This is a genomic window from Ciceribacter sp. L1K23 (genome assembly GCF_018122705.1).
In the GTDB taxonomy this organism is placed as follows: domain Bacteria; phylum Pseudomonadota; class Alphaproteobacteria; order Rhizobiales; family Rhizobiaceae; genus Allorhizobium.
The window spans coordinates 3,154,270-3,210,168 of record NZ_JAGRRC010000001.1 but is presented as its reverse complement, the minus strand read 5'-3'; the positions used below and the strand labels follow the sequence as shown (position 1 = coordinate 3,210,168).

The window sequence follows — 55,899 nt, the reverse complement described above, 5'->3', positions numbered from 1 at the left end:
AGGCTGTGGATCATCGCGACCCGATCAACGCGTTGAGAAATTATCTGCTTATCGTGAAGGGTCCCTTTCTCGATGGCTGCCGGATGAACTCGATGGCGTCCAACCTGTGGGTGGAAGCCGAACGTTCGACTCAGATCAAAAAAATGACGGCTGCGCTCGCAGCTGCGCTTGCTCGCAACGATGCGCGAACTCACGCGACTCTGCTCAGGGATGCCGGAAATCATGTCCTTGCGCTTGATCGCCACAATGAAGAGGCGTTCCAAGCGTTACTCTCGCTCTACGCGCTCACCGGTCAGCATAACCAGGCCCGCGTCCTGACGGCTCAGTACCAGGACCGGTTGAGACGCGATCTGGACCTGCCTGTTCGAGCCGCTGCTGTTTCTACGGTTAAGCCAACGGTTCGGGCTCAGGACGAGCATGTCCCGCCGGCCACACGACCCGCCGGCAGTCTCGCCAACCTGCCTCGCGTACTGCTTGTTCCGCCCGGCCCGGTCGCGGACATTGACGGTCGCCTCGCCGGCGCTCTGGTGGATGACGTCACCATCGGGTTGTGTCGCGCACGCTCCGTTTCCGTTGTCGCCTCCCACACCGCCCGTCGGGTAGCGCTTCAGGGGGAGCCCACCGCGGAACTCTACAGAAAGCACAACGTCGCATACGCGCTAGAGACCAGGCTTGGCTCCGGACGTGATGCCGCAATGCTGTTTGCGTCCCTCACCGACGTCGACAATGATCATCTCGTATGGGCGGAACGTTTCGATCTGTCCGCGGGACAACTGAGCCGCTCGTATCGCGACATCGTACAGCGGATCGTCTCGGCGACCGCGGATCAGGTGGAGCAGCAGGAGTTCCGCAAGATCCGTTTCGTTGCTGCGCCAGACGCCTATCAGCACTACTTGCTGGGCCAATATCACCTAAAGAAGATCGACCTGCCGAACCTACGGCGCGCAAAGCGATCGTTTCGTTCTGCCCTCAACGAGGCGCCTACGCTTTCCAGCGCATTTAGCGGCCTCTCCCGGACGGAACATCTTGAATGGCTGGTAACCGCGCGCGGGGATGGCGACCTACTTCGCTCGGCGGAGCATCATGCGCTTGACGCAATCCGTACCGATGCTGGCAATGCGGGTGGTTACCATCAACTGGGTGTCGTGAAACTTTATCATAGTGCCTTTGATGAAAGTCTCGAAGTCTTCGAGGAGGCCGAACATATCGCACCATCGCACGCCGATCTCATAGCCGACTATGCCGACACGCTGGTGCACGCCTCCGAGCCGGACCGCGCGCTCGAAAAGATCGAGTGCGCGATCGATCTCAATCCCTTGTGCCCCGACGTGTACTGGTGGACGGCTGCTGGAGCCAACTACTGTCTCGAGCGGTATGAAACCGCGCTATCATGCATCGACAGGATGGAAGATAGCTCCGCGATCACCCGGCTTGCGGCAGCGTGTTGGGCAATGCTCGGAGATCAGAAGAAGGCGCGCGCACTCATGCGTCGAACGATGGAATTCTATCCTGACTTCGAGGTGGAGAAATGGCTCTCGATCATGCCCGTGAAGGAAAACTGGCAACGAGAGCAATACCGGGAAGGCCTTAAGAGGGCCGGATTTCAATAATGCAAACATTGGAGATGGTGTTATGGCAAAATTTGTAGTTCTGGGTGTCAGCGGCGAAGAGGGCTACTGGTTCGTCGATTTCGAAGCAGGAACCGTCACCGCCATGCCGTCGTCCGTGGAGGCGCCCTTTGGATACAGCACCGAAGCTCGCTCCCACAGTGCCGTGTTGACCGCGGGAGTGGATCTCGCAGTCACCGTCACCGATCAGGATGATGCATTCGCCGGTCGATATGACAGCGTGCCGTTCTCCGGCCGATACGACACCTGATCAAGAAAACAGGTTCAGACACCGAACAACCAGAAGAACGATAAAGCGGTGTTGGATCGCTATTCGGACCGAAGTTGCTCGCCGGATGAAACCCTGGAGCGCGTGGCGCCAACGCTCGAAGAGCACGGCATCACGCGGCTTTCCAGGCTGACCTCGCTCGACCGGATCGGCATCCCCGTCTGGACGGCGATACGACCGAACGCGAAGTCTCTGTCTGTCGCACAGGGCAAGGGACTGACAGATGCGTTCGCTCGTGCCTCCGCGACGATGGAAGCGCTGGAGCGGGCGGTTGCCGAAGGGCCACAGATCGCCGCCCAAACCGCCTCGATCGACGCTCTTGAGGAAAAGGGATGCACAACTGATCCTCTGGAGGAGTTCGTTGCTCTCGGACAGTCGCCGCCAACTCGCGAGACATCTGCCCCGTGGATAAAAGCGCAGAGCCTTCTGGAAGAACGGCCAATCCTTGTACCGTTCGAGAGTGCATGTCTCGACCGGACCCGGACGGCGCGGTATTGGCAGTCCTCGGATGGATTGGCATCGGGCAATACCGAAGAAGAGGCGGTATTTCACGGGCTGTTGGAACGCATTGAACGGGATGCCGACACGCTTTGGAAACTGCTTGCCCCCAAAGCTCGCCGCTCGACCTGTTTTGATCCGGCCGATCTGAAGGATCCGATCGTCGATGAGTTGCATCGGCAAATCCGAAAAGCCGGACTGCATCTGGTCTTGTTCGACCTGACGTCCGATATCGGCGTGCCAGTGGTGTCCGCGATGATTGGGCCAAGGCCGCGGGAGCTGTCTTCGCAAGGCCTGAATGAAACGCGGTACATCGACGTAACGGAAGGGAGCGGCGCCCATCCCAGCGCCTCTCGCGCCGCCATTCGCGCCATCACGGAAGCCGTGCAATCGCGGCTGACGCTTATCAGCGGTGCTCGTGATGATGTTCCTGCACCTGTCTACCAGCGCCCTCTTCCCGCTTCGGTGGCGCTCGATCTCGGCTCGCTGGCATGCTGCATGCCTCCAGAGGATCTCAGGGGCGTGATTGACGGATCGATTGCCCGCCATGTCGGTCGGCTGCTGGCCAATCTCAGGACCAGCGGCGTGTCCAGAATATACTCGGCGCGCCTGAATCCGCACGAAGATCGTTTTGCTGTCGTGAAAGTTTTGGTCCCTGATCTCGAGAATCCTCCCGGCGCGAGGCGCCGGCGCTACGGTCCGCGAGCGATGTCGCGCCTCGTGAGGTTCCGGTGAAGGTCGTTTTTGCGGGACCCTCTCTACATGGCAGCCACCGTGCCGTACCGGCCGACATTGCCCTTCTTGAGCCAGCGCGTCAGGGGGATGTCCATCGGGCGGTAAACGAGGGAACGAATGTGATCGGTTTGGTCGATGGCTACTTCGACGATTCCGCCGCAGTATGGCACAAGGAAATTCTTTTTGCCCTTTCAGAAGGTGTCACCGTCTTCGGCGCTTCCAGCATGGGCGCCCTTCGCGCTGTCGAATGCTGTTCTTTCGGCATGATCGGCGTTGGCAAAATATTCGAGGCCTATCGTCGCGGCGAAATCATCGATGATGGAGCCGTAGCACTCTCCCACGGCCCTCGTGAAACCGGCTATCTGCCCCTTACTGTTGCTTATGTCGACGTGATAGCAACAGTTCGGAGCCTTGAAACGCAGGAGCAAATCACATCTGCGGAAGTCGCTGCTCTTCTTGGCGCGGCAGAGACAATATTCTTCAAGGACAGAACCTGGCGCGCCATCGTTTCGGCGATCCAAACCGACCCCGCCCGTTCCGACTTTGTCCTGCAATCGCTACGCACCGGTTTTGTCAGCCAGAAGCAGATAGATGCAGAGTTGCTGCTCGATCGCGTGTCTCGTGCGCGCGATGAACGCAGCGCGAACCGGCCCGGCTGGACCCTCCAGACCACAACTTACCTTGCTCTCTGAAACCCCGTGCACCGGTAAATGGAAATCCGGCAAAAGCGTGTCACGGCTGTGTCACGTCGGATCTGCTGAAATACCCTTCATTGTCGTAGTCATTGGTAAAGAAGGTTGGGTCGTGAAAAAACTAGGCAAGGGGAAGCAAGACAATATCACCTCGGAATTGGCAGCTCTGGCGCGGATGCTGACATTCGCGCGCACAAGCGCAAGCGATCTGAAGCTCGACCTGCCCGTCTATTGTCTCGACATGGCACTGACGGCTGTTCTGGCCGAGGCCGAAAAGACACCGGAAGTCGCAGCTGCCATGGAGCGGCTGGAGCTTCCCGCATCACAAATGCACTGAAGCGCCTCAACGTCAGGTCGGGTTTTTTGGTCGATCTTCAAATGATGAAGATGCCGGAATACCCCGTTACGGGGCCTTTCTCCCGCTGCCCGGAAACAGCAGTTCGATGAAACACTCTGCCGTCGGCTGGGGTTCGTGGTTGGCAAGACCTGGGCGTTCATTGGCTTCGATGAAGACGTAATCCGGCTCGGCCGGATCACGAACCATGAAGTCGATCCCGACTACCGGGATTTTAATGGCGCGTGCGACTTTGCAAGCGGCTTCGACAAGATCAGGATGAACCGTCGCCGTAACATCGTGGATTGTGCCACCGGTGTGGAGATTGGCGGCCTTGCGTACCGTGATTTCGCGGCCTGGCTCTAGAACCACATCAAGATCCAATCCCTGTTCAGCAAGGCACCGCCTGGTCTCGGCATCGACTGGGATACGACTTTCGCCGCCCGTTGCTGCCGCACGTCGACGTGACTGACGTTCGATAAGCTTGCGGACCGGGAGCCGCCCATCGCCCACAACGCGGGGTGGCCGACGCACAGCGGCTGCTACCAGTCGATAATCGATCACCACCAACCGAAGATCCTCCCCCTCGAAGCACGCTTCCAGGAGCACACGATCGCAGACTTCGCGTGCACGGCGAATGGCGTTCTGCAGGCCCTCGACCGAGGAAATGCCGACCGATATCCCCCGTCCTTGCTCTCCTCGCGCCGGCTTGACCACCACCTTGCCGTGACGCGTCAGGAAAGCCTGCTTCTCTTCGTCGCTGGCATCGGCAGAAATCTGTTCGGGAACGCGAAGTCCGGCGGCGAGCGCAAACCTGCGGGTGACTGCCTTGTCGTCGCAGATCGACATTGCCACTGCTGAGGTAAGGTCGGACAGGCTTTCACGGCAATGAATTGTGCGTCCACCATGCGATAGCCGGAAGAAGCCTCCGTCGGAATCCGTGACCTCAACATGAATGCCCCTGCGTAGCGCCTCGTCGACGATGAGCCTCGCGTAAGGATTGAGCCCCTCATAACCGTCTACTGGCTGCGCGAAGAATCGCTCGTTGATCGCATTCTTTCGCTTAATCGCAAAAAGAGGGACTCGTCGAAAGCCGAGCTTCTCGTAAAGACTTATAGCCTTATCGTTGTCGTGCAGGACCGAAAGATCGACGTACGCCGAGCCTCGCGCCTGGAAATGCGCCGCAAGCGTTCGAACGAGACCCTCCCCTATGCCGGGTTGTCTGGCCTGGGGATGCACGGCCAAACACCACAAAGAAGCGCCACGCTGTTGGTCGTCAAAGAGGCGTTGATGATCGATACCCGTCACTGTACCGACGATTTCTCCGGTGTGATCATCCTGCGCAACAAAATAGGTCACAGGCCGATTGTCACGCTCACCGGAAAAGAAATCTTCTCTTACCGGCACCATGCCACATGCCGCATAGACGGCGTTGATACCTTTCGCGTCGTTCTCGGAAGAAAGACGACGGATCGTAACGCCGGAAAGGCGCTTGTTGCTCGCACGATAGGTCGAGAGGTCCAAACGGAATGTGTGCGACGGATCGAGGAATATCTCCTGCGGCGCCTGTGCAAGCAGCACATGCGGATCGGCAACATAAAACGCGATATCGCGGCTGTTCGGTGCCTCTTGCCGCAGGGTGTCGAGGAGCTCGTCCTGCTCTGTGAATGTCTGGGCAAAAAGCAACCGTCCCCAGCCACAATCGAGAACAACGTTCCGGTTCGGCTCGGCTATCTGATCCGCACGTACGCCCCCGGCGGCCACCATCACTCCAGGGGAACGAAGGCGGGCCAAACGATGCGAGATATCACCACCACGTCGCTGCCGACGCGATGGCTGCGGCTTCTTCTCCAATTTCGCCATCTCAGACCTCCTGCGCCTGCAGCCACATTTCGAGCAGCCCGACCTGCCAGAGCTCCGATCCCCTCAACGGGGTAATGTGCTCGGCGGGCGCCGCCAGCAGTTTGTCGACATAGGATTTCCGGAAAAGTCCGCGCTCCCGAGCAGCCTGAGACGACAGGACATCGCGCAGCATGTCGAGATACGGCCCCGCGATATACTTAAGTTGCGGAACCGGGAAGTACCCCTTCTTCCGGTCGATCACCTCGCTTGGGACGATCTTTCGCGCTACGTCCTTCAAAATGCCCTTTCCGCCGTCCCGCAGTTTTTCCTCCGGCGGAATCCGGGCAGCGAGTTCGACCAGTTCATGATCGAGAAACGGCACCCGCGCCTCCAGACCCCATGCCATCGTCATGTTGTCGACGCGTTTGACGGGGTCGTCCACAAGCATGACATTGCTGTCGAGCCTAAGTGCTTGGTCCACGGGTGTGTCTGCGCCGTCGCGAAGTAGATGCTCCTTCAGCAAGTCGCCGCTTACATCGCGGTCTGCCAGCCACCCCTCGCCAAGCTGCTCGGCAAGCGTGTCATGCGCACGATCTCGGAAGGCTTTTCCGTAGTCGGAGACGACATCATTGCTGTTCGTCAGCGGCGGATACCAGTGATATCCGCCAAAAACCTCGTCGGCACCCTGGCCCGACTGGACTACCTTGATGTGCTTCGAAACCTCGCGGGACAGGAGGTAGAAACCGACATTGTCGTAGGACACCATGGGCTCCGACATCGCGGCGATGGTGCCGGGAAGCGCATCCATGAGTTCGGAAGACGGCACGAAGATCTGATGGTGATCGGTGCCGAAGCGCTCTGCGATCAGGTCCGAGTACATGAACTCGTCCCCTTTTTCGCCGTTGGCTTCCTCGAAGCCGACGGAAAAGCTCATGAGATTTGTTTGGCCGGCTTCGGCGAGCAATCCGACGATCAGGCTGGAATCGACGCCGCCGGAAAGCAGGACGCCGACCGGCACATCCGCGATCATCCGACGTCGAACCGCCAGGCGCAGTGCTTCAAGCAAGCGTTCCTGCCACTCCTCGCGCGATACATTTCCATCGCCGGCCTTGCGGCTGTATGGTGGATCCCAGTAGCGCCTGTCTTCGAAGGCTCCGTCTTTCTGATAGGTCCTGATCGTCGCCGGTGGTAGCTTGCGGACACCATTCAGCACCGTGCGCGGCGGCGGAACGACGGCATGAAAGCTCATGTAGTTATGAAGTGCCGCCACGTCGATGGAGGTATCAACGCCCCCAGCCTTGACGAGTGCGGGCAATGAGGAGGCAAAGCGCAACCCGCCATCGACCTCGGCCAGATAAAGCGGCTTGATACCGAAGCGATCGCGCGCCATGGCGATCCTGCCACTGTCCCGCTCGTGAATGACGAAGGCGAACATTCCATGGAAGCGCGAGACGCACTCGGCTCCCCAGGCATGCCAGGCCTTGAGTATGACCTCGGTGTCTCCATCCGAAAAAAACCGATAGCCCTTCGCCTGGAGCTCGGCCCTGAGTTCGCGGAAATTGTAGATGCAGCCGTTGAAGACAAGCGAAAGGCCAAGGTCGGGATCGACCATGGGCTGCTCGGATTTCTCCGACAGATCGAGAATGCGCAATCGCCGGTGTCCAAGCCCGATGTTTCCGCGGACGATAACACCGGCCGCGTCCGGACCGCGAGGCGCCAGAACCTGGGCCATCGTCGTGATTGAAGCCACCGAGGGCGATCCGCCATCGAACCTTACTTCTCCGCAAATTCCACACATGGACCGGGTCTAAACCTCCGTTTTTGGTAGAAGAACATGACATCAGGGCCGCAGATCGGTTCTGCGGCCCTGATGTCGCCATAAAATGCGAATGCCTGAACCTGCCTATTGTTCCACCGGGGTTGTCATTCGAGAGCCGCAGCGCGTCGCAGCATGTAGGTTTCTGCAAAGATCATGTGCTCGTGCGCGATGGCACGGGCATCGTCGCCACGACCATCCTTGAGGGCCGCCATGAGCCGATATTGAAAGGACAGCCCTTCCTCCCGTGAAAAGGGAGTCGCATCGGCGTAGATTTTCCGTGCCAGCGGTAACTCGCGAAGCAGATTGTGCATCAGGCCGCATATGAACCCGAGCAGCGGGTTGGGACAAAGCTGGGCCAGAGCCGAATGAAAATCGAGCTCCGCGACCCGCTGGTGATATTGTTCGGAGAGATCAGCGGGTGGATGATCATAGATCCTGATCGTGTCTTCGAGATCGGCAAGATCGGCCGCTAACATACGGCCCGCAAGAAGAGCCGCGACCTCGGGTTCAAGTGCTTTTCGTACGGCATAGATGTCCGAAAGGCTTGGCTCGGCGAAGAAGAAGTGCGTGGACAGCAACTCCATGGCCTGCTGCGTGGACTGCTTTGCGACGAACGCCCCTCCTCCCGGTCCACTGCGCGTGCGGACGAGACCTTGTGTCTCCAAAGCCTTCATGGCCTCTCGCACAGTGCCTTTGGCGGCCTGGAAGGTATCCATTAGTTCGCGTTCCTGAGGAAGGCGATCTCCGGGTCGCAAACGCTCTCGCCGTATGTAGTCCTTGATCTGATCGGCGATCATGTCGGGACGGCGTTTTGTACGACCCGCGGGCAGGAACAGCCGCTTTCCGTCTTCAACATTACCCATCTTGCTCGACCCTGCTTCCTCCATTGCCCCTACTCTCTCCTGATTCGCGGCGCGCTTGCGATCAGGTTCTGCGTATAGGCGTGCTCGGGCGCGGCAAAAAGCCGATCCGCATCAGCGATCTCGACGATTTCTCCCAGGTGCATGACCGCCACCCGGTCGGCGACCGCTTCGACAACCGCGAGATCGTGACTGATGAAGAGGTAGGAAAGATTGAAGCGAGCCTTCAGGTCATGCAGAAGCAGCAGGACCTGCGCCTGCACCGAGACGTCGAGCGCGCTGACCGGCTCATCGAGAACCATGATCCGCGCTTCCGCGGCCAAAGCCCTCGCGATTGCAATACGCTGAGCCTGACCGCCGGAAAGTTCGTGGGAATAGCGCGAGAGCATGCTTTCGGGCATCTGAACTGCGTCCAGCAATTCACGCATTCGCCCCGGCCGTCGAGCGGCATCAAGACCGGCCAGCAGTTTCAGGGGCGTATCCAGTATGTCGGCGATCGTCTTGCGTGGGTTGAGGGAGGCGACGGGATCCTGGAACACGTACTGGATCCTCTTGCCGAGGGCGCGCGGATCGGCACCGCGAAAGGCCGCATCGACGTCATCGATCGAGATGTCACCGGAGGTTGGTTTTTCCAGGCCGACAAGCATACGTGCAAGCGTGCTCTTGCCCGAGCCGCTTTCGCCCACCACCGCGAGCGTCTCTCCCACCGCAACGCCGAAAGACACGGATTTCACGGCTTTGACTTCATGCCTTGCTCTGCCGATGAGGTTTAACCCTCCCCCGAAAGTCTTCGAAAGCTCCCGAACGCTGATGGCGGTCGATGTCATGACGTCGCTCCATCAAGCGGGGCGAAGAGCTTTGCGACGCGATCGAGGTACCCGTCCCTGCTTCCAAGTTCGGGGACGCAGGCGATCAGCCGTTTGGTGTAGGGATGTTGTGGTCTCGACAGAACCTCACCGGTGCGACCGGCTTCAACGATCGCTCCATCCTTCATGACGGCCACGCGGTCGCAAATCTCCGACACCACGCCGAAGTCGTGCGTTATGAAGATAAGCGCCATGCCCTTTTCCCGCTGGAGATCGCGCAGCAGTTCCAGAATGCGTGCCTGTACCGTCACATCGAGCGCGGTTGTGGGCTCATCGGCAATGATGATGTCCGGATCGTTGGCAAGCGCCATCGCGATCCCGACGCGTTGTCGCTGACCTCCGGATAGCTGGTGCGGATAATGGCGGGCCCGTTCAGCGGCATCGCGGATACCCACCTTTTCGAGCAACCCAACCGCTCGTTCTCGCAGCTGTGAAGTTGCAAGCCGTTGGTGAGCGGCAATCGCCTCCTCCACCTGCCGCCCGATCGGATACATCGGATGAAGCGTCGTCAGCGGATCCTGGAAGATGTAGGCAACACGGCTCCCCCGGTTCGCGATCAGCTTCGTCTCGGGCATGGAGAGTACGTCTTCGTTTCCGAGGTAGATCGCGCCATCGCGTATGATCCCGGGCGGAGAGGCGACCAGACGCATGATGGAGAGCGCCGTGACGCTCTTGCCCGATCCGCTTTCGCCAACAAGACCCAAACACTCTCCAGGCATCACGTGAAAGGAGACCCCGCGAACGGCTGGAACGACGTCGCGGCCACGGCGGAACCCGGCTTCAAGCCGTTCAACGCAAAGGGACGCTTCGGGATGCGAGTTTTGCAGCTCTTGCCGACCCGTGGAAACCTCGGTCAAGGGTCCAGGCCGAGCCAGCGCCCCGGCACGCAGGCGCGGGTCGAGAACGTCACGGATGCCGTCGCCGAGCGTGTTGAGGCTGATGACGATCAGGAAGATCATCACGCCCGGCACGATGGACACGTGCGGCGCGGTAAAGAGCTGCGCCCGGCCCTCCCCCAACATCGCGCCGAGGTCAGCCTGAGGCGGTTGCGCACCCAAACCGAGAAAGCTGAGGCCAGCCGTCTCCAGGATCATCCAACCAGCCGTTGTCGACATCGTGATGACGATGACGGGAAGCACGTTGGGGAAGATCTCCGTCATGAGAATGGAGAGGTGCCCCTTCCCCGAAAGCCGGGCCGCATCGACGAACTCGCGATGGGCAAAGCTGAGCGTCACACCTCTGACGTTTCGGGCAAAGAACGGGATGTTGACGATCGCGATCGCATAAAGCGCGTTCATGAGGCCGGGACCGAGCGCGGCAACGATGGCGAGCGCGAGCAGGATGTAGGGAAACGCCATCAGCATATCGATCGACCGCATCATCAGATTGTCGGTGCGTCCGCCGGCATAGCCCGCCACGAGGCCAATGGCTGAGCCGATCACGGCCGCGACCAGCGTGGCCGCGAACCCGACCGCAAGCGAAACCCGCGTACCCCACGCAAGCCGGCTCAGGATATCGCGACCGAGCTGGTCCGTGCCCAGCAGATGTCCTTCGGTCATCACTGACATCAGGCGTTGGGCGGGCGCCGTGGCATCCGGATCGGGCAGAGGCAGGAAAGGCGCGAGACCAGCTGCAAGCACGATCAGGCCAAGCAGCAGCAAGCCGGCCGTCGCCAGCCGGTTGTTGAGAAGCAGCCGCCATGACGTCAGGCCAGGCGTTACTGGCGACCTGATCGGCTCTTCGGCAACGACGCTCATGTCCTGATCCTCGGATCGAGCATCGACTGGACCACGTCTGCCGCGAGATTGAACAACACATAACTCGCCGCCACGACGAGAACACCGCCCTGTACGAGCAGGATGTCGCGCGTGGAAATGGCCTTCACGAGCATGGCTCCGATTCCGGGCCACTGAAACACGGTTTCGATGTAGACGGCACCGCCGAGGACGAAACCGGCCTGGATGCCGATAATGGGAATGACACTGACGAGTGCCGCACGAAAGGCATGGGCATAGATGACGCGCCCCTCGGTGAGTCCCTTTGCGCGCGCCGTTCGCACGTAGTCCTGCCGCAACACTTCCAGCATGGCCGCCCTGGTGAGCCGGGCCACCACACCTGCCGCGACAATCGCCAAGGTGATCGCGGGCAACACCAGATGGAAAAGCAGGTCCTTGAGGTCACCGCCGCCGTAGACTGCGTACATCCCGGAGGGGGGCAGGACACGCCACTGAACGGCAAAGAGATAGATGAGCAGCAGCCCGAGCCAGAATGAGGGCATGGAAATGCCTGCCAGTACAAAGAAGGTGACGATGCGATCGACCCAGCCGAACTGGCGAACGGCGGAGACGATGCCTGCCAGAAGTCCGATCACCGAACATAGGAGCAGCGACACGCCCGCGAGAATGAGGGTCGCCTGAAATCGCTCGAGTACCTCGTCAAGCACCGGACGATTGAGAGAGTAGGAGCGACCGAAATCACCCTGCAGGACATTGCCGATCCAGATCAGGTATTGCTGGATAAGAGGCTTGTCGAGGCCAAGGTCCCGGTTGATGCGAGCGACGTTTTCCGGCGTCGCATAAGCACCGAGAATGGCTGTCGCCGTATCGCCTGGAATCAGCGCCATGACCAGAAAGACGATGACGGAGAGGCCGAACAGCACGGGCACAACCGCGATCAGCCGCTTTAGAATATAAGCCGACATGGGGGCGCTTCTCCCGGACGTCGATGACGGTTGCCGGCGCCGCGGTCGACCCCGGCAACCGGATTGGTTCTCACTGCTTCGTGACGCCGCGCAGGTCGAGCAGGAAGGACGGCTGCAGCTTGAAGCCCTGGACGGCGGACGTCGTCACGGCGTTTTGCTTCCAGTTGGCGACAAACAGCCATGGCGCGTCCTCGTGCACGATCGCCTGGACCTCGCCGTAGAGCCTGCCGCGTTCGGCCTGGTCGGTCGCCCGCCGCGCCTGCTCAAGCAGCTCGTCCACCTTGGGGTTCGAGTAGTAGCCGGAGTTGAAGCCACCTTTGTCCGGCATCGCATCCGTCCTCAGTGTGAGATAGGGCACGGTATCGGGATCGTTCGTCATCCAGGCCATCTCGGCCATGTCGGCATTCCCCTCAAGGCCCGGATTGACGCGACCGAGAAAGGTGTTCCATTCGTAGGTCTTGATGTCGACCTTGAAGCCGACGGCCTGAAGATCCGCCTGGATCGCGGCTCCCATTGTCACGGGATCCAGCATTCCGGAGCCGCCTTCCGTCACATAAAAGGTCAGCTCCGGGGCCTCTACGCCAGCCTCGGCAAGCAGAGCCTTGGCCTTCTCTTTGTCATACGGATAGGGCTCCACGGAGCTTTCGACCCAATTGAAGGCGGGCGGGATTGGGCCGGCTGCGACGGTCGCCGTACCCTGGAGCACATCGTCGACGAGCGTCTGCTTGTTAACGGCGTAATTCGCGGCCTGCCTCACCTTCTTGTCGGCGAACGGGCCACTCTTTGTGTTGAGGATCGCAAACCACACATGCGGGCCGGCTTGCTCGACCACGGCAAAGTTCTCGTCCTGGGCAAAGGTCGCGAGATTGTCCGGCGGCACCTCCACCATCACATCAATGCCGCCAGCCATCATTTCGGCGACGCGCGTGTTGGGATCGGTGATCGGCCGGAAGACCACGGCTTCCAGACCCGCAGCGCCGCCCCAGTAGTCGGGGTTTTGCTCCACTACGACGCGCTGGTTTGACAGCCATTCGACGAACCGGAACGGACCAGTCCCTGACGGATTGCGTCCATAGTCCTTGCCATGCTCCTGTACCGCCGCGGGCGAGACGATCAAACCTGTGGGATAGGCAAGATTGGAGAGAAACGGTGCGAACGCTTCGGAAAGCTTGAACTCGACCGTGTGGTCGTCGAGGGCATTCACCGCCTCGATCGAGGAAAAGTTGAACGAAAGCGGGAACGGGCCTGTTTCGTAGAAGGGATGATCTTCGCGCAACATGCGATCGAAGTTGAATTTCACCGCTTCCGCGTTAAAATCGGAACCATCATGGAACTTCACGCCCTGCCTCAGCTTGAAGGTATACGTCTTGCCGTCTTCCGAGACCGTCCAGCTTTCTGCGAGCGCAGGCTCGACTTCCAGCGTACCGTCCTTGAACCGGACGAGCCCATCATAGACGTTGACGAGAATACGGAAATCGTTGGTCGCCGTTACTGTGTGGGGATCGAGAGATTGCGGCTCGGCGATCTGCCCTACAATCAAGACATTGGGAGGTGTCTGCGCATGCGCGGTGAGGGTCGTCATGGTGACAACGAGCGCGGCGGCGACGGCAGCTACGGTTCGGAACAGCCTCGTCATGGGAAACATCCTTTCGATCTGGCAACTTCTCGATCTATTTATACGTATAAATCAATTCGACTCAACAATTTATAGTAATTAATTTTCAGAGAGACGAAATGACCCGTCTCAGCCCCACTCAATGGAGCATCACCAACACCCGTTTTCCTTGCATTACTCAGTGTGCGTCGGGATCATCCGGGCGGAGCGCCTGTTCCGCCTCCCTCACCTTCTGACGGGTGAAGCCGCGCAGGCCCGAGACTTCCTCGGCATCGCGCTCGATCTGGACCTCGCTTGCGGCATAAAGCACCGCAAGCTTGGCAACCGACATAAGCGCGTGAAGATGGATACGCTCGTAGCCATGCGATGCGTCGACACCAAAGGTGACAAGTCCGGTGCGCACATCGTGTCCGGCTTCAACAGCGGACGCCGCATCCGAACGATAGTAGCGGAAGACATCCTTCTGCACACGCAGGCCGTTTTCGCCACAAAGCTCGAAGAGTTTCTTCGACAGATGATAGTCGAACGGCCCGGTCTGGTCGGCCATGGCAAGCGTCACGCCGAATTCATCGGAGTTCTGCCCGGGTGCCGTCGTGCCGTTGTCGATCGCGACCAGCGAGGCGATCTCTGGTACCAGGGCGGCCGACGCCCCCACGCCCACTTCTTCCCCGATAGTGAAGAGCCAGTAGGTATCAACATGCGTCTCGATCTTCTCGCGCTGCATGGCCTCCAAGGCGGCGAGCATGATGGCAACACCCGCCTTGTCGTCGAGGTGGCGAGAAACGATGAAACCGTTTTCGAGGAACTCCGGCTGAGGATCGACCGCAACGATGTCTCCGATGTCGATGCCCAGCTGAACCACGTCATTGCGATCCCGCGCCAGCGCATCGATGCGAAGCTCGACATGACGCCACCCTGTCGGCTGGCTATCGACCTCGTCGTTGAACGTGTGACCCGATGCCTTCAGGGGCAGGATCGTCCCCCGATAGATACCTTTGGTCGAGAAGATCGAGACCCGAGCACCCTCGGCAAATCGCGCCGACCAGTGGCCGATCGACACGAGTTCGAGCCGGCCATTCTCCTTCAGGCTTTTCACCTGAGCGCCGAGCGTATCGAGATGCGAGACCAGACCGCGCGCCGGTCGCTCGGCCGCGCCGGGGCGGAGTGCACGGATCGCACCACGACGCGTCAGCTTGACGTCGAGGCCGAGGCGCTCAAGTTCACGCGCCGTGAAGCGCACGGCCTCATCGGTGAAGCCGGTCGGACTTGGAATGGACAGGAGCGCTCTGAGCTGGCGCGTCAGATAGTCGTGATCGATTGTGACGGGCGTTTTCATCCGCACCTTGTCGCAATCGAGGGACGATGCGTCAACCCAAGGCTTGCTGGCGTTCAATGCCCAGGGATTGCGCCCGGCCAGCAGCGGCCGGGCACGTTACGTCAGATGTTCTCGCCGACGGCGGCGCTTTCCCGCGCCAGTTCTTCTTCCCGCTCATGGCGATTGTAGCGGAGGGAAGACCAAAGCGAGAGGCCGATGAGGGCCGCGCCACCCAATCCGGTGATGACTTCCGGAATATGGAACAGCGTCTGGACGTACATGATGACCGAGAGGATCAGGATCGCGTAAAACGCACCATGCTCCAGGTAGCGGTATTCGGCCAGCGTGCCCTTCTCCACCAGCATGATCGTCATCGAACGCACATACATGGCCCCAATTCCAAGGCCGATCGCGATGATGAAGAGGTTCTGCGTCAGCGCGAAGGCTCCGATCACACCGTCGAACGAGAAGCTGGCGTCGAGCACTTCTAGATAGAGGAACGCGCCGAAACCGCCTTTGGCGGCGCCCTCCAGCATCTCTTGGCTCCGGTCGAGAATACCGCCCAGAACCTCGACCAGCAGGAACGTCAGCAGCCCCCAGATAGCCGCATGAAAGAAGACATTTGCCGCGGCCGGACCAAGATCCGGCTCGTTGATGCTGCCGATGATACGCGAAAAGATCAGCATGATGACCAGGACGACGGCGATCTCTATCCCCTTGACCGAGGAATAGATCGACGCCTTTTCCTCGATCCACTGCACCCAGTGAACGTCCTTTTCCTGATCGAAGAAGAACTTCAGGCCGACCATCATCAGGAAGGTGCCGCCGAAGGCCGCGATCGGGAGATGGGCGTCATGCATGATCTCCGCGTAGCGCTCCGGCTGCGTCGCCGCCATCACCATGGCCGTCCATGGACCGACATTGGCCGCGATCACGACGATCAGAAGCGGGAAGATAACCCGCATGCCGAAGACGGCGATGATGATGCCCCACGTCAGGAAGCGATGCTGCCAGACCGGCGTCATGTCCTTCAGCTTGTTGGCGTTCACGATCGCATTGTCGAAGGAGAGAGAGATCTCGAGAACGGCAAGCACGACACAAATGAAGAAGACCGTCGCCGTGCCGCCGATGGTACCGGTCGTCTGCCAACCCAAGAGGCCACCAAGCAAGAGACCGAAGACAGTAACGATGAAGGCCCAGCGAAAATAGGAGAGCGTGGTTTTTGCTTCCATCGGTTGCGCGCTCATGCCCCGAGCTCCGAAGTGGAGGATATCGTGATGGAGAGGGTACGATTGATCGAAGAGGTTCGCGCTTTGCACGCACGCGCAAGGAGCATGATCCATGTGTTCATGTTTTGAAATCCGCCGGCTCATCTTGCTGGCGGTACCGACATCACGAGAGCGCCGTAAACTCTCGCCAGAGGGGCCCGGCACCAGAAGGTCTGGGCCATAACGATAATTTGATTAGGACCCAGCCTCTTTTCACCGAACGGTGGCCTTCGGTCAAGTGCCGCAACACAAGTGCGGCATCTATATTCCAACTGAAACATGGACCACGTTTCGATCCAGGCTGGCTGCGCCCAACCTTTTAGCCCGTACCCGGCTCCACCGCGTCCGATGGCTTATCAGGCAGTGTGCCTGCACCCGGCGTCTTCTCCTTGTCGATGAGTGACGGTTTGTCGTGCGGACCAGCCGGTGGCGTGCTTTCGGCGTGGCGCTGGTCTTTTGTGCGGTGCTGCTTTTGTTCGGCCATGATCGTCTCCTGATGTGAGGAGTAGATGCAACTCGGCTTCCTTGCCTAAGTTCCAGGTCAGCCAATCACCGGCGGAGATTCAACGGCATAGTGCCGGCTGCCGCGACCGCAAAGATAGACCTCCCGCTCGGGATGGGCGACGATATCGAACCCGGAGCTGCGCAGCATGGCTTCCGTCGCGGCTGTATTGGGAATGAGCCAGTTCGTCGGGTCCGAGGCATAGCGTTCCTCGACGAAAAACAGCGTCGGATAATCAGGCTTGTCGAAGACATCCCAATTCCCGAAGTCGTAATTTTCCTCCAGCGGACTGGTTCGCCCGTCACCACGCTGCAGGCTTTGAAAGAGCAACAAGTCATCGACAACATGATCGTACAAAAGGTCGAGAGCCAGCAATGGATGGCGCAGGTGATAGAAGACACCCATGAAGATCACGAGATCGAAACGCTCGTTAAGTTTTCCGATGTCGTAAACCGACATCTCGCGAAACTCGATATCCAGGTCGCAATGGCCGGCGGCGAACCTTGCCTGTCGGAGATAATGCGGATCGGCGTCTATGCCCACCACGCGTCCGGCATTCCGCCTTTTCATCTCCATGCTGTAAAAGCCGGCATTACAGCCGACATCAAGCACGCTTCGGCCCTCAAGATCTGCTGGCAGGACATGTTGAAAGCCCTCCCATTTGAAGCGGGGGTAATCGCCGAGAAAGTGGTCCGGCGCGGTCTCCACTCCACCGATCTCCATGTTCTGGAACCACGGACCGAGGCGCTCGATTTCACGTCGAAGACCGTCGTTGGCTTGTGCTGCACTGGATTTCATTCGCTCACGCCCTCACAGCAACATCGCGGCCGCGCAGCGGCGAGCCTACGCGTAGGTTGGATTCCTGATGAGTGTCTGCTTCACCTCCCCTCGCCGCAAACCAGTCGACGGTTCGCTGCAGTCCCTCCACCAGGGGGATGGTTGGCTCCCAGCCAAGTACCTGTTTCGCCCGCGAGATGTCTGGTTTGCGCCTGCGCGGGTCATCCTCGGGCAGGCTCTCGAAGACTATAGGTCCCGCATGCGGCACCAATTCCCGAACGACGCCGGCCAGTCCGTTGACGGAAAGCTCAGCGGGATTGCCTAGATTGACCGGCAGGCCAGGATTTTCGTCCGCCTGCATCAGTGCAATCAGCCCCTGAACGAGATCGCTGACATAGCAGAAGGATCGTGTCTGCTCGCCCGTGCCGTAGACGGTCATCGGACGGCCGGCGAGTGCCTGGACAATGAGATTGGACACGATACGACCGTCGTCGGGCCGCATTCGCGGACCATAGGTATTGAAGATGCGGGCCACTCTCGTGTCGACAGCGCCTGAGCGAAGCAGATCGAAGCAAAGCGCCTCGGCCGCCCGCTTGCCTTCGTCATAGCAGGCGCGTGGTCCGGTGCAGTTGACATTGCCGCGATAGTCCTCTCGCTGCGGATGCTCTTCGGGATCACCGTAGACTTCGCTTGTGGACGCTTGCACGAAGGTCGCCCCAAGGCGAGCCGCTATTGCAAGCAAGTTCCCGGTCCCAATGACGCAGGTCATCATCGTGTGTACGGGGTCGGCCTGATAATGGGGAGGAGAGGCCGCGCACGCCAGGTTGTAGATCTGATCGACGGGCTGTCTCCAATCCCTGACGTCGCATATGTCCGCTTCGACCAGACGGAAGTTGGGATGGTTCATGAGAGGCGCGATATTGCTTTTTCGGCCTGTCAGGAAACTGTCCACACAGGTCACCAGGTGACCGCGCGCGAGAAGTTCGTCACAGAGATGGGAGCCAATAAATCCAGCTCCTCCTGCGATCAGGACGTCGAGATGTTTTTTGGCGCGAATATCTTCAAGCATTTCTGTTCTCCGGCCTAGGCGCTCTGACGCGCTGTCACGGGGCTGTTGATGAGGCTTGGCGTAATGGCTCGGAGTGTTTCAACGAGCTCGATTGCGCGCGCCCTCCCCGTATGGCTGTGGGCCACGATTGCGTGCGCGGTTTCCCCCATCGCCTTCCGATCTTCCTCTTTCGTCGCCGTAAGCACATCCACGACCTCCTCGGTGGTGCGGGCGATAACGATTGCTTCCCCCTCAGGAAACAACTCGTCGAGCCCCGGCCACCAATCGCTGATGACAGGCGTAGCGCACGCTGCCGCTTCGAACAGGCGCACGCTCGGCGACCAGCCTGCGGCGATCATGTCCGCGCGAGTGACGTTGAGGGTGAAGCGCTGACGGCTGTAGAAGGAAGCATGCTCGGCAGGTGGCAGATGATCGATGCGTTCCACATTTGGTGGCCAGTCGATTGCTTCGGGATACTGAGGGCCGGCAACCACGAACCGCTTGTCCGGAAGCCGTCGCGCTGGTTCGATGAGAAACCTCTCCAGTGTCGGCTGCCGGTCCGGGCTGTAGGTTCCGAGATAACCGAGATCCCATAGTGTCGGATCGTCTGTCCGGTGATAGGGGTCTGTGTCGACGGAGCAATAAAGCGCGATAGGGTTGGGCGTGCCGTAACGATCTCTCAGAACGTCGAGAAGGCGCCCGCCGGTAAAGCTGAAATAGGCGTCGAACAACGAAAACTGTCGAGCCTCGATATATTCGACCTTGCCCGTTTCGACACTCGCAAGTGTCACCGGGGTGTCGATGTCGTAAAAGCAAAGCCGCTTAAGGTCGAGCCGCACCAACTCATCGATGACTGCGATGCCGGCGGGCACATAGGAACCGACAATTACGGCATCGGCGCTCCGCAAACGCTCCGCATAAAGGCTGATCATCGAGTCGATGTCGGAGTAGTAGGCGAGCTCACAAAAATCCGGCTCCGCAAGATCGCGTGCCTCGGCATACCAGGGCACATCCCGCTCGAGGAAAAGGACTCGATGGCCCTCCTCGGCGAGCCCGCGGATAAGCGAGCGATAGGTCGTTGCGTGACCGTTCCCCCATGAGGAGGAAAGCGACAGGCCGACGATGACGATGTCGAGCTTGGAAGTCATGCCGCTACCTCCTTTCGCGCCTCTTTCCAGGTACGGAACAGGCGATCCGCGAGCTCTGCCCGATGCGCATAGGTATGCTCCGCGAGCACGCGAGCGAGTGCCTTCCGGCCGATGGCTTCAGCCTTTTCGCGTGTCAGCCCGTCCAGCAATTCGGCGACATCATGGCCGTCGCGCGCAACCAGGATCTCCTCGCCCGGCTTCAGAAAGAGGTCGATGCCGCGCCAGTCGTCAGTGATGAGACAAGCACCGGCTCCGGCCGCCTCGAAGACCCGCGTGGCGGGCGAAAAGCCGGTTTCAGCCATGCTGGAGCGGGAAATGTTGAGCACCGCCATCGGCGTGACGTTGAATGCATTGTGCTGCTCGGTACCGACATGACCGATATAGCGCACGTTCGGCGTCATCGTCTTGTCACTCCAGCCGGAGCCACCCAAGACGAACCGCCTCCCGGGGACCTTCGACGTCGGTTCGAAGAAGAACTGCCGGACCCTGTCTTCACGATCCGGCAGACGGTTCCCCAGAAAGGCGAGATCGGCTGCGAAGACGTCCTGTCGGTCTACCGGATGATGCGTCTCCGGATCGAGCGCGTTGTAGATCGGCACGCAATCCTTGGCCCCTAAGTCACGGTAGGTTGCAACGACAGGATCGCCCCCGCCATAGGTCAACACCATGTCGAAGCACCCGAGGGAACGTCGCAAGGGATGATCGGGAGCTTCCTTTAATTCGGCCAGCGTGGCCGGGGCATCGACATCCCAGAATATCTTCATCGCGTCCGGCCGGGCGTTCTCCAGGAGCTGGCTCATCAGGACGTCGTCTTCGAAACCGACACCGCTTGCCTTGACGACGATATCTGCGTCACGGGCACACGCAGCCACACGGCGGAGTGCCCCGATACTGCCCTCGTAGACCACCACCTTGCACCAATCCGGCGGCTCGATATCGCGATGCTTCTGTCGGTCGTAAACATCGGGCTCGTAAAAGGTGATGTCATATCCCTTCATTGCAAGCGACTTGAGCATTCCCCGATAGTAGGTCGCCGCCCCGTTCCAATAGGAGGACACAAGGCTCGAACCGTAAAAGGCGATTTTCATTCCGCGGCCTCCTTTTTCTTTGCCAGGACGGACGTTTCCCCCGAGAGCTGCAGGAGAATGTGCATCAGCTCATCGACGCGATGGCGGCAGGTGTGCCGCGCGCGAATGGTCTCCAGACCGGAGCGGCGGAGCTCGTTCGACAGGTCTTTATCGTTGAGAACGTCCCGCAGCCGCTGCTTCATTTCCGAACCGTTGCGGGCGACCAGGAAGTCTGTACCCGGACGAAACAGTCCTTCTGAATCCTCCCAGGGCGCCGACACGAGAGGAATGCCGCAGGCCAAAGCCTCGAACACCCGTATCGTCGGGATACCCGGCAAGCTTTCGACATAGGGCCGGCGGGGAATATGCACGGTCACCCGATGCCTAGCGAAGAGCGCCGGCACCTCGGCATTTGCGATCCAACCCTGGTAGGCGATGCCGGCCTCGGCCAGGGCCGCAACGGCATGGGACGGATAACGCACGCCGCGGACCGTGGTATCGAGGCCCAGATCCTTCGCGGGTTCGACCAGGAAATCGATGATCTCGGCGGACCGCTCGTCATCTCCCCAGTTTCCGACCCAGACGAGATCCGCAGTCGCCTCCACCTCCGGCATGGGCCGGAAAAGCCGTTCGTCCGCCGCCTCATGCCACGTGAACACCTGCCGGCCCCAGCCTGCATCGAGGTAGCGTTGACGGAGGGTTTCACCGAAGGCGAGGATTCCATCGTAGCCAGCAAGTTGGAGCGAAGAGATGTCCGTCTCGGATGACACGGCTCGATGATGCGTATCATGGAAGAGCAGCTGGAAAGACGCGCCGGCGGCACGCAGGCTTCCGAGCCTCGAGATCAGCGCCGGATCGGTCCACTCGTGAACGACCACCACGTCCGCACCCGCCAGAACCGCCTCGTGGTCGAAGCTTTCATCGTAGGCTATGGATCGCAGAAGCGGAAACGTTTCGTGGAACTTGAGAAGCGCGGTTTCCCCTTGATCGGACAAGAGATTTTCAAGGCTCCACGACCCTTTCGGTTCGAGAGCGAGGGCCTTGTGCCCACGTGACTGCAGCTCGCTCATGACGCCGCGAAGGAAGTGGGCGTTGCCATGGTTCCAGTCGGACACCAGGGAATGCGTGTAGAAGACGAACTTCATTGCTACTCCGCTGCCTTGAGGTCGAAATTCGATCTGAGAAGATCACGATAGAGAGCGGCCATCGCCACAGCCTGAGACTGGGCGCTGAACGCCATCGAACGCACGCGCGCCCTGGCACCTAGCTCGGCACGCCGGACAGGGTCGCTTGACAAGGCATTCACCGCTTCGGCCAGGGCTCCTGGATCGCGCGGGTCGAAGAACACGGCGTTCGAGCCCCAGAGTTCGCGATAGGTCGGAATATCGGCAAGCACGAGCGCCGCGCCCGTGCGCGCAGCCTCCAGAACGGCAAGCCCGAACGGTTCGTAGAGCGAGGGGGAGACGAATATCGCGGCGTTCCGGACAATCGCGACGGTTTCCCGATGATCACGTTCTCCTGCGGGCATCAGGTGGTGCAACGCAAGTCTCTGCCCCATCGGTCCTTCCGTCGCGCCGATGAGCCTGACGGGCCAGTCGAGCAGAGGGGCGGCCAAATCCAGCACCGCTCCGTTCTTACCATCGTCCCACCAGCGGCCGACAGCAGCGACATAATTGTGTTTGTTTGTCTCCTCGCCGGAGGCTCGACTTGCGTTATGGACAACGGTCAGCGCCTCGATGCCGTAGGTGCGCCGAAGTTGTGTGGCATGGCTACGGCTTGGAGCGACAGCAACGTCGCTGTTCAGCAGCCCCCGCCGATTGACATCGACGTGCCAGCGCCAATCCGGCGGTGGCGCATGACCCCGAACTGCGCCAAACCATGTCGGCACGCAGGAGTGTGACATAACGAGGATCGGCACAGACGCTTGCAGTCCGGCTGCTTGCGACGGGAGGTTCAGGTGGACGAGGTCGGCGTCCGCGTCTTTGATCGCGCGACGAAGAATATCCGGGATCTCCGCCAGAGCTTCAGCATCGGAGGCCATCCAGTCCAATGGAGCGTCACACCAGAGAAGCTGTCCCCACCTCTCCGCTTCGAGGCGCTGGTGTAAGGCCGGCTCCGGCCCGAACCCCGCAAAAACGAACTCGAATCCCTGACCGGCAAGCGAGGCCGAAAGGTCCATGGCGTAGCGCCACACCCCGCCCACGGCGTCCAAACTCATCAGGACACGCAGAGGCATTTCACGCGCTCCGGTCATGCCCGCACCCGGTCCGGCACATTGGCCGGCAGATCCATGTCGAAGCGGTGGCGTGCCAGCCATTCTGCGAGATGCCTCAGCCCGCTTCGCCACAGCATCCGAGGCTGCCAGCCCACCACCGCCTGGAGATTTCGTGTGTCCGCGACGAAATAGAGTTGGTCTCCCGGACGCCATTCCGAAAAGGAGGCGTCGACCGTCGCCCCGCACACCAGCTCGATCTCCCGCAGGATTTCGAGAAGGCTCACGGCATTGCCAGGGCCGCCTCCGAGGTTGAACGCTCGTCCTTTGACTTGCTCGATACCGGCGAGTGTCAGCCTGTAGGCAGCCACGGCATCGGATACATGCAGAATGTCTCTAACCTGTTTGCCGTTGCCGTAGATCGTAATCGAATCTCCGGCCAGCGCACGGATCAGGAAGTGGGCAACCCATCCCTGGTCCTCGGTTCCCATCTGGTGGGGACCGTAAATGCAGCTCATCCTTAGCGCCGCGTTCGGCAGGTCGAAGGATTTGGCATAGTCTAGAATGTATTGATCGGCGACGCCCTTCGAGCAACCATAGGGAGTGCAGAAGTCCAGAGGACGGCTTTCACCGACACCGTGGCTACGTATCGCTTCCGCCGCAGGCACATAACGGTCATCCGCCTCCAGAAGCCTGATGTCCTCGAGCGCCCCGTACACCTTGTTGGTGCTCGAGAAGATGACCGGCGTTTTTCGCCCGGTCTTTCGGACAGCTTCCAGGACATTCAGCGTCCCCCGGGCATTCGTTTCGAAGTCATCTATGGGATCGCCGAGGCTGGTCGTGACGGCCGTCTGAGCCGCCAAATGAAAAACGGCCCGGGCATCTCCCAGAACGTCCTCCATCGTGTGCTGATCGCGCACGTCGGCGAGAACCGGGTGCACCTTGTCCCCGTACCGGGCCCGTAGCCAGGCAAGGTTCCGGTCGACGCCCGCGCGACCCAGATTGTCCACCACCAGCACGTCCTCGCCTTCAGCCAGGAAGCTCTCGGCAAGGTTCGTGCCGATGAAGCCGCATCCGCCGGTGATCGCGATGGGTCTTACGGCAGCGCCAATATGCGGTGTCGCGAGTGTTGTCACCTCGCTCACACGGGACAACCCGCCCTCCGATAGGAGACGCGCGAGAAGTTTCGGCGGCCCGTCATGATGGACCGCGCCGAGATGATAGTGGCGAGGATCGAACCAGAGTCCTTCCTGAACGGCGATGTCAGGCGGGACGTCACGCCACGCATACCAGTACACGCGCTCAGCCGGCACCTGGAGTGCGGTTACAAAGCGACGGACCTGCTCCATCTCGTCGTTACGCCAGGTGGAGTAACCGGTTTCCGTGATCCAGGTTTGCGCTTGAGGGTTATATCGGTCCAGCACCCGGCGCATTTCGCCGAGATGCATGTCCCAACCGCCCCACGATCCCTCTTCGCTGTCCCAGGTTCCCGGGAAACCGTGAAAGCCGACGGCGTCCACGACACCCAGCACACCGCGTTCGCCCATGAGGTTGAGCCAATAGGGGTCGAATGGGCATGGACCTCCCAGAACCGGCTTCCACCCCCTTTGCTTGGCCCAATAGGCCGCAGCGCCGATCATTTCGGAAAACAGCAGGAAATCCTGATCCGCACGCCAGTCCCAGTCGAGCAGATTGTTCGGCTCGTTCCAAAGCTCGACGTGAGAAAAATGCCGTCCGTAGCGCGTCAGCACATGGTCGATGAAATCAGCATAGGATTTGAGGTCGATGGGCGCGCCGGACGCCTTGCCGGTCCGCGACATCGACGGCGGCGTGTAGTGAATGCACGGCAGAAGATCAAATCTCTTGGCGATCTCGGGGATGAGCCAGTCGAACCATTGCTCACCCCCCGGGGCAAGATATTCCGCCCACGACAGGTGCGTTCGCAGACACGAGGCACCGGAGGCGGACATTTCGGCAAGGATGGCCTCGGACCGTTCGTAGTCGCCCGTGCGAAACCACTCTACGAAACCGAACTTCGCATCGCTTTCTGCTGCCTTCATGATACGAGGCCTCGCTCTTCCAGCTCTGCGCGCATTTCCGTTCCACGATCGATCGCGGCGGTGCTACGAACCCAGTCGGCCAGTTCCCGGAGCGTATCCTCGAGACGGTAGTGTGGCTCGAAACGCAGCAGCGTTCGCGCCTTCGAAATATCCGCGTAGCAGTTCCGGATGTCGCCGGAGCGAGAGCGATGAAGGATTTCCGGCGCGATGTGCGGCACACCCATCGCAGACGCCAGCAGAGCCGCGACTTCAGAGATCGGATAGGATCGACCACTGCCGATGTTGAAAACCTGGCCAGCCGCCTCGGGGCTTTCCATGGCGAGGCGAAAGGCGCGGGCCACATCACGTACGTGCACGAAGTCGCGCCTCTGATTGCCATCCTCGAAGATCATCGGCGGGCGACCATTGGCAAGGCGGGAGGCGAAGTTCGCGAGCACGCCGGTATAAGGGTTCGACAGTGCTTGCCCGGCCCCGAATACGTTGAACAATCTCAACGCGACAGCATCGATCCCGTACGCCTCGCCGAAGATAAGGACCTGCTTCTCCTGCGCATATTTTGTCAGGGCATAGATGGAGGCGAGATCAACAGGCTTCTGCTCATCCGTTGGATAGGGCGTCAGTACATCGCCGTCGGGACCGACGGGGTCCCATACACCGGAACGGATGTCGGATGCTTTGCGACGCGCCGCACCCATGCGGCGACCATCGGCGTTGGTATAGAGGCCCTCGCCATAAACGCTCATCGATGACGCGACAACGATCCGTCTGATCGGCTGCTTGATCATTGCTTCAAGCAGGACCGCGGTTCCAAGGTCATTGGCACCGACATACCGGGCGATCTCGTACATGGACTGGCCAACACCGACTTCAGCCGCCAGATGGATGACCGCATCCACTCCGCGCAAGGCCTCGGAAACCGCGGTCGGGTCCGTCATCTCCCCCTGAATGAAATCGACGCCGTCTGGAATGTTCGCGGAACCCTGGTGCACCTGATCTATCAGGGCATCGAGGATGCGGACGGCATAGCCCTTTGCCTGAAGCTCTTCGACGACGTAGCGGCCGATGAAGCCGCAGCCGCCGGTGACCAGAACGTTCCGATTCATGAATTCACCCCGGGGTTGGTTGATGCTGATGCTGCAGACCGAACCGGGCGACCACCGAATTGTTCCCGCTTGTTCTTCAGCTACGCCTCTGCAAGGCGGCATGCTTTCCGGGAACTTTCAGCGGCGGTTCCTGTTGATGGACGACACGTCGCAACACATCCTACGGTGGGAAGGAACAGCTGACATGACCACGACGAAGAGCAAGGTCCTGGCGGAGGAATACATGCGTCTCGGCGGTAAGCGTCTCGCCAAGATCGATGACAACATCACCAAGGTGCGCAAGTGGGAAGACGATCCGCCTGCCGCCGAGCAGTTCTGGCAAGAGCATATTGCCGTTCTCGACGACAAAGGCAGACGAGATGTGGAGTTCTATCTCCCCGATATCAACGCGGACTGACGTTCCTGAGCGGCCGTCACGAGATCAGATCGGGCGGCCGTAAATCCGATCCAGCGCGGCGGCCACCTTGATGAGTTCCTCCGCCTGCGGATTGAAGGTCGGTCTTTGGACCAGATCTTTCGCCCAATGCACCGCAGCCCTGCCACCCCAATCCTCGGGTTCATCGTGAAGTATCCGATGCGAGGTGCCAGTCAGTTGCCGCGTTTCGAAGTCGTAAAACGATCCGCCTTTGTTCGAGAAGCTTGCTCCTCCCTTGGTGCCGTGAAATTTGCAGGAAATTACGGCGTCCTGCCCGGCATGAAGACCCCACGAGCAGGCGAGACGGATAACGGTTCCGTTGTAGAGCACCAGAGTGGCCCAGGCGGCATCTTCGACGCCGTCCGCTTGGCTGCCCCACGGTCTGCCCTTCTGGAACAGCTGGCTGTGGGCGTGGAGAATATCGGGAAAATCGAGAACCCAGAGTGCAAGGTCGACGAGATGGACGCCGAGGTCGATCACGCATCCGCCGCCCGATTGGTCGCGGTCGTAGAACCACGACTTGTCCGGGCCATATGCATTGTGAAAGACGACATCGACCGCAAAGACATCGCCGAGCTCGCCTTGCGCCACCAGTTCGCGAACCTTTTGCATCCCGCCCGTCTGGCGGTAGGACAGATCGATGCCTAACAGACGATCCGCTGTCCTTGCCGCATCAACGACCTTCTTCGTCTCCGCCGTGTTCCGTCCAAGAGGCTTTTGGCAGAAGACCGGAATGCCCCGCTCGAGTGCCGCGAGGGATTGCGCGGCATGTTGGGCGCTGGGTGTCGCGATGACGACACCGTCAAGCTCGTGATCGAAAACGTCCTCGAAGCTGGAGACCTGAACGGCCTCCGGGACCAGTCGTCCAGCCTCCGTGCGCACCGTCGGCGCCGGATCGCAGATGACCGTTGCCTCAGCCACATTACTGGAAATGATCGCCTCCATCCGGTGGCGCCCGATCCAGCCGGTACCAACAAACGCAAGGCGCAACGGCTTTTCGAGGGTTTTCAACGCCTTTGCGGCACTGGTGGCACTCATGGAAAAATCACCATGGCTTTCAGGAAACCTTCCGGCCTGTCACGGGTCGCATCAAGGGCCGTGTCCAACCGTTCCAGCGGATAGCGATGGGTCAGATACGGGCCGGGATCGAGACGTCCCTCTGCGCATGCCTCGATAGCCTCGCGCATCCCGTCGACGTAGATCGCCGGATCCCGTTCGTGCGCGTTGATGACGTCGAGCCCCCTCCAGTTCCACAGCTGCATATTCACCTGTCGCGGGCCATCCTGGTGATAGCCGGCAATAACCAACCGACCCCTCTCGCGGGTAAGCTCGGCGGCAAGGTCCAGAGGCCACTGGTGTCCGATCGCCTCTATGACCACGTCGCAGAATTGTCCACCCGTCAGGGATCGAACCTCCTCGATGATCTGGTCGTGGTCATGAAGTGCTATCGTGTGGGAAGCGCCGGCCTGGACGGCCAGCCTCCGGGAAAAGTCCCGCCGTGAAATCGCGATCACCTTCGCTCCGGCATCGACGCAGAGCTGGATCAGCAGCAGCCCGATAAAGCCAGCGCCGATCACCGCGACGGTATCTCCCGACCGGATCTGGCTGCGGCGGAAAATGTTCATCGCACAGCCGAGCGGCTCGCCGGGAAAGGGTCGACCGGCCATGCTCGCCGGCAGTTTCACGACCGCATCCTCAGGCGCGACATCGTATTCGGCATAGGCGTGATGCGATAAGACGGCGACCGGATCGCCTTGCGACAAGCCGGTTACCCCCTCTCCGATAGCATCGATCTCTCCCCAGCCCTCATGCCCGAGGCCACCCGGTTCTGTCGGAAAGGTCATCCATTCCGGGCCGGACCAGGGTCCGAGGTTGGAGGCGCAGACCCCGCAGCCCGCAAGCCGGACACGCACCTGATGCGGCCCCGGGGTGGGAACCGGGACGACTTGAATGTCGATTTTGCCGGGGCCAACCAGTCGCGCGGCCTTCATTCTGGTGGTGACCTGAGACCCCGCAAAATCCATAAGCCTTCTCCTTCTTCTGGCACCTACACGCCGCCTAACCACGACGCGCGCCAGCGGTTCCCGTTGATCATGAAGAAGATGGTGGATTTGGTGGTCCCACGCCGGGCAACCCGGAGAGCGGCCCGGCGTGGCAGTTTCATCCGCTCAGACGTCGGCGCGATATCCGCTATCCTTGACACGCAGATTGTTCTGGACGTGCCGGACGCCCGAGACGCTTTCGGCGCAATCTTCGGCGCGTCGCTTGTCACGGCGGCTCGATACCTGCCCGTCAAGCGTTACTTCTGCCCCCTGAACGGACACCTGAACGTCGGAGGCATCGAGAGCGTGGTCGTCGCTCAGCCTGTCATTCACATCTTCGGCAATCCGATCGTCGGAGCGTGTATAGCCCTTTGGACCCTTTCCGCGATGGTTATCCGCCTCACGCCGGTTTTCGGCCTGCTCGTCACCGAACCACGACCTCACCTCGTCGCCGGCGCGATCGAGGAAGTCTCGCTGATCGTCGCGCGATCTGCCGCGTGCGTAGCCGCCCCGGTACGATGGGTTGTCGGAGGGATAAAAGCCACTGTCGGCATAACGAGCGGAGTCCGATCGCCCGCCGAAATCCCGTCTCGCGTAGTCGCTCTGATAACCCAGATCGTCCGTGGTCCAGTCCTCGCGGCCCATGCGGGGATAGCGCGAACCCGAGTAGCTGCCGCCGCTACCGCCTTCATAGCCGTAGTCACGACCGCTTGCCCCAACCCGACGCGGATCGCGCGGATCGAATGGATCATAATCGCCGGCGCGGTCGTGTTCCCTCTCCCACATACGTCCGCGACCACTGTCGTTTCGTTCATATCCTCTGTCGTTGGCCATGGTTATGTCTCCTTGGTTTCCTCTGTCGGGGATCGCGCCCCGCCCTAGTCGAACCAGTCCGCTGGATAGGTGTTCCGTGACCATTTCGTGGCAGGGTCGAGCAGGGAACTTCGTCTCGTGCCGCGAATTGGAAGAGAACTAGAAAGGGAGCCCCACCATGGACAAGAACAGTCCCGACGACACGAACGTAAACCCGATCTGGGACGCCGCCCTTGGTAGCGATACCAACACCGGCGTCCTCAGACTCCTACTCGGTCTTCTGGTATTTTTCGCAGCCGGTGCCCTTGCATCGTTCCTGATCGCATGAAGGCGCTAGACGGGTGCGGCAGCCTTCTCGGCGCGGTTGGCGGTCCCTCCGCGCATCGCCGATCGACCGCTCACGGACACAGCAGGAGAGCCACGACCCAGACCGGCATATGAGAGACCGGCATCAGCAACCGCCTTAGGATCGAAGAGGTTTCTAAAGTCGAATACCATCCGGCCTCGCATGGACTTGGCAAGGCGTCCAAGATCAAGCCGAGCATAGTCGGCCCATTCGGTGAGAACCACAAGCGCATCCGCCATCTCCGCGGCCTCAAATGGGGTGTCGCACCACACGATCCCCGGCAGCAAAGGTCTTGCACGGTCGCCGGCCTTTGGATCGTGAGCTCTTATGTGGACCCCCGCCGCCTGCAGTATGGGAACTATGGTCAGCGCGGCGGCCTCTCGCATGTCGTCGGTGTTGGCCTTGAATGCAGTTCCGAGGATCGCGACGGTCTTGCCACGACTGTCGGCACCGAGATGTGTGAGAATACGCGTCGCCAGGCTTCTCTTGCGTGACTCATTGGCCTCAATCAACGTCTCGATCAGCCTCTGTGCCACACCGAGCCGACGTGCCGTCGCGGCAAAGGAGCGCGTGTCCTTGGGGAAGCATGAGCCACCAAAGCCTGGACCTGCGTTGAGAAATTCGCGGCCGATCCTGCGATCGAGGCCAATTGCCTCTGCAATCGCCAACACGTCGCCCCCGGTCGATTCACAGAGGTCGGCGACCTCGTTGATGAACCCGATCTTGAGCGCCAGAAAAGCATTGGCCGCGCATTTCGTGAGTTCGGCATCGACTGTGCTCGTCTTCACGTACGGAATTCTACGACGCGTGAGAGGCTCATAAAGCCGTTCAAGATGAGACGCAGATCGTTCGTCGTCAGCGCCACAGACGATGCGGTCGGCTGTAAAGAAGTCATCAATGGCCGATCCCTCGCGCAGAAACTCTGGATTTGCAGCCACTTTAATGTCGTCGTCACCACGGACGGTGGCGATCAGCTTGGTGATATGGCGTGCAGTTCCTGCCTCGACCGTCGATTTGATAACCACCACAGTATCAGGCGCAAGGCTTCTCGCAATGTCGCGTGCGACGGTTTCGACATGGGAGAGATCGACGCCACCGTCAGCCAGGGACGGCGTTCCGACCGTAACGAACACCATATCGACATGCTGCACCGCAGGGTCGATGGTGTCATGGAAAGAGAGACGGCCACGGCCGACATTCCTAGTCACCAGTTCATCAAGCCCGGGCTCATAGATCGGCAATTGACTACGTCTCAAATCGGCGATTCTGCCCTTGTCGACGTCATAAACTCGAACCTGATATCCCAAGTCCGCGAGGCAGGCACCTGTCGTCAAACCGACGTAACCCGCTCCGATCATCGTTACCTTCATGTCATGCCTCTCTTCCTGCGCGGCCAACGTGGTCGCGGCTCCCGACCGAACCGAGGCGCGTGAATTAGGTTCCGGAAGAAGCTGATGAGGAAGTTATTGAAGAAGATGCAAGAACAAACCAGGTGCCCCTGCCGCTGGCGGCCGTGTCAATCCCGACCAGCGAGCTGCCTCGAAAGCTCTTTCCGTTCACGACGCCCGGTGATCTGAACGGTCCTCGGCTCACAAGGAGACACGGTTTGCGTCCCCCCTTCGTCTGAAACGCGGAACGTCCGGCTTGCGCCGATGAGAAGCTCCTCCGACGCATAGTCCGCCACCACAAGAACGTCGACCCGGATGCCGGGCTGCAAACCGCCCGGAGGCAGTGACTGGCTGCAGGCTCTCTCGATGATCTCGCGGAAGCTGCCGATACTGATGTATTCGCCCGATAACAGCGGTCCCTGGTGCGTCCGTTGACGCTGATCGCTTGCGTGATCATCAGCTCTGCGACCTGCGACATCGAGAATGGGTGCCACGCCTTTGACATGAGGCATATCCACCGTCGCGATCACGTTTTCGATGTAGAGTGATTCAGCACTCATGTTGGAAACGAAGCAGGAGGAATCGAGACCCCGTCCGACCGCCCTCGCAATGATGATCCTCGGCCGCGTGCTGCGGCGAAAGGTTTTCACAAAGACATGCAGGTAGACCAGCCACACGACCAGCATGCCGAGATTGATTCCGACGTTGAGCGGTTCGCTCCAGGTACTGATCCAGTCCGCCATAGCACCATCACGCGCCGTATTCGTCGATGACGCGAGCGCCTCTCTGCCGCGTGAGATAAAGCCATATCCACTGAACGGTGACGAGCATCCGCTTCTCGAAGTTTATCAGCAGGTAGACGTGCACGATCGCCCACAAGATCCACGCGGGAAAACCCTTCAGTTTCCAGTTGCCCGACTCGAAAATGGCCGCGTTTCGGCCGATCACGGCCGTGGCGCCCCGGTTGCGAAACCGGAATGGCTCTGCCGGTGCGTTTGTCGGCGGGTGTCGGAGCATGCGACCGAGATAATGACCCTCCTGTTTTGCGACCTGGGCCAGCGCCGGCAGGGGCTTGCCGTTGTCATCGGGCAACAGCGCCGCATCGCCGACGACGTAAATGTTCGAGAATGCCTTGACCCGCAGGTCCGCTTCGACGGGAACGCGCCCACCCTGCCCCGCCTCGATCCCCAGCCATTGGGCCACGGGTGACGCTTTGACGCCGGCGCCCCAGACGATGCACCCGGTATTGATGGTCTCGTCCCTGGTCACAACGCTCGTCGGCGTCATCGTTTCAACCGGCGAGCAGGTTCTGACTTCGACCCCCATCTTCTCAAGGCGCTGACGAGCGTAACGAACCAGTTTTACATCAAAGCCGTTCAGAATGTCCGGTGATGCCTCCAGCAGCAGAACGCGGAATTCGTTCCGCGAAAGGTTGCGAAAATCGCGCTTTATCAAAAACTGCCCCAGTTCCGCGATCGAACCCGCCATCTCCACCCCTGTCGGTCCTCCGCCGACGATGACGTTCGTCAGAAGAGCTTTCCGCTTGGCGGCATCGGCAGTAATTTCGGCCTTCTCGAACGTCAGAAGCAGACGTTCCCGGATTTGCCGCGCCTCCCTGTTGCTCTTCAGCCCCGGTGCTATCGACGGCCATGTCTCATGGCCGAAGTAATTGTAGACAGACCCCGTCGCAAGGACGAGCTGATCGTAACTGACTGGCAATCCTTCGCGCAAAACGACACGCTGATGTTCCACGTCGATGTCCTGGACCTCGCCGAGAATGACGCCGATATTGCGATAGCGGGCGAGGCTTTGCCGGATGGGCTCGGAAATGTCTGCCGGCGAGAGCGCCGCAGTTGCGACTTGGTAGAGAAGCGGCTGGAAGAGATTATGATTGCGTCGGTCGATCAGCACCACGTCGACATCACTGCCTCCTAGTGCACGCGCGCAAGCAAGCCCGCCGAAACCACCTCCGACAATGACCACCCGCCTGCGCGCGCTCTCAGCCGTGTTGGGCGCTGGCGACGTTATTTCGGAGCGGTTATGCACATCGATCATGGAGCATTCTTCCGTAGTGGGAAAAGTGGAGCGTCGCCGCAAAGACAATGGCTTGGACGGCTGTGTTTCCAACCACTGACCTTCGGCGAGGTTCCAGACCCTGCGGCTTCGTATGGACTTTTCGTCTAGCGTGTTTCAGCCATGCCGCTGATAGAAGTGCGTTCTGAGCGACGGGTCGACTGTCGGTCGTCCTCTCCCATCTCCTCCTTCAGCCGCTGCCTCGCCCTGTTCATCCGGCTCTTGACCGTTCCGACCGCGCAACCGCATGCCTTTGCGGTGTCCTCGTAACTCTCGCCCAGAATGACGACCATCACCAGGACCTCCCGGTATGCCTCGGGAAGCCGCATCAAGGCGGCGTAAACTTCCTTCCCCCGTGCACTCCACTCCTGACCAGGGGCGATGACGAGGCTTTCCAACATGCCCTGCGGCATGCCGACCATCTCGCGACCGCTTTTCCGGTATTTTGTACTGAAGGTATTGCGCATGATGGTGAAGAGCCAGGATTTGAGCCGGGTACCCTCCGTATATTGATCGAAATTCGCGATGGCGCGCGTGAGCGTTTCCTGAACGAGATCATCAGCATCTTCCGGATGCGGACAAAAGAATCTGGCAAATGCCCGCAACGCCGGGATGAGTTCGACAACCTGCTCTCGGCCCATTGAAAAATCCTAACTTGGCTTGAAATTCGGTTTCCCCTCAACTGCTCCCCTAGGCGCAATGTACCGCGTTCGCTTTGGTTCCACTCCTGCGCGAATTTACAGGGGAAACCAAACCTTGTGGTAGAATGATACGGACTCGTGGGCAAATGCGCTCCCGAAAGTGTCTGGGGAACAGGCATCACCGCATTCGGTTAGAAGCCAGACATGCAGACACAGAGGAGCAAATCCATGTCGAAACACAGAGAAATGAAGGCTGTCGTGCTGGCCCTTTTTGTCATCGTCGCTGCCGGCCTTTTCTTCTTCGCCGTCCGGGCGCCCGAGCCGGCCGATACTATTCGCGTTGAAGAACCTTATGTTCGGACCGAAGACTTGCCGCCGTCTGCGGTCGAGGACGAAACCAGTGCTCCGGCGCTGTCCGAGCCGGCGGAATAAGGTGGAGGACGCCGTTCCTCCCTTACCCCCAGCAGATCGCGCAACTCTGTTTCGCTGCGACGTTCGACCATGAAAAGGCGCAGCAGCAGAGCCGCGACGTTCTCGTCACCAATGGCCGAACAATAGTCGCTGCGCTGGCGCCTGAGTGACTTCATCACCATTCGAAGCATCGATAAATCTTTGGCCGACACGGCTCGATCAGTTGTCATGGGGCAACTCCCCCGCGGGCGTAACCGCAATGTCTTTCACCGCTCCAGAATGGGCGAGATTGCCTAGGACAGTGGACCCATTGCGTCAGCGGATCAAACCGGCTTCGCGTAAGTTTGGTTCCATATGCGGAGACGAAAGACTTCGCCGAATGGCTGACAAATCCAGGGCATGATTTATCGCGTATGCCTTCTGCAGACTATTTCCCGCGCGCGACGAGGACCAGATGCGAGACGAAAAACGACAAAGCGGGAAAGGTGCGACTGATACCGATCTCGAAAAGGCGGTATCGGAACTTCTAACGGAACTGAAAACGATACCCGTACCCGCCAAGATAATGGAGCTTGCCGAAGAACTGCAAAAGCGCCTCGACGATAAAGGCGAATTACGGTCGGGATGATAATCCCACGGAACCTTGAACCGGCCGGAGGAACAAAGGTAACGGCCGCATGGTTGGACTCTCGAAGGGAGACCATCCATGCACACGACACTTATTACCGCAATCGCTCTCACGTTTACGCCGGCCGCGGTGCTCGCACAAACGCCGCAGCCGTCACCGGCAACGGAGATACCGACACCTCCTACACCCGCCGACGCGCCCCAGGGAGAAGCACCAGCGCCGGACGAGTTCGCCGCAAGGGCGGCATCGTCGAACCTTTTGGAAATCAAGACGGCTGAACTCGCTCTAAAGCGCAGCGCCGATCCGTTCGTCACAGATTATGCGAGGCAATTGATCGCCGACCACCGGAAAGTGCAATCCGAGCTTGAAGCTGCAGCCCGGGCGCAGTCGGTGACAGTCGATTTTGCCTTGGACTCTTCGCAGACACAGAAGCTGAACGCGCTGACCTCGGCGTCCGACGCCGACTTCGATTCAGCCTTTCTCTCTGCTCAGATGGTGTCCCACCAATCCGCCATGGCGCTTGTCGCGCTTTACGCAGATCGCGGTGCCGCCGGACCTTTGAAGGCGTACGCCCAGTCAGTCTATCCGACATTACGCACGCATTTCCTGAAGGCCCGAACCGGTGCCAATGACTAGATCAGGCCACCAACAAGGCCGCCGCGGCAACCGCTCCGGCAAACAAAAGATACGCGAAGGCGAACAAAAGGCCGTCGTGGGTCATGAGCGCTAGGCCGAGAACGGCAACAAACATGCCGGCGATGGAGCTGGAGAAGGGCACCAATTCCATCGCCGGCATGCAGACGGCGATGAGGAGACACATCAGGCCGGCAAGTCTTACCGAGACCGGATTGGCGAACCATTCGAGACGCCGGCTGCTGAACCGGTCGATAACACCGGCGACCGGACGGACCCACCCGACGGCACGCTTGGCACGTCCGGCGGAAATACCGGACGTACCCAACCGTTTCGGAAGCCAGATCGTGCTGCGACCCAGCATGATCTGAAGGCTGACCAGACCGATTACCAGTCCCAGGAAGGTTGGTACTGTCGGTATGCCGCTCAGCGGTGACAGGATGGCAAGACCCGGCAAAAGGATAAGAGGCGCACTGGCCCTCCTGCCCGCGATCTCCTGAATAGCGGCGATCGTCAGGCGCTCGTCGCGGTCGCATGCATCATCTATGCTGTCGAGCAGCGCTGTTACGTCATCCGCCACAGTGTCGCCTCCACGTCGGCTCCGGCCTCAGGCCGGAGGTGGATAAGGTGCCTCTGAAAGAAGACGGGCCAGATGAAGGGCGTTCGATACCGCCATGTTGACCGTTGTCTTCACTTTCTCGGGGATCTCGTCCAGATCGACTAGATTGACCGACGACATCGCTTCACCGACCCAATAGCCAACAGCATTGGGCGGAAGCGTGTAGCCGACGTCGTTCAGCGCCTGATAGAGTTCGGCTGAAACGTGATGTGCGCCGTCCTCATTGCCGACGACACCGACTAGGGCAACCTTTCCGAACGTAGGCATGCGACCCGAATCGTCTGTCTCTCCGAGAAACGCATCCATTCGCTCCAGCGCACGTTTGCACACGCTGGAGGGCTGGCCCATCCAGATGGGCGTCGCCATCACAAGAATATCGGCATCCATGAGCTGCTGCCGGATGGAGGGCCAGGCATCGCCGCCGCCTTCGTCGGCGCTTACGCCCGGCTTGATGTCATGGTCCACCAACCGGATGATGGGAAGTTCGATCGACGATCGGGCAAACGCTGCCCGAAATTGTTCCAGCAGAAAATCCGTCGATGAGGCCGCGGTATTCCCGCTCGGTTTCAGTGTCGCATTGAATGCGAGGGCTTTAAGCGTCACTGGCGGCTCCCTTTGGATGAGTTGTCATCGTCACCCGTTTTCAACCCGTCGGAGACCGTCTTCTTCCGGGGATCCTGAAGGTTTTCTCCAACAGCATCACGATCGTGGTCGGGATCATCCTTGGCTGGAAGATAGCCGCTCGGGGTGTTTTCCTGCGGCCCTTCCCATCGCGGTGACTGATCGGTCGTGCCGGCGGCCCCGTCACGTGGTTTTTTGATAGCCATCTTATTGCTCCTCGTTCCTGCGCCGGTTGGACGGCATTAGGTGATGACGTCTATCGTCCCACTCACCACACCCCGGACCCTCCGGCCGACATCGGCCTCTCCGTCCTCCAGGATCACGGTGAAGAGTTTCTCGTTGAGGAAGGCGGAACCGTTTATAGTCGACACCCCTTCCGCAGGCTTCGCGTCCCGTTGGGGAAAATCACCCTCGGCCTGGGCCGCAACAAGTCTGGCGTCGCCAGGCGATACCGCACAGACGCGCACCTCTCCCTGGAAAATCGCATTCTGCCAGTTCGGATCCGAAGGAGGAGCCTGCGGCACAAGGCGGTAAATCTTCAGTTGCGTATCCATCATGGACCTCGGTTGACCCTGCTGGTTTTCAAACTCCCGGACCTCCACCAGGTTCCCTTGTTTCCCGAGCACCCTGAATGTTTATCAGCCGCCCGGGGAGATGGAACATCCTCGGTGCCGTCTGGTTATTCGCCGCCACCTTGGAGAAACAAATCCATGACAGCCGAGCAAATTAAGCAAAACGCCCGCTCAAACCCGCAACCTTACACCCGTCGGTACGCCTGGGGTGCCGAGATGATTGACGGTCAACGGGCTTCATTTCGCCTTTGGGCGCCGCGGCACGATCTGATCCGTCTGCGTCTGGGCGACGCAAGCATGCCGATGGTCCGGACTCTTGCCGGCTGGCATGAGCTAGAGACAGAGGCGCAGCCCGGCGAGACCTACTGTTTCGTTCTATCCGACGGGAGCGAGGTCGCCGATCCGGCGTCCCGCCGGCAGGCGGAGTCAGTGTCAGGACGCTCGGTTGTCGCGGACCTCAGCTACGGGTGGCGCTACACGGAGTGGACCGGGCGTCCATGGCACGAGGCCATCATCTATGAGCTCCATGTGGGAGCGTTCACATCCGAGGGCACTTTCGTTGCTGCGATACCGCATTTGCAAAGGCTCGCGGACCAGGGTTTCACCGCCATCGAAATCATGCCCGTGGCGGCCTTCGACGGGCAGCGCGGCTGGGGCTATGACGGCGTTCTGCAATACGCCCCACACCCAGCCTACGGTACGCCAGACGATTTCCGTCAACTGGTGGATGCCGCGCACGGGCTCGGGCTGATGGTATTCCTCGATGTCGTCTACAATCACTTCGGCCATCTGGGAAATGACCTCGAGCGCTCTACGCCTGAGTTCTTCAAGGCGGAGGGCTCTCCCTGGGGCCCGGCCCCGGACCTCTCGCGGCCGGAGGTCCGGCGTTATTTCCTGGACAATGCCCTCTACTGGCTGAGGGAGTTCCGGCTTGACGGGTTGCGGCTAGACGCCGCCGACTGTCTGGTCAATGACAGCGGAAATCCGGAACTGCTCTCGGAAATTTCCCGTGAAATACGCCGTCAATACTCTGGCCGGCACATCCACCTGATGATTGAGGATGCACGTAACGTGGCAGAACCAATGCGGCCGGGACGCGATAAGGGACCTCTCTGCAAGGCTGAATGGAACGATGATTTCCATCATGTCGCACACGCGATCGCCACAGGAGAAACGGGAGGATTTTACGTCAATTTCTGCGACAAGCCGTGGCAGAAATTGCGCCGGTCGCTCACCGAGGGTTTCGTCTATCAGGGCGAGGCTCGCCCGCAGGACGGCAAGGTGGTCGGCGAGTTAAGCGCTGATCTTCCACCGACGGCGTTCATCAACTTTTTGCAAAATCACGACCAGATTGGCAATCGTGTGCGCGGAGAACGGTTGCTGAATCTCGCGGAGCCGCCCATCGTCAAAGCGCTGACGGAAATTCTCCTGCTATCACCGCAAACTCCGCTTATGTTCATGGGCGAGGAGTTTGCGACACGCCGGCCTTTTTTCTTCTTCTCCGACCATCCGGAAGAGCTCCATGAACAGGAGCGCCGCGGCAGGTTGGAGCAGGCGTGGTTATTTCAGGATATGAAGGGGGAGACCGTTTCCGACGTTCCCGATCCAAATGCAGTCGAAACCTTCCTGCAATCGAAGATCGACCACAGCGCAACCGAAAGCCGGGACGCTGAGCGATGGAGCTCTTTTGTTGCCGACCTTCTCGACAAGCGGCAGCGTCTCATATGGCCACTTCACGCACAGACGAAATATCGCGGCGCAATCGGCCATGAGACTCCGGATGGGCTGATCGCCATCGATTGGAGATTCGGGAAGAGCCTGCTGCAAATGCGCGCCAATCTGACGGAAGAAGAGGCGACAGCGCCGCCTGTCGTTTCCGGTGAACTGATCTATGGACAGTTGCCGAGGGACGGTATCCTCCCCGCGTTCAGTGTCCTATTCAGCCTAGCAAATCTTCTATAGCTGCCGGATTCCGTCTTGGCGGCCTGATATTGTCAGATCGCCACGAGATACGGCGTGGTGCCACCGGGAACCCAGGGTCATGGGCGCGTGTGAAGAGGCTGACTTTGGAGGGATGACACGATTGCGGAGACCCAGCCCGCAGGCGCCTCTTCACGCGGCTTCGGTCCGGAGCCATGGTCATCAGCGGATCGGTACGCCCCCGAAGAATGCTTCGACTGTTTGCGTCTCAGTGGAACGGACCCTGTGCTGGCGGGTTCTGGTGGACAAGGTCAGGGAGTTTGAAGGATGCGCGAGATCATCAGGACCGATACGAGAACCCAAAGGCCGGCTGTAAGCCCGGAGCAACAGGGTCTGCTGCGTGCTCAGCGGATCGCAGCCCGAGCTCATGCGGGTCAGCGCGACAAGACAGGACGTCCCTACACCACCCATTGCGAGCGTGTCGCCAATCGCTTTTCCACCACCGAAGAACGGGCGGTGGGTTTTCTTCATGATACGCTTGAGAAGGGCAATGGCTGGTCTGCCTCCCAGCTCAGAGAAGAGGGATTCTCGGACATGGTCGTCGAAGCGGTCTCAGCTCTCACCCGGCAAAAGGATGAAAGTGAGCACGCATTCCTGATCCGCATCGCACGTAATCCGATCGCCTCCCGTATCAAGATCGCGGACCTGGAAGACAACATCGACCAATGCGACGCGGCTGGTCTCGATGCCTCGCCGTATAGTGAAAACCTGGAGATGTTCTGCCAGATGATCGGCATTTCCCCCTACGAGCGGAAGGCTGAGGAAACGCCACGCCCTTTTATGAGGTCTTTGCTGACGGAACTGGGAATTGTGCGCCCTGATCAAAATTCTGGCCCCCTGGCCAGTGGTGTCAGATGATTCCTGTCGTATTTGTGTTGACCGTTTTCACGGCCGATGACGACCGGCGCGGGAAGAGCCTGACGGCTTCGGCGGGCGGTTATGCTCCGTTGCGTCCTCCGATCCGGTAATCACCGTCGGTTTTGCGCTCGCGACCCCGTCGCTTTGTCCACCCGCCTGCTTAGGCGCAAACTGTCCCTGCGCATCCTTGTGGATCTTTTGAACTTTCTTTTCCGAGCCGGTCATTTGCATTTCCCTATCAGCTGTCTCGTGAAACGAACTTGTTAAATCGGCTCTCGGCGCCATCGCCAGTTTCGTCCTGATAGAGAAAGGCGAGCTTGGAATCCTCGAAGATATCGAAGAATTCTTTCCATTCGATCTCTTCGAGATTTTCCTCGGGCTCTCCGAAATCGATCCGGAGAATTCCTCCATGACTGGCCCCGCTAACCTTCGACGGGCGCCCTCCACGGCTTTCGATCCAGAAGCGGATAGTATCGTGATTGGTGCTCTTTTTCGCTTCGCTCATCGACGCCTCCAGATGATGGTTTCGGATCACCTTAGCGAACTCACGGAGCGGAGGATTGTTCCGGTGACCATTATCGTCAAAAGCCGTCGAAGCGCCGCCCCAGAGCAGCAACAAACATCTCCGGTGTGCCAGGCTTCTCGATCCACGCCTTGCAGTTTCGCAGCGGCGAGCTAAGGCGTCTCCCTTCATTTTCAACGCTATGCACAATGAACGGGACCGCGTGATCGCTGAGCATCCGAGCGATCGTTTCACAGTGACCGTCCTGCACGCTTGCCTCAATGACCGCGACCGAAGGAAGTTGACGCGCCAGCCAATTCTCGGTTTCCCCTGCGGAAACGAATGTAAGGATATCGCGCCAACCCGCATCCTTTAGAATTTGCTCAATTTCCAGCGCGATCAATGGCTGGTCTTCCACGACCAGTGCAACGTTCGTTCTCTTCATGAACATGATGCTCCTCGGGTCCGAGCGCCCATGCTCCCATTTAGCATCAACGATCTTCGACGTGGCCGATCGTCCGCCAGCGTACCTAAAACCCACACCTGATACTCGATGATATATCGACATTAACCGTCTGATTTGTAAGGGCCCGACGGCGGAAGGTCCCGGCGGCTTTCGCCCGAAGCGATAGAGAGCCATGTCCGCCGTACTTCAACCAGATATTCAGAACCACCTACTTGCACTGTTGCCGAAAAGCGAATTCCTGGAAATCAACAAGAGCCTGCAACCGATCGAACTACCCCGCGGCTATGCGATGGTGAAAGCCGGAGCGCCGGTCGATCATGCATATTTTCCATCGGCGGGGGTCGGCTCGGTCATAACCATATCTTCACAAGGTCGCCGGGCAGAAGCGGGCATGTTTGGCCGTGAAGGCTTCTCTCCCACCTCTGCACTGGTGGGTGGCATAACCAGTGTCCACGAAGTCGTGATGCAGGTCGAGGGTCATGGTCACCGGATGCCCATGAAACAAATGAGCGACGCCATCGCCCAGCACAGCGTCTTTGCCAATGTTCTGGCGCGCTTCGTACAGACGTTCGTCTCGCAAATTTCCTTCACTGCGCTATGCAATGTTTCGCGCCAGATAGACGAGCGCCTCGCTCGGTGGCTGTTGATGTTTCACGACCGCGTGGGAAGCGACGAGATCGCGCTGACCCATGACCAGCTATCAATCATGCTGGGGGTGCGACGACCGAGTGTGACCACCGCGATCCATATTCTTGAAGGCCGAAAATACATCCGCTCCGAACGTGGCAGGGTCACGATAAGGGATCGACGCGGACTGGAGGAGTTTGCTGGCGATACCTATGGCGCGCCCGAAGACGAATACCGACTATTGGTGGGCGGATTGGGAACGTCTTGACGGGTTGGTGGGAACACTCGGGGGATATATCACACTTCAAGGTCACCCGGGAGATCCGCCATAAGCTTGCGATACTCCTCTTCCGGCTTGCCGTAGGCGTCTCTGGCGTAGTCCTCAAGATCGGCGCGATGGCGGATCGTGATGAGCCCCCGCTCAGAACGAATAAGGCCATGGCCCTCAAGGACGTGGAGAGATGTGGTGACACTGGGTCGTCGCACGCCAAGCATCAGGGAAAGCGCATCATGCGTGAGCGAGATTTCGTTGGCTGGCACCCGATCGTGGCACATCAACAACCACCTGGCCAGCCGCACGCTGATGTCATGGACAGCATTCGAAACCGCTGTATATGCAAGCTGTACGGCGAACGCCTCGGAGGCCCTCATCATAAGCTTCGGAAAAAGCTCCAGGGTTTCCATTCCGCGCCTAAAGTCGGCATAGCTTATGCGATAGGCAGAGCCAGCAATCTGAATGGTCACGTCGTGCAGGCTAAGTGATGTCCCCGTAATCGCCGGGGCCGGAACGTGACCCTCAAAACCAAAGATGCCGGCTTCAGCACGCCGACCTTCCGGAGTCGTCAGTACCACCGAGCCGAGACCGGCGGTGATGAAGTAGACATACTCAAGAGGCTGGTCGATGCTGCCGAGCAACTGCCCCTTTTTAAGCATCACGAAATCGAGATCAGGCGTAATTGCGGCCATCTCCTCCGGCGGAAGCAGGGCAAGCAGTTTGTTGAACTCCGGCGGCGTCTTCTCCGTCCTCACCGCGCCCGTCGACCGAAATGCCTTGCTCCCATGTTTCGCCTCGGCAGCATCGCCGTCCTTATGCACGGGATGTTGACGCGTCACATTGTTATCGTACTCGTCCACGGATGCGCCTCCTCGTCAGTGCTGCGGCGGAGCCGAAGTCTCCGCCTCAACCCCATCGAACTCGGAGGAGCCTATTTGGTTCCAAACAGGGAGCGATTTACGATGGCGAGCACAGGTGAAAGAATGTTACCGGCATCAGGCCGGCTCTCCGAGATCGACTTTAAGTCGCTCTCGAGCACGGCTAAGGCGACTTTTTACGGTGCCAACCGGACATCCGCAGATTTCCGCGGCATCTTCGTAACTCTCACCCAGAATGGCGATAAGGACCAGAACCTCACGGTGGGTATCGGGCAGTCTCAATATGGCATCGCGCACTGTCTGGGACTGTGCCACCCACTCCTGTGCGGCGGGGCTCACCAGGCTCTCCTCAAGCGCCGTTGACACACCCACCACCTCCCGCTGCCCCTTTCGATAGCGGGTCGAAAAGGTGTTTCGCATTATTGTGAACAGCCAGGATTTGAGGCGCGTCCCCTCTTCGAACTGATCGATGCTGCCGATCGCCCGCATCAGTGTCTCCTGAACCAGATCATCGGCATCGTCGGGCGACCCGTGAAAGGACCGCGCAAATGCCCTCAATGCCGGTATCAGTTCAACGACCTGTTCTCCGCGCATCCTGTCTCGCCCCTTTGTTCCATGGTGGTCACTCAATGGACAGGAGCGCCAATAGTTTCTGTACTCCACCGTACATAGCACTTGCGACTGTACGGTTCTGGCCTCGAGATATAGCGAATTGTCGTGGAACAGCCGGAGAGGAGCATTGTTAGACGGTCGCCAACAAAGGAGCGACGACATGTTCTACACAGACAACAAGCTGCAGTTTCCCGTCCGCGTCGAGCGGCCTGATCCATTGTTCGCAAGGGCCCTGCAACAGGCGATCGGCGGCATTGAAGGCGAGATCCGCGTCGCAATGCAGTATTTCTTTCAAGCCTGCGGTGCGAGAGGCAATCCCAAGTTTCGCGACCTGCTGATGAACACGGCGGCGGAAGAGCTGGGGCATATCGAAATGCTGGCGACGGCCGTCGCACTCAACCTAGAGGGCGCTCCACTCAAGCTCAGAGAAGAAGTCGCGGCCGATCCGGTGGGTGGCGCGGTGCTTGGCGGCATCAATTTGAAGAACCTGCTTTCCGCGGGGCTAGCCGCGATGCCGGTAGACTCCGACGGCGTGCCGTTCGACATGTCGCATATTTACGCCAGCGGCAACATCGCAGCGGACATGACCGCCAATGTCACGGCCGAATCCACCGGCCGCATCCTGGCTGTTCGCCTCTTCAACATGACCGATGATCCCGGCATGAAGGAAATGCTCTCCTTCCTGATCGCTCGCGACACGATGCACCAGAACCAGTGGCTGGCGGCGCTCGAGGAACTGGGCGGACCATCGGAGGTCTTCCCGATACCGAACAGCTTTCCTCAGGAGCAGGAAAACAACGATTTCAGCTATGTCTTCCTTGGTTTCCAGAACGACGGCAGCGAGCCGGTGCAGGGACGGTGGAGCGAGGGTCAGTCGATCGACGGCAACAACAGTTTCTCGTCGCAACCGATGCAGCCGCTCGGCGAAAAGCCCAATCTCGGGCGGGCCAAGCCGAATAGCGGTGCTCAAGCCGAGCAACTCTAGGGAATACCGAAATGAACCAAAGAGCATTTGTCATGGCAGCTGGCGGAGCCCTCTCCGCTGGCGCGATATCCAGGCCGTCGCTTGCTCACACGCCGACGAAACAGAACCTAATTTCTGGCTGGGACAGCCTTGATCGTTAACGGAGGCGACAATGAAGACCGCACTGGGACGCGTGCTCGGACTGGGATCGGCCAAAAGCGGGACGGACGAGTTCGTCAAGGATCGTATCCGTTCGGTGTTTCTGCTGGCTCTGACGCCGTACATGGTGGGCGTCGGTGTGTGGCTTGCCGGCCGTCCCTACGCAGACGTGGTGACGGGGCTTTCTTCGCCGTTCGTTTCCCTGCCATTGGGCCTATTCATCATCATGGGCATCCTGCACATGCGCCTCGGCATGCAGACCATCATCGAGGACTACATCCACGGCGCAGGATGGAAGTTCGCCCTGACGATCCTGAACACAGCTTTTTGCGTCGGCCTTGGCGTCGCGACACTGTTTGCGGTTCTTCGGCTGGCATTGGGCCTGGCCCCGACGGTGTGAGCGAGAGTGGAACAAAGCGCGACGGACCCGGTTAGGGCCCGTCAAAAACAAGGAGAGTCTCATGACCGATGCACGTACCAACCTGATCGACTGGCTTCGGGATGCGCATGCGATGGAGAAGCAGGCGGAAACAATGTTGAAGGCGCAACATGAGCGCCTTGAACACTATCCCGAACTGAAGAACCGGATCGGCCAGCACATAGAAGAGACGAAGTCCCAGGCAGAAGCGCTGGAAGGTTGCCTGACGCGGCTGGGCGAGTCGACGTCCGGCTTCAAAGATGCGGCCGGAAAGATGAGCGCCATGGCACAAGGCATGGGCGGTATGTTCGCCAGTGACGAAGTGGTCAAGGGCAGTATGGCCGGTTACACCTTCGAACACATGGAAATCGCGAGCTACCGCGCATTGATCGCGGCGGCCGAGGCGGTCGGCGACGTCGATACGGCTGACGTGTGCCGTGGCATCCTCGCCGAGGAGGTCGAAATGGCGGACTGGCTGGGCGAACATCTTCCAGCAGTCACGCGTCAGTTTCTGGCCCGAGACGAGGCCGACGTGACCGCCAAGCGGTAACACCCCACCAATCTTGACCACACCCGCCCGGGCCTCCCGGGCGGCGCGGGCACCGTCATGCGCGCGCCTGTCAGAACACTCGATGGAAGGAAGGCCGCAATGAAAGCTCTCACATGGCACGGCAAGCATGACATTCGTTGCGAAAGCGTTCCCGACCCGGTGATCCAGGATGGCCGCGACACCATCATCAAGGTGACCGCATGTGCCATCTGCGGCTCCGACCTCCATATTTACCATGGTACGATCCCGGAAATGAAATCCGGCGACATCATCGGTCACGAAGCGATGGGCGAGGTTGTCGAGGTCGGGAAGGACAACTCCAAACTGAGGGTCGGGGACCGCGTGGTCGTGCCCTTCACCATATCCTGCGGCGAGTGCTTTTTTTGCCAGCGCGGCTTCTACTCCGGATGCGAGCGTTCCAACCCCGATCGCGAGAAGGCATCGAAGCTTTGGGGCAATTCCCCGGCGGGCCTGTTCGGCTATTCCCACCTGCTTGGCGGTTACAGCGGCGGACAGGCCGAGTACCTGCGGGTGCCCTTCGCGGATGTCGGTCCGGTCAAGGTGCCGGACGGGCTGACGGACGATCAGGCGCTATTCCTCTCCGACATCTTTCCCACGGGCTACATGGCCGCGGAATTCTGCGACATCCAGCGGGGCGACACGATTGCGATTTGGGGCTGCGGTCCTGTCGGGCAGATGGCGATTAGGTCCGCCTTCCTGCTCGGCGCAGAACGTGTGATCGCCATCGACACCGTGCCCGAACGGCTGGCGCTTGCCGCCGCTGCTGGCGCGGAGACCCTGGATTTCATGGAGGTCGACATCTACGACCGCATCATGGAACTCACCCAGGGTCGGGGCGCGGATGCGTGCATCGATGCTGTCGGCACCGAGGCCGAGGCGGCGGCGAGCTGGGATTCCCGCTGGGACCGGATCAAGGTCGCTGCCTATCTCGCGACCGATCGCCCTCATGTCCTGCGCCAGGCGATCCATTGCTGCCGAAATTTCGGGACGGTCTCGGTCGTCGGCGTCTACGGCGGGTTCCTCGACAAGATTCCGTTCGGCTCCGCCATCAATAGGGGGATCACGTTCAAAATGGCCCAGACCCCTGTTCAGCGTTACCTGCCGACGCTGATGCGCCTGATCGAGGAGGGTCGCTTCGACCCGTCCTTTGTCATTACACATCGAGCCAGCCTGGAAGACGGCCCGGAACTCTACAATACGTTCCGGGAAAAGAAGGACGGCTGCATCAAGGTCGTCCTCAAGCCGTAAGCGAGAAGTAGCCGGGAACTCCGAGAGCAGGACAAGGGATTGGCTGTCATCAGCTATATCCTCATCTGGCTGCCACGTGAGTAGCAGCCCCGCGCCCGAATGGCTCTGGCGTCGCTGCCCCTCATCCGCCTGCCGGCACCCGGCCGGCCTTCCGCTAGGGCTCAAGGCGTTCGTTGCTGCAATCGATTCGCCGGATCGATTGCTCCGCTGCGCGGACCGCGCCTCACCCCCGTCGGCACGGGGAGAAGGGACTCGTGGCACCGCCGGCGCTCCATCCTCCTTCTCCCCGCCATGCGGGGAGAAGGTGCCGGGAGGCGGATGAGGGGCATTCCCAGGCATCTCGACCATCGCTGTATCATCCATCCCCCCCAGAAAAAAATCCCGCGCACCCCAAAACCCCGCAGAGGCTCTCCCCTCCGGTTCGGCATCACCTGTAATGTCTTCCCCGTAACTCCAGACACAGGGGAAGCGGACGGGGTACCGGGGGCACCTCGTTAGTTTAGTATAGCGGTACCTTCCGGTACCCCGTTCGGCGGTTTTTATCCGCGACTTCGGCCTCTCTGCGAGAGCGTCGAGTTTCCGATGGAGGATAAACCCCCACCCCGCATGCACCGAAATCTCTCTCCACGGCATCAACACCTCCCGCCAAAAGGCAAAAAGTGTTACCCATGTCTTCGGTACAAAACGTCACCTATCTCTCAGGTCGGACACACGTGGTTAGCTGGAAATTTGGGTTTCCTTGACTTCCGCCGCATGTCATTGTCGCCATGCCTCCATGTCAGCCTCGCTGTAGCGCGTTCTCAGAAGGCGCGACCACGTTACCCCGGTTTTGATCACCTTCGCTGGCGCGCCGGCAATAATTGTGCCGCTGTCGACAAAAGACTTCGTCACGAATGACCGCGCTCCGACGATATTGTCGTCGCCAATCGTTACGCCCTTGCTGATGATGGCGCCCATGCCGATCCATACGTGGTCGCCGATCGTGACAGGGCCACCCAGGTCAAATCGTTCTCCGGTCTCGCGATCGATGACCGAATGCGCGTCGGTTGTGTGGATCTCGATATGTCTCGACAGCATGCATTAGCGCCCGATCGAAACGCTCGCGGCCTCCTGGCATAGGATGGTGGTGCCGTTGGATGTCGAGTGGTCGCCCACGGTGACGGACTGGCCATTGCCTTTGATGGTTATGCTGCCCAGAAAGTTGACCTGTCGGCCTAGATGGATCGTGTTTCTGCTCCCGCGAAACTTGAGGTTGCCTTTCAGCCGTGCGCCTTCATCGAAGATAACCGAATTGCCCTCCCCGACCTCGACAATGATCCTGCCCGCCAGCGATGCGCCTCGGCCCTTGACGAAAACGTAGCCGGCGGACCTCTTCCAAGGCCCGCGAAGAATTTCGTCCAGCCAGTCGATCAGTCGTGACATGATTCTGAAGACCTTAGGCGGCAGTCACGGCCACGGCGGCCGTAGGTGTTTTATCGGTACCCGCCCGGCGGCCGGCCAGCAATTCAAGCATAAGGTCGATGGCTTGTTCAATGTCGATCCTCTCGTGCGTAAATGGGTCACGGTAGGTCGGATAAAGCATGTATGCGGCGGCGAAGACCTGGAGAACGGTCAGCTTTCGTGTTCTCCGATGACATGGTTGACGATCATCCGTGACGCCCCATCCGGCATAGAACGGGCATCCGAGGGTGGTGACGGGGATATCCCGCAGCAGCGCTTCGAAGCCGCCGAGCGATGTGATGGTGTAGACATGGTCCACCGTCCGCAACGAGTCGGGTAGAGAGATGCGATCGTAGACGATGGTCGCGATATCCTTCACCTCATCGGGCTCGGACACTTTTTGACGCGAACCGAACAGAACATCCGGGTGGGGTTTGTAGATGATTTGCGCGTCCGGATTTTCGGCCTTTGCGAGACGTACCACATCGTTGTTGTCAATAGGCCGTTCGCAGCCATACTTGATGGACGCATCGGTTTCCACCTGACCAAGAATGAGGATCCGTCGCCTGTCCTTCCGGCCGTACACGGCTTCGACATCGAAAGGCGGCGCGAAATTATATTTGCTGAGCCCCATGGATATAAGCTTGTCGCGACATATTGCGGCCCTTTCCATGAGTTGCCGATCCGCATCGAAATCATAGTTCTGGAGAAGGGTTTCCAGATCGGAGGGACGTGTCGCATCGAAATAGAGGCCCTGCCGGTCGAAGCAAAGCGAGAGCGGTTGCTGTCGTTCGTTGCCCAACCCGGTGCTGCGAATAAACCCGTCCTCGCAATAGGTCAGCGGCACACCGTGCTCCCGCGCAAAGTCATAAACCCAGGGCTTCGCACGATAGCCCCAGGTTAGGATGCGCGATTCCGGGTTTGAAAGCATAGCTTCGGCAAAGTGTTTTCGAAACATGGTTTGTGGCATTGCCAACCCCATGATCAGGACTTCCGAATCCGGAAACCATGTTGGTAGATAGGATTTCCGATCGTCGAAATAAAACGCGAAGATCCGCGAAATATGTTTTGTCTTCCATTCGCAGTTGTGGAGGAAAGGTCGGAGGCTCCCAGGAGTCGAAAAGCCCTTCTTTTTCTGAGGGGCGCCCGCTGCCCACCGCCAGCAGCGAAGTATATACCTCTTGATCTTTTGACCAATTCTCATCACTGGCGCATCCCTGTTTGCTGTAGATCGAAGTGTTCTGAACTCCCGTGCGATCTTATTCGGGGAACCGCAAGGAGAGAATGCCTGGGATTGAGATCAAGCAGCCAGTCCCAAAAAAAACCGGCGGCGCTGCTCCGGACTGGTTCTCGAAACGGTAGGTTTTCCGCATTGGTGAAACATTTCACGCGCGGCGTTGAACGGGTTTCCGGTTCAACCGGGTTTGCCGTTACCACATTTACATAGCTTTTCCCGAGATGTTCGGGCCTAAATAACAACCTCAGCCGGGGAGTGGCGCGATCTTACGCCGTCCATTTGCAATATCATCCAGTATCGAAGCTATCCGCGTGGCAGACAATCCGTCGAACTGACCGATGGAGAATGCCTTGGCTGCCCACGTCAAGTTATAGCATGCAGTGAGGGGAGTTGGCGAGATTAAGGCATCCTTCAAGGTTGCAAACATTTCGGACCTAGTCTTCACCACCTGCAAGTTCGCGTTATCCCAGATTTGATCAAATTCCACATATTTCGATGAAATTGCGACCTTCCCGGCCAGCGCTGCCTCCAAGAGCATCGTGCTATTTATCGACATCAACACGTCACTTGCGGCAATTGTCTCTTCTGGCGACAACAGATATAGGCCTGCATAGTCGATTGCAAAACGGGTATCGCTTTCGATCAGTGCCTTGAGTTCCGGAGTGAGAATCTCGTCCCTTGAGGGAGGGGTACGAACGACCACCTGAAAGTCCAGATCCTTCGCGCAACTAAGCAAATCCGTAATCGCCTCCGTCTGCGCGCGACGCGCCATCTGCTTGTCGTATTGGCTGTCAAGAGGCTGTGCGGCGAAGGTGATTACCGGTTCAGCTGGATTAAGGCCGAGCGCAACCAAGCAGCTTTTGTCTCGTTTGGAGTCCAACGAAGTAATGTAGTCGAATTTCGGTGCACCTGTTTTTATGATGCGCTCACGGGGATAACCTCTACTTACGAAAATCTCTTCCTGTAGATCACCCCAGGCAAACATGATGTCGCAGGCCGGGATATTAACGCCTGTCGAAATGTGTACATAGTACATGTCCTCCTTCGCAAATACCGCCTCGTGCGGCAGCAGAAGCGTCGGGATACCAAGCTGGCGGGCGGCTAGTACGAGGTGTCGCATCGCTGGAATCCAGTCTAACGTAACGATTAGCCCCGCCGTTTTGCTTCGATATGGCGCAAGCTTGTGAAGCGCCATCCTTCGGTATATATCCGGGTTCCTTTCCGCAAAGCGGAGAATGCTAAGGCGCTCTCCCTTGTTGTTCTGGTTCCGCATCATCTGCAGATCGACCAGATCGTATTGAGCCGTGTGGCCAACAGCTTTTACCAACTTGTCTGTGTGCTCAGGAATCCAAGATTGGTAAAGAAAAAAAGGTACGCCCGACGGCTTGATCGGAGCTCCCGAGGAACCCACGAACCATGCGGGTAGGGACAACTCAGTGGGTCGTGGATTGCTTTTTCGTGAGAAAAACGATTTGGTGAATCGTGGTAACTTCAAAGCCTTGGCTCCCGCTTAATGCACTGCAATTGGAATGAAGCCAGCTGGTTGTCAATGGCCTTCGAATGTTGTTAGCGTTAGTTTGCATGGTCATAATGTCCTCATCCCACATTGCCGATGGATTCGGAACAATCACTGCTCCTCGGGGTTCGACCGCGACAAATCATCGGATTTGACCGAAACTGGCTGCCCGAGCCCGGCAGCCCGCCGGAAGGAACGACATGCCCCAGCCGCCGTCCCCGTTAGACCAAGCCGCAACCGACCCACCCTCGCTCACCGCCCGCTCCACTCACCTCCACGCCTGGCTTGAAACCGCCGCCCTGCCGTTCTGGTGGGAGAAGGGCGCGGCATCCGGCGGGGGTTTCTTCGAGCGCCTCGGGCAGGATGGCGAGCCGATGCTGGCTGATGATCGCCGTGCGCGCGTCCAGCCGCGTCAGGTCTATTGCTACGTCATGTCTGGCGCTGCCGGTTGGAACGGGCCTTGGCCTGCCGCAGTCGAAGAAGGATTGTCGTGGTTCGATGCGACCTACAGGCTGGAGGATGGCCTCTACGGCAATCTCGCCAATGCCGAGGGCCTGCTGATCGATCCGTCCTTCGATCTTTACAACCAGGCCTTCGCGCTTTTCGCGGCGGCGGCTGTGGCCACGGCCCAGCCTTCGCGTGCGGCCGAGCGGGAGCTTTATGCACTCGGCATTCTCGACCGGTTGAAGCAGGTCTACGCGCATCCGCAGGCCGGCTTCCACGAAGCCATGCCGCCGAAGGAGCCGCTCTGCTCCAACCCGCATATGCATCTCTTCGAGGCGGCGATGGCTTGGGAAGACGTGCCTGATAGCAGTGTCCGCTGGGCCGCCCTGGTCGATGAAATCGCCGATCTGGCCTTGACGCGGTTCATCGATGGCGACACCGGGGCCTTGCGGGAGTTCTTCGATTTGAACTGGCGCCCCATGCCCGGCGAAAAAGGCCGAATCGTCGAGCCGGGACACCAGTTCGAATGGGCCTGGCTTCTCGCCCGCTGGGGCGAGCGGCGCCAAAACGGCGATGCCCTTGCCAGGGCCCGACGTCTTTTCGACATCGGCGAGGCCCACGGCATCTGCGCGGACCGCAAGGTGGCGATCATGAGCCTTTACGACGACTTCACCGTGCACAACGCAATGGCGAGGCTTTGGCCGCAGACCGAGTGGCTGAAAGCGGCGGTGCGCCTCGCTTTGCTCGGCAACACCGCCGAGCGGGAGCGGTATGTGGCCTCGGCCCACAGGGCGCTCGATGCGCTGGAGCCATTCCTGGCGACTCCTGTCAAAGGGCTCTGGTGGGACAAGTGGCCGGCCGATGCTCCGATGATCGACGAGCCCGCGCCGGCAAGCACGTTCTACCACATCGTGTGCGCCGTCCTGGAGCTCGACTGGGCCGCAAAGCGGCTGGAGCGCCTGCGGGAAGCCGGCTAGGCCCGCCAGCCCCCATGTTTATGGCATTCCGCCAAAGGGGCTTCACCTGCATAGTCTCGTCCATCGGATGACGCTCGCGCCGGACGCGCAGCCAGACCTGTGGAGGGACAAGCCATGATAAGCATGCCATCGCATCGACGCACCTGCACCGCTTTGGCGATAGCGGCGCTTGCCCTCGTCGGCGGCATGACCGTCGAACCGCAGCCGGCACATGCGGTTGTCTACTGCAAGGCGGTCGGCGTACCGAAGGGCTGCGTCGCGCGGCCTGCACCTGTCGTGTACTGCACGCGCCCCGGTTACCCCGTCGGCTGCGTCGGGCGCCCCGCCGGAGCCGCCGTCTATTGCACGCGTCCGGGTTATCCCGTCGGCTGTGTTCCGGGTCCCGCCGGCACTCCGGCCAATCGTGGCGGACCGGTCAACCGGCTTGGCATCCGCTGATTTTTTCGCGCCGCTCGAACGATCCTGAAATCCAAGAAACGGAGCGACTCTCCACTCGCTCCGGTCGACGCCCGGCATAGATCAGCCGCGCTGCCGTCCACAGTCGCGGCGGAGCCCCCACTCCATGCCGGGCGTCGAGCATTGCTTGAGGCCGTTTCGGACGCCTGATGCCTTCAGCCGGATCCGGGTGTCGCGGGAAAGATCCTCGGCAATGCGATATCGACGGCCGTGCCATAGGGCCCGCTGTCGATCGTCAGGGTGGCGCCGCAGAGCGTGGCGCGTTTGCGCATGTTGGAAAGGCCGAAGCCTGTCGACGCCGTCGTCGCAGCGGCCTGATCGAAGCCTCGTCCGTCATCCCGAATGGTGATATGCAGAGAGGGTCCGCCCTCGGCTCCCTCCGCTGTCCGCAGGATGACCGAAATCGTCCTTGCCCCGGCGTGCTTGACGGCATTGGTCACGGCTTCGTCCATCAGGCGGACGATCTGGATCACATGCCAGGGGCGAAGTTCCGGGAAAGTCAGGTTCATGTCCGCCGTACGCACCTGCCAGTCGAGCGTGATCTGGTGGGCGCGAAGCTGCATGTCTGTGCGTTCGCGCCAGGAGGCGAGGGCAAGAAGCAGGTCGCCGTCGACATCCTCCATGGCGTCGATCACCAGCCTGAGGTCCTTCAAGGCCGCGCGTGCCGCCTCGCCGATCTTGCCGGTGTCGCTGCCATTGCGCTCGCTAAGCGCGACGATGCGGACGAGTTGTCCTCCAAGCCCGTCGTGCAGGTCGCGCATCAGCCGGTCTCGCTCGTGGGCGAGTGCTTCGGCCCTGTCGCGCGCCTGCTCGCGCGCGAAGCTTTGCCGCAGCTTCTGTTCGGCTTCGGTTATCTTCACCATCAGCTGGTTGGCGAACCCGTCGATCCGGTTGAGAGCCTGCACGAACCGCGCGGCCAGCAGCGTGCCGAAGGCGATCAGAATCGCGGAGTAGGACAGCGACGCATAGAAGTACTTGCCGCCCGGCAGCAGGTTGAACAGGGCGAGCAGATCATGCGCCATGCCCGCCATCACGATGGTCATGGCGGTTCCCATCAGGAAGCTGGCGCCGTCTCCCTTCTCTATCGCGGAGCGCGTGAACAGCGACCAAACGATCACGGCGTGGGCCATGACCGTCGGTGGACCGAGCAGGAGAAAGGAATACTGGATCGCCCGCTCGTCACCGATGAAGCCGGCGACGAGAAAAACCGGCGCCGGCGCCAGAAGCAGCCACCACCATCGGGAGCGATATCCGGTCTGGGCCAGCGCGAACGGGACGACCAGAACGCTCTCCACGACGATGAGCACACCGATCAGCGGCACCGCCTCGACACTGCCGAAGGAGAAGAGCGCATTCCGGATCACGCCCGCGACCAGCGCCAGCGCGAGAAGGCCATAGGCAGTCTCCTTACGTCGGCTGAGCCAGATCATCCCGAGCAGCAGGGCGAGCAGAAAACGCCACGCGAAGAAGATCAGGGGGAGTGTCTGGAAGAGGCGCAGACGCGCGTTGTAGGAAGGCCTGAGTTCCCGGTCCGGCCCTGCATAGATCGCTTCGAGATGTTTGGCGATCGGGGGATCGGAGATCAGCACGATCTGCACTTCGTTCGGGCCGGGCCTGAGCACAGTGTCGGGAATGATGGTGAGGAAAGGAAGGTTGAGCTGCGCCTTGCCGGCAGACGGATCGGCACCGGTGTCGCCGATCTCGACTCCGTTCACGAGCACCCTGACATCGACGATGAAGCGTGGAATGAAGATCGACCACACCTCGCGGCTTTGCGCCGGACGTTCGAACGTTGCAGTGTATGCGAGTTCCTGATTGTCGCCGTCGCGTGTGGCGACGAGATCCGGCAGAGCCACGTCGTGCTCCCGTCCATCGCCGTCGCTTCTGATGATCGCACCCAGCCGGTAGGTTTCCGACGGCAGGGGTAGATCGACGGAGAAGAACAGGACAGCCGCAAGCACGGCGATAAGCTGGAGTGGCAAATAGAGCAGGGCCTTCTGCAGGCTCGGGTGGCGCTCGACGGACGCTGCGGCCTCCGTCTCGCTCATAGTTTGATCAATCCCTGCTGCACGGCTTCGAACACCGCTTCGCCACGTGTGTTGACCTCAAGCTTGCGATAGATGTTCTTGATGTGTCCGGGAACCGTCTGTCGCGAGATGCCGAGATGGTCAGCAATATCGGAGTAACTGAAGCCCTTGGCAATACCCCACAGGATATCGATCTCGCGCGGTGTCAGCTTCGCAGTATTGAGAGCGGTCGTGGCCTGGCTGCGACCGGCGCCCTGGCTGTGCCGTACGATGAAGCGGGCGATCGAGGCTGAGATCGGGGAATGGCCGGCGACCAGATCGCGCACGGTCTCGACCACGTCCGCCGGAAACGCGTCCTTCAGCAGGTAGCCATTGGCACCTGCGGTAATGGCCGCGATCACGCTTTCCTCGTCGCCCAGGATCGAGATCACCATGATCTCGGCCTCCGGGTATTTCTGCCGCACCGCACGGATCAGGTCTATGCCGCTGCCATCAGGCAACCGCAAATCGGAGAGCAGCACGCGGACCGGATTGGCGGAGAGGAATTGTCGGGCCTCCGCCAGATTGGCAGCCTCCTCGACAGCGAATTCCTCCGCGCCGCGCAATGCATCGCAGACGCGCCAGCGGACCGGCGCGTCGTCCTCGACGACAAGAACCTGTATACGATCCCGGACCGTCCCCTCGT

The 55,899-nt window shown here is 59.8% G+C and carries 59 protein-coding genes (2 of these 59 cut by a window edge); 19 read left to right on the top strand and 40 right to left on the bottom strand.

Going from position 1 to position 55,899, the window contains the following annotated elements; translation table 11 throughout:
- The 5 genes from J5J10_RS15515 to J5J10_RS15495 all read left to right on the top strand — a co-directional run.
- Positions 1 to 1,610, top strand: the 3' portion of a protein-coding gene (locus J5J10_RS15515) for a hypothetical protein (RefSeq protein ID WP_211930545.1). Its footprint begins 313 nt before the window's first position; the window shows 1,610 of its 1,923 coding nt (coding positions 314-1,923); its start codon lies off the left edge, out of view; its stop codon occupies positions 1,608 to 1,610.
- A gap of 22 nt (positions 1,611 to 1,632) precedes the next feature.
- Complete coding sequence (locus tag J5J10_RS15510) at positions 1,633 to 1,878, top strand: hypothetical protein (RefSeq protein WP_211930544.1); 246 nt, start codon at positions 1,633 to 1,635, stop codon at positions 1,876 to 1,878.
- Between the two features lie 48 nt (positions 1,879 to 1,926).
- Positions 1,927 to 3,129 carry a YcaO-like family protein gene (locus J5J10_RS15505; RefSeq protein WP_211930543.1) on the top strand — a complete coding sequence of 401 codons (1,203 nt, stop codon included), beginning with the start codon at positions 1,927 to 1,929 and terminating at the stop codon, positions 3,127 to 3,129.
- Complete coding sequence (locus J5J10_RS15500) at positions 3,126 to 3,821, top strand: TfuA-like protein (protein WP_211930542.1); 696 nt, start codon at positions 3,126 to 3,128, stop codon at positions 3,819 to 3,821. Before J5J10_RS15505 ends, J5J10_RS15500 begins: the two co-directional genes overlap by 4 nt.
- Positions 3,822 to 3,933: 112 nt before the next feature.
- Entirely contained in the window at positions 3,934 to 4,158 is a 225-nt protein-coding gene (locus J5J10_RS15495; RefSeq protein ID WP_208552502.1) for a hypothetical protein, read from the top strand.
- Between the two features lie 66 nt (positions 4,159 to 4,224).
- Here J5J10_RS15495 and ngg read toward each other — a convergent pair whose 3' ends face one another.
- From ngg to J5J10_RS15405, 18 genes are all read right to left on the bottom strand, one after another.
- Entirely contained in the window at positions 4,225 to 6,018 is a 1,794-nt protein-coding gene (gene ngg / locus J5J10_RS15490) for an N-acetylglutaminylglutamine synthetase (protein ID WP_211930541.1), read from the bottom strand.
- A 1-nt stretch (position 6,019) separates the two neighbouring features.
- Positions 6,020 to 7,795 (bottom strand): N-acetylglutaminylglutamine amidotransferase, encoded by a 1,776-nt coding sequence (locus J5J10_RS15485; RefSeq protein ID WP_211930540.1) that lies wholly within the window; start codon positions 7,793 to 7,795, stop codon positions 6,020 to 6,022.
- Between the two features lie 125 nt (positions 7,796 to 7,920).
- A complete protein-coding gene (locus tag J5J10_RS15480; RefSeq protein WP_211930539.1) occupies positions 7,921 to 8,703 on the bottom strand; it encodes a FadR/GntR family transcriptional regulator in 783 nt (260 codons plus the stop codon).
- 5 nt (positions 8,704 to 8,708) lie between these two features.
- On the bottom strand, positions 8,709 to 9,503 hold the full coding sequence (locus J5J10_RS15475) for an ATP-binding cassette domain-containing protein (protein ID WP_211930538.1): 795 nt from the start codon (positions 9,501 to 9,503) through the stop codon (positions 8,709 to 8,711).
- Complete coding sequence (locus J5J10_RS15470) at positions 9,500 to 11,299, bottom strand: dipeptide/oligopeptide/nickel ABC transporter permease/ATP-binding protein (RefSeq protein WP_211930537.1); 1,800 nt, start codon at positions 11,297 to 11,299, stop codon at positions 9,500 to 9,502. The genes J5J10_RS15475 and J5J10_RS15470 overlap by 4 nt, the downstream gene beginning before the upstream one ends.
- Complete coding sequence (locus J5J10_RS15465; RefSeq protein ID WP_211930536.1) at positions 11,296 to 12,243, bottom strand: ABC transporter permease; 948 nt, start codon at positions 12,241 to 12,243, stop codon at positions 11,296 to 11,298. The genes J5J10_RS15470 and J5J10_RS15465 overlap by 4 nt, the downstream gene beginning before the upstream one ends.
- Before the next feature lie 70 nt (positions 12,244 to 12,313).
- Entirely contained in the window at positions 12,314 to 13,879 is a 1,566-nt protein-coding gene (locus J5J10_RS15460) for an ABC transporter substrate-binding protein (protein WP_211930535.1), read from the bottom strand.
- Between the two features lie 157 nt (positions 13,880 to 14,036).
- Positions 14,037 to 15,194: an osmoprotectant NAGGN system M42 family peptidase gene (locus J5J10_RS15455; RefSeq protein WP_211930534.1), complete on the bottom strand. Its 1,158-nt coding sequence runs from the start codon at positions 15,192 to 15,194 to the stop codon at positions 14,037 to 14,039.
- Positions 15,195 to 15,295: 101 nt separating this feature from the next.
- Positions 15,296 to 16,420, bottom strand: a complete 1,125-nt coding sequence (locus J5J10_RS15450) for a DUF475 domain-containing protein (protein WP_211930533.1) — start codon at positions 16,418 to 16,420, stop codon at positions 15,296 to 15,298.
- A gap of 340 nt (positions 16,421 to 16,760) precedes the next feature.
- Positions 16,761 to 16,925, bottom strand: a complete 165-nt coding sequence (locus J5J10_RS15445) for a hypothetical protein (protein ID WP_211930532.1) — start codon at positions 16,923 to 16,925, stop codon at positions 16,761 to 16,763.
- A gap of 57 nt (positions 16,926 to 16,982) precedes the next feature.
- Positions 16,983 to 17,741 (bottom strand): TIGR04290 family methyltransferase, encoded by a 759-nt coding sequence (locus J5J10_RS15440; protein WP_211930531.1) that lies wholly within the window; start codon positions 17,739 to 17,741, stop codon positions 16,983 to 16,985.
- Positions 17,742 to 17,745: 4 nt separating this feature from the next.
- A complete protein-coding gene (locus J5J10_RS15435) occupies positions 17,746 to 18,789 on the bottom strand; it encodes a UDP-glucuronic acid decarboxylase family protein (protein WP_211930530.1) in 1,044 nt (347 codons plus the stop codon).
- Between the two features lie 14 nt (positions 18,790 to 18,803).
- Positions 18,804 to 19,916: a glycosyltransferase gene (locus J5J10_RS15430; protein WP_211930529.1), complete on the bottom strand. Its 1,113-nt coding sequence runs from the start codon at positions 19,914 to 19,916 to the stop codon at positions 18,804 to 18,806.
- Positions 19,913 to 21,004 carry a glycosyltransferase gene (locus tag J5J10_RS15425; RefSeq protein WP_211930528.1) on the bottom strand — a complete coding sequence of 364 codons (1,092 nt, stop codon included), beginning with the start codon at positions 21,002 to 21,004 and terminating at the stop codon, positions 19,913 to 19,915. The genes J5J10_RS15430 and J5J10_RS15425 overlap by 4 nt, the downstream gene beginning before the upstream one ends.
- Entirely contained in the window at positions 21,001 to 22,128 is a 1,128-nt protein-coding gene (locus J5J10_RS15420; RefSeq protein WP_211930527.1) for a glycosyltransferase, read from the bottom strand. The genes J5J10_RS15425 and J5J10_RS15420 overlap by 4 nt, the downstream gene beginning before the upstream one ends.
- Positions 22,129 to 22,130: 2 nt before the next feature.
- Positions 22,131 to 23,219: a glycosyltransferase family 4 protein gene (locus tag J5J10_RS15415; RefSeq protein WP_249116756.1), complete on the bottom strand. Its 1,089-nt coding sequence runs from the start codon at positions 23,217 to 23,219 to the stop codon at positions 22,131 to 22,133.
- 14 nt (positions 23,220 to 23,233) lie between these two features.
- The gene (locus J5J10_RS15410) at positions 23,234 to 25,255 is read right to left on the bottom strand and encodes an NAD-dependent epimerase/dehydratase family protein (RefSeq protein ID WP_211930526.1); all 2,022 of its coding nucleotides are present in this window, start codon (positions 25,253 to 25,255) and stop codon (positions 23,234 to 23,236) included.
- Entirely contained in the window at positions 25,252 to 26,358 is a 1,107-nt protein-coding gene (locus J5J10_RS15405) for an NAD-dependent epimerase/dehydratase family protein (RefSeq protein ID WP_211930525.1), read from the bottom strand. The genes J5J10_RS15410 and J5J10_RS15405 overlap by 4 nt, the downstream gene beginning before the upstream one ends.
- A 184-nt stretch (positions 26,359 to 26,542) precedes the next feature.
- Between J5J10_RS15405 and J5J10_RS15400 the strand changes: the two genes are divergently transcribed.
- Positions 26,543 to 26,755 carry a hypothetical protein gene (locus J5J10_RS15400; RefSeq protein WP_211931264.1) on the top strand — a complete coding sequence of 71 codons (213 nt, stop codon included), beginning with the start codon at positions 26,543 to 26,545 and terminating at the stop codon, positions 26,753 to 26,755.
- A gap of 24 nt (positions 26,756 to 26,779) precedes the next feature.
- Here J5J10_RS15400 and J5J10_RS15395 read toward each other — a convergent pair whose 3' ends face one another.
- The 3 genes from J5J10_RS15395 to J5J10_RS15385 all read right to left on the bottom strand — a co-directional run bounded on the left by J5J10_RS15395 (position 26,780) and on the right by J5J10_RS15385 (position 29,649).
- A complete protein-coding gene (locus J5J10_RS15395) occupies positions 26,780 to 27,811 on the bottom strand; it encodes a Gfo/Idh/MocA family oxidoreductase (RefSeq protein WP_211930524.1) in 1,032 nt (343 codons plus the stop codon).
- Complete coding sequence (locus J5J10_RS15390) at positions 27,808 to 28,797, bottom strand: zinc-binding dehydrogenase (protein WP_211930523.1); 990 nt, start codon at positions 28,795 to 28,797, stop codon at positions 27,808 to 27,810. Before J5J10_RS15390 ends, J5J10_RS15395 begins: the two co-directional genes overlap by 4 nt.
- 144 nt (positions 28,798 to 28,941) lie before the next feature.
- Positions 28,942 to 29,649, bottom strand: a complete 708-nt coding sequence (locus J5J10_RS15385; RefSeq protein ID WP_249116755.1) for a BON domain-containing protein — start codon at positions 29,647 to 29,649, stop codon at positions 28,942 to 28,944.
- A gap of 157 nt (positions 29,650 to 29,806) precedes the next feature.
- Between J5J10_RS15385 and J5J10_RS15380 the strand changes: the two genes are divergently transcribed.
- Entirely contained in the window at positions 29,807 to 29,956 is a 150-nt protein-coding gene (locus J5J10_RS15380) for a hypothetical protein (protein ID WP_211930522.1), read from the top strand.
- Positions 29,957 to 29,961: 5 nt separating this feature from the next.
- Here J5J10_RS15380 and J5J10_RS15375 read toward each other — a convergent pair whose 3' ends face one another.
- The 4 genes from J5J10_RS15375 to J5J10_RS15360 all read right to left on the bottom strand — a co-directional run bounded on the left by J5J10_RS15375 (position 29,962) and on the right by J5J10_RS15360 (position 34,076).
- On the bottom strand, positions 29,962 to 31,344 hold the full coding sequence (locus J5J10_RS15375) for a UDP-glucose/GDP-mannose dehydrogenase family protein (protein WP_211930521.1): 1,383 nt from the start codon (positions 31,342 to 31,344) through the stop codon (positions 29,962 to 29,964).
- A gap of 146 nt (positions 31,345 to 31,490) precedes the next feature.
- On the bottom strand, positions 31,491 to 32,105 hold the full coding sequence (locus J5J10_RS15370; RefSeq protein WP_211930520.1) for a hypothetical protein: 615 nt from the start codon (positions 32,103 to 32,105) through the stop codon (positions 31,491 to 31,493).
- Between the two features lie 7 nt (positions 32,106 to 32,112).
- Positions 32,113 to 33,417 (bottom strand): NAD(P)/FAD-dependent oxidoreductase, encoded by a 1,305-nt coding sequence (locus J5J10_RS15365; RefSeq protein WP_211930519.1) that lies wholly within the window; start codon positions 33,415 to 33,417, stop codon positions 32,113 to 32,115.
- A gap of 125 nt (positions 33,418 to 33,542) precedes the next feature.
- Complete coding sequence (locus J5J10_RS15360) at positions 33,543 to 34,076, bottom strand: sigma-70 family RNA polymerase sigma factor (protein WP_211930518.1); 534 nt, start codon at positions 34,074 to 34,076, stop codon at positions 33,543 to 33,545.
- A 228-nt stretch (positions 34,077 to 34,304) separates the two neighbouring features.
- Between J5J10_RS15360 and J5J10_RS15355 the strand changes: the two genes are divergently transcribed.
- The 3 genes from J5J10_RS15355 (at position 34,305) to J5J10_RS15345 (ending at position 35,751) form a co-directional block, all read left to right on the top strand.
- Positions 34,305 to 34,508, top strand: a complete 204-nt coding sequence (locus J5J10_RS15355) for a hypothetical protein (protein WP_211930517.1) — start codon at positions 34,305 to 34,307, stop codon at positions 34,506 to 34,508.
- Positions 34,509 to 34,941: 433 nt separating this feature from the next.
- Complete coding sequence (locus J5J10_RS15350; protein ID WP_211930516.1) at positions 34,942 to 35,115, top strand: hypothetical protein; 174 nt, start codon at positions 34,942 to 34,944, stop codon at positions 35,113 to 35,115.
- Between the two features lie 78 nt (positions 35,116 to 35,193).
- Positions 35,194 to 35,751 (top strand): DUF4142 domain-containing protein, encoded by a 558-nt coding sequence (locus J5J10_RS15345; RefSeq protein ID WP_211930515.1) that lies wholly within the window; start codon positions 35,194 to 35,196, stop codon positions 35,749 to 35,751.
- A gap of 1 nt (position 35,752) precedes the next feature.
- On the opposite strand, the gene J5J10_RS15340 is transcribed toward J5J10_RS15345, so the two are convergent.
- The 4 genes from J5J10_RS15340 to J5J10_RS15325 are packed head-to-tail and all read right to left on the bottom strand — an operon-like array spanning position 35,753 to position 37,542.
- Complete coding sequence (locus tag J5J10_RS15340) at positions 35,753 to 36,328, bottom strand: exopolysaccharide biosynthesis protein (RefSeq protein ID WP_208552476.1); 576 nt, start codon at positions 36,326 to 36,328, stop codon at positions 35,753 to 35,755.
- 27 nt (positions 36,329 to 36,355) lie between these two features.
- Positions 36,356 to 36,970, bottom strand: coding sequence for an NAD(P)H-dependent oxidoreductase (locus tag J5J10_RS15335; protein ID WP_211930514.1), 615 nt, complete (start codon positions 36,968 to 36,970; stop codon positions 36,356 to 36,358).
- Positions 36,967 to 37,194: a hypothetical protein gene (locus J5J10_RS15330; protein ID WP_208552472.1), complete on the bottom strand. Its 228-nt coding sequence runs from the start codon at positions 37,192 to 37,194 to the stop codon at positions 36,967 to 36,969. The genes J5J10_RS15335 and J5J10_RS15330 overlap by 4 nt, the downstream gene beginning before the upstream one ends.
- A gap of 36 nt (positions 37,195 to 37,230) precedes the next feature.
- Positions 37,231 to 37,542 (bottom strand): hypothetical protein, encoded by a 312-nt coding sequence (locus J5J10_RS15325; protein WP_211930513.1) that lies wholly within the window; start codon positions 37,540 to 37,542, stop codon positions 37,231 to 37,233.
- Between the two features lie 12 nt (positions 37,543 to 37,554).
- Between J5J10_RS15325 and treZ the strand changes: the two genes are divergently transcribed.
- The gene (treZ, locus tag J5J10_RS15320) at positions 37,555 to 39,522 is read left to right on the top strand and encodes a malto-oligosyltrehalose trehalohydrolase (RefSeq protein ID WP_211930512.1); all 1,968 of its coding nucleotides are present in this window, start codon (positions 37,555 to 37,557) and stop codon (positions 39,520 to 39,522) included.
- A gap of 285 nt (positions 39,523 to 39,807) precedes the next feature.
- Positions 39,808 to 40,398 (top strand): HD domain-containing protein, encoded by a 591-nt coding sequence (locus J5J10_RS15315; protein WP_211930511.1) that lies wholly within the window; start codon positions 39,808 to 39,810, stop codon positions 40,396 to 40,398.
- Positions 40,399 to 40,425: 27 nt separating this feature from the next.
- Here J5J10_RS15315 and J5J10_RS15310 read toward each other — a convergent pair whose 3' ends face one another.
- From J5J10_RS15310 to J5J10_RS15300, 3 genes are all read right to left on the bottom strand, one after another.
- Complete coding sequence (locus tag J5J10_RS15310; RefSeq protein WP_208552462.1) at positions 40,426 to 40,623, bottom strand: hypothetical protein; 198 nt, start codon at positions 40,621 to 40,623, stop codon at positions 40,426 to 40,428.
- Between the two features lie 13 nt (positions 40,624 to 40,636).
- Positions 40,637 to 40,903 carry a hypothetical protein gene (locus J5J10_RS15305; protein ID WP_208552461.1) on the bottom strand — a complete coding sequence of 89 codons (267 nt, stop codon included), beginning with the start codon at positions 40,901 to 40,903 and terminating at the stop codon, positions 40,637 to 40,639.
- A 76-nt stretch (positions 40,904 to 40,979) separates the two neighbouring features.
- Positions 40,980 to 41,351 carry a hypothetical protein gene (locus J5J10_RS15300; protein WP_211930510.1) on the bottom strand — a complete coding sequence of 124 codons (372 nt, stop codon included), beginning with the start codon at positions 41,349 to 41,351 and terminating at the stop codon, positions 40,980 to 40,982.
- Positions 41,352 to 41,538: 187 nt separating this feature from the next.
- Here J5J10_RS15300 and J5J10_RS15295 point away from each other — a divergent pair, with 187 nt between their 5' ends.
- A complete protein-coding gene (locus J5J10_RS15295) occupies positions 41,539 to 42,261 on the top strand; it encodes a Crp/Fnr family transcriptional regulator (RefSeq protein ID WP_211930509.1) in 723 nt (240 codons plus the stop codon).
- Positions 42,262 to 42,290: 29 nt separating this feature from the next.
- On the opposite strand, the gene J5J10_RS15290 is transcribed toward J5J10_RS15295, so the two are convergent.
- Positions 42,291 to 43,022 (bottom strand): Crp/Fnr family transcriptional regulator, encoded by a 732-nt coding sequence (locus J5J10_RS15290; RefSeq protein ID WP_349252093.1) that lies wholly within the window; start codon positions 43,020 to 43,022, stop codon positions 42,291 to 42,293.
- A gap of 240 nt (positions 43,023 to 43,262) precedes the next feature.
- Entirely contained in the window at positions 43,263 to 43,739 is a 477-nt protein-coding gene (locus J5J10_RS15285) for a sigma-70 family RNA polymerase sigma factor (protein ID WP_208552455.1), read from the bottom strand.
- A gap of 178 nt (positions 43,740 to 43,917) precedes the next feature.
- Here J5J10_RS15285 and J5J10_RS15280 point away from each other — a divergent pair, with 178 nt between their 5' ends.
- The 4 genes from J5J10_RS15280 (at position 43,918) to J5J10_RS15265 (ending at position 47,117) form a co-directional block, all read left to right on the top strand.
- A complete protein-coding gene (locus tag J5J10_RS15280; protein ID WP_211930508.1) occupies positions 43,918 to 44,742 on the top strand; it encodes a manganese catalase family protein in 825 nt (274 codons plus the stop codon).
- Positions 44,743 to 44,893: 151 nt separating this feature from the next.
- Positions 44,894 to 45,280 (top strand): succinate dehydrogenase, hydrophobic membrane anchor protein, encoded by a 387-nt coding sequence (gene sdhD, locus J5J10_RS15275; protein ID WP_211930507.1) that lies wholly within the window; start codon positions 44,894 to 44,896, stop codon positions 45,278 to 45,280.
- A gap of 61 nt (positions 45,281 to 45,341) precedes the next feature.
- The gene (locus tag J5J10_RS15270) at positions 45,342 to 45,848 is read left to right on the top strand and encodes a ferritin-like domain-containing protein (protein ID WP_211930506.1); all 507 of its coding nucleotides are present in this window, start codon (positions 45,342 to 45,344) and stop codon (positions 45,846 to 45,848) included.
- A gap of 99 nt (positions 45,849 to 45,947) precedes the next feature.
- Entirely contained in the window at positions 45,948 to 47,117 is a 1,170-nt protein-coding gene (locus J5J10_RS15265) for a zinc-dependent alcohol dehydrogenase (protein ID WP_211930505.1), read from the top strand.
- Positions 47,118 to 47,873: 756 nt separating this feature from the next.
- Here the strand turns inward: J5J10_RS15265 and J5J10_RS22675 are convergent.
- From J5J10_RS22675 to J5J10_RS15245, 4 genes are all read right to left on the bottom strand, one after another.
- Positions 47,874 to 48,194 carry an acyltransferase gene (locus tag J5J10_RS22675; RefSeq protein ID WP_211930504.1) on the bottom strand — a complete coding sequence of 107 codons (321 nt, stop codon included), beginning with the start codon at positions 48,192 to 48,194 and terminating at the stop codon, positions 47,874 to 47,876.
- Between the two features lie 3 nt (positions 48,195 to 48,197).
- A complete protein-coding gene (locus tag J5J10_RS15255; RefSeq protein ID WP_211930503.1) occupies positions 48,198 to 48,539 on the bottom strand; it encodes a hypothetical protein in 342 nt (113 codons plus the stop codon).
- A 13-nt stretch (positions 48,540 to 48,552) separates the two neighbouring features.
- On the bottom strand, positions 48,553 to 49,761 hold the full coding sequence (locus J5J10_RS15250; protein ID WP_249116754.1) for a capsular polysaccharide biosynthesis protein: 1,209 nt from the start codon (positions 49,759 to 49,761) through the stop codon (positions 48,553 to 48,555).
- A gap of 277 nt (positions 49,762 to 50,038) precedes the next feature.
- Positions 50,039 to 51,289, bottom strand: a complete 1,251-nt coding sequence (locus J5J10_RS15245) for a hypothetical protein (protein ID WP_211930502.1) — start codon at positions 51,287 to 51,289, stop codon at positions 50,039 to 50,041.
- A gap of 221 nt (positions 51,290 to 51,510) precedes the next feature.
- Here J5J10_RS15245 and J5J10_RS15240 point away from each other — a divergent pair, with 221 nt between their 5' ends.
- The gene (locus tag J5J10_RS15240; RefSeq protein ID WP_211930501.1) at positions 51,511 to 52,731 is read left to right on the top strand and encodes an AGE family epimerase/isomerase; all 1,221 of its coding nucleotides are present in this window, start codon (positions 51,511 to 51,513) and stop codon (positions 52,729 to 52,731) included.
- Between the two features lie 114 nt (positions 52,732 to 52,845).
- Positions 52,846 to 53,169, top strand: a complete 324-nt coding sequence (locus J5J10_RS15235) for a hypothetical protein (protein WP_249116753.1) — start codon at positions 52,846 to 52,848, stop codon at positions 53,167 to 53,169.
- Positions 53,170 to 53,342: 173 nt separating this feature from the next.
- Here J5J10_RS15235 and J5J10_RS15230 read toward each other — a convergent pair whose 3' ends face one another.
- Entirely contained in the window at positions 53,343 to 55,235 is a 1,893-nt protein-coding gene (locus J5J10_RS15230) for an ATP-binding protein (RefSeq protein ID WP_211930500.1), read from the bottom strand.
- Positions 55,232 to 55,899, bottom strand: partial view of a response regulator transcription factor gene (locus tag J5J10_RS15225; protein ID WP_211930499.1) — the 3' portion only. 4 nt of this gene lie beyond the right edge of the window; only the last 668 of its 672 coding nucleotides appear in the window; its start codon lies off the right edge, out of view; the stop codon is at positions 55,232 to 55,234. The genes J5J10_RS15230 and J5J10_RS15225 overlap by 4 nt, the downstream gene beginning before the upstream one ends.

Coding starts and splice junctions, on each gene's coding strand:
- J5J10_RS15485 (WP_211930540.1), bottom strand. CDS start 7,795: ATGTGTGGAATTTGCGGAGAAGTAAGGTTCGATGGCGGATCGCCCTCG.
- J5J10_RS15470 (WP_211930537.1), bottom strand. CDS start 11,299: ATGAGCGTCGTTGCCGAAGAGCCGATCAGGTCGCCAGTAACGCCTGGC.
- J5J10_RS15385 (WP_249116755.1), bottom strand. CDS start 29,649: ATGGCCAACGACAGAGGATATGAACGAAACGACAGTGGTCGCGGACGT.
- sdhD (WP_211930507.1), top strand. CDS start 44,894: ATGAAGACCGCACTGGGACGCGTGCTCGGACTGGGATCGGCCAAAAGC.
- J5J10_RS15400 (WP_211931264.1), top strand. CDS start 26,543: ATGACCACGACGAAGAGCAAGGTCCTGGCGGAGGAATACATGCGTCTC.
- J5J10_RS15305 (WP_208552461.1), bottom strand. CDS start 40,903: ATGAGCGAAGCGAAAAAGAGCACCAATCACGATACTATCCGCTTCTGG.
- J5J10_RS15370 (WP_211930520.1), bottom strand. CDS start 32,105: ATGGCGGACTGGATCAGTACCTGGAGCGAACCGCTCAACGTCGGAATC.
- J5J10_RS15405 (WP_211930525.1), bottom strand. CDS start 26,358: ATGAATCGGAACGTTCTGGTCACCGGCGGCTGCGGCTTCATCGGCCGC.
- J5J10_RS15415 (WP_249116756.1), bottom strand. CDS start 23,219: ATGCCTCTGCGTGTCCTGATGAGTTTGGACGCCGTGGGCGGGGTGTGG.
- J5J10_RS15240 (WP_211930501.1), top strand. CDS start 51,511: ATGCCCCAGCCGCCGTCCCCGTTAGACCAAGCCGCAACCGACCCACCC.
- J5J10_RS15250 (WP_249116754.1), bottom strand. CDS start 49,761: ATGAGAATTGGTCAAAAGATCAAGAGGTATATACTTCGCTGCTGGCGG.
- ngg (WP_211930541.1), bottom strand. CDS start 6,018: ATGGCGAAATTGGAGAAGAAGCCGCAGCCATCGCGTCGGCAGCGACGT.
- J5J10_RS15255 (WP_211930503.1), bottom strand. CDS start 48,539: ATGTCACGACTGATCGACTGGCTGGACGAAATTCTTCGCGGGCCTTGG.
- J5J10_RS15475 (WP_211930538.1), bottom strand. CDS start 9,503: ATGACATCGACCGCCATCAGCGTTCGGGAGCTTTCGAAGACTTTCGGG.
- J5J10_RS15460 (WP_211930535.1), bottom strand. CDS start 13,879: ATGACGAGGCTGTTCCGAACCGTAGCTGCCGTCGCCGCCGCGCTCGTT.
- J5J10_RS15380 (WP_211930522.1), top strand. CDS start 29,807: ATGGACAAGAACAGTCCCGACGACACGAACGTAAACCCGATCTGGGAC.
- J5J10_RS15265 (WP_211930505.1), top strand. CDS start 45,948: ATGAAAGCTCTCACATGGCACGGCAAGCATGACATTCGTTGCGAAAGC.
- J5J10_RS15270 (WP_211930506.1), top strand. CDS start 45,342: ATGACCGATGCACGTACCAACCTGATCGACTGGCTTCGGGATGCGCAT.
- J5J10_RS15395 (WP_211930524.1), bottom strand. CDS start 27,811: ATGAGTGCCACCAGTGCCGCAAAGGCGTTGAAAACCCTCGAAAAGCCG.
- J5J10_RS15365 (WP_211930519.1), bottom strand. CDS start 33,417: ATGATCGATGTGCATAACCGCTCCGAAATAACGTCGCCAGCGCCCAAC.
- J5J10_RS15445 (WP_211930532.1), bottom strand. CDS start 16,925: ATGGCCGAACAAAAGCAGCACCGCACAAAAGACCAGCGCCACGCCGAA.
- J5J10_RS15230 (WP_211930500.1), bottom strand. CDS start 55,235: ATGAGCGAGACGGAGGCCGCAGCGTCCGTCGAGCGCCACCCGAGCCTG.
- J5J10_RS15480 (WP_211930539.1), bottom strand. CDS start 8,703: ATGGAGGAAGCAGGGTCGAGCAAGATGGGTAATGTTGAAGACGGAAAG.
- J5J10_RS15325 (WP_211930513.1), bottom strand. CDS start 37,542: ATGGATACGCAACTGAAGATTTACCGCCTTGTGCCGCAGGCTCCTCCT.
- J5J10_RS15330 (WP_208552472.1), bottom strand. CDS start 37,194: ATGGCTATCAAAAAACCACGTGACGGGGCCGCCGGCACGACCGATCAG.
- J5J10_RS15360 (WP_211930518.1), bottom strand. CDS start 34,076: ATGGGCCGAGAGCAGGTTGTCGAACTCATCCCGGCGTTGCGGGCATTT.
- J5J10_RS15310 (WP_208552462.1), bottom strand. CDS start 40,623: ATGACCGGCTCGGAAAAGAAAGTTCAAAAGATCCACAAGGATGCGCAG.
- J5J10_RS15345 (WP_211930515.1), top strand. CDS start 35,194: ATGCACACGACACTTATTACCGCAATCGCTCTCACGTTTACGCCGGCC.
- J5J10_RS15280 (WP_211930508.1), top strand. CDS start 43,918: ATGTTCTACACAGACAACAAGCTGCAGTTTCCCGTCCGCGTCGAGCGG.
- J5J10_RS15425 (WP_211930528.1), bottom strand. CDS start 21,004: ATGAAAATCGCCTTTTACGGTTCGAGCCTTGTGTCCTCCTATTGGAAC.
- J5J10_RS15430 (WP_211930529.1), bottom strand. CDS start 19,916: ATGACTTCCAAGCTCGACATCGTCATCGTCGGCCTGTCGCTTTCCTCC.
- J5J10_RS15355 (WP_211930517.1), top strand. CDS start 34,305: ATGTCGAAACACAGAGAAATGAAGGCTGTCGTGCTGGCCCTTTTTGTC.
- J5J10_RS15440 (WP_211930531.1), bottom strand. CDS start 17,741: ATGAAATCCAGTGCAGCACAAGCCAACGACGGTCTTCGACGTGAAATC.
- J5J10_RS15375 (WP_211930521.1), bottom strand. CDS start 31,344: ATGAAGGTAACGATGATCGGAGCGGGTTACGTCGGTTTGACGACAGGT.
- J5J10_RS15390 (WP_211930523.1), bottom strand. CDS start 28,797: ATGGATTTTGCGGGGTCTCAGGTCACCACCAGAATGAAGGCCGCGCGA.
- J5J10_RS15510 (WP_211930544.1), top strand. CDS start 1,633: ATGGCAAAATTTGTAGTTCTGGGTGTCAGCGGCGAAGAGGGCTACTGG.
- J5J10_RS15315 (WP_211930511.1), top strand. CDS start 39,808: ATGCGCGAGATCATCAGGACCGATACGAGAACCCAAAGGCCGGCTGTA.
- J5J10_RS15295 (WP_211930509.1), top strand. CDS start 41,539: ATGTCCGCCGTACTTCAACCAGATATTCAGAACCACCTACTTGCACTG.
- J5J10_RS15300 (WP_211930510.1), bottom strand. CDS start 41,351: ATGTTCATGAAGAGAACGAACGTTGCACTGGTCGTGGAAGACCAGCCA.
- J5J10_RS15350 (WP_211930516.1), top strand. CDS start 34,942: ATGCGAGACGAAAAACGACAAAGCGGGAAAGGTGCGACTGATACCGAT.
- J5J10_RS22675 (WP_211930504.1), bottom strand. CDS start 48,194: ATGCTGTCGAGACATATCGAGATCCACACAACCGACGCGCATTCGGTC.
- J5J10_RS15285 (WP_208552455.1), bottom strand. CDS start 43,739: ATGCGCGGAGAACAGGTCGTTGAACTGATACCGGCATTGAGGGCATTT.
- J5J10_RS15450 (WP_211930533.1), bottom strand. CDS start 16,420: ATGAGCGCGCAACCGATGGAAGCAAAAACCACGCTCTCCTATTTTCGC.
- J5J10_RS15420 (WP_211930527.1), bottom strand. CDS start 22,128: ATGAAGTTCGTCTTCTACACGCATTCCCTGGTGTCCGACTGGAACCAT.
- J5J10_RS15235 (WP_249116753.1), top strand. CDS start 52,846: ATGATAAGCATGCCATCGCATCGACGCACCTGCACCGCTTTGGCGATA.
- J5J10_RS15410 (WP_211930526.1), bottom strand. CDS start 25,255: ATGAAGGCAGCAGAAAGCGATGCGAAGTTCGGTTTCGTAGAGTGGTTT.
- J5J10_RS15435 (WP_211930530.1), bottom strand. CDS start 18,789: ATGCTTGAAGATATTCGCGCCAAAAAACATCTCGACGTCCTGATCGCA.
- J5J10_RS15465 (WP_211930536.1), bottom strand. CDS start 12,243: ATGTCGGCTTATATTCTAAAGCGGCTGATCGCGGTTGTGCCCGTGCTG.
- J5J10_RS15455 (WP_211930534.1), bottom strand. CDS start 15,194: ATGAAAACGCCCGTCACAATCGATCACGACTATCTGACGCGCCAGCTC.